This is a genomic window from Bradyrhizobium sp. CCBAU 11386 (assembly GCF_028128955.1).
Lineage (GTDB): Bacteria > Pseudomonadota > Alphaproteobacteria > Rhizobiales > Xanthobacteraceae > Bradyrhizobium.
The window spans coordinates 110102-167194 of the sequence record NZ_LBKA01000255.1 but is presented as its reverse complement, the minus strand read 5'-3'; the positions used below and the strand labels follow the sequence as shown (position 1 = coordinate 167194).

General features: G+C 65.1%; 48 protein-coding genes and 1 pseudogene (2 of these 49 only partly in view). 24 read left to right on the top strand and 25 right to left on the bottom strand.

The genetic code is table 11. The features are described from left to right. On the bottom strand, window positions 1-446 hold the beginning of the coding sequence (locus XI09_RS36920) for a DUF4153 domain-containing protein (RefSeq protein WP_271571275.1). It extends 1051 nt beyond the left edge of the window; the window shows 446 of its 1497 coding nt (coding positions 1-446); its start codon is at window positions 444-446; its stop codon lies beyond the left edge, outside the window. A gap of 189 nt (window positions 447-635) precedes the next feature. Between XI09_RS36920 and XI09_RS36915 the strand changes: the two genes are divergently transcribed. After that, the gene (locus XI09_RS36915) at window positions 636-1979 is read left to right on the top strand and encodes a glycoside hydrolase family 3 N-terminal domain-containing protein (RefSeq protein WP_271571274.1); all 1344 of its coding nucleotides are present in this window, start codon (window positions 636-638) and stop codon (window positions 1977-1979) included. Here the strand turns inward: XI09_RS36915 and XI09_RS36910 are convergent. The 3 genes from XI09_RS36910 to XI09_RS36900 all read right to left on the bottom strand — a co-directional run bounded on the left by XI09_RS36910 (window position 1976) and on the right by XI09_RS36900 (window position 5877). Next, window positions 1976-3598, bottom strand: a complete 1623-nt coding sequence (locus XI09_RS36910) for an ABC transporter substrate-binding protein (protein WP_271571273.1) — start codon at window positions 3596-3598, stop codon at window positions 1976-1978. The two genes, XI09_RS36915 and XI09_RS36910, sit on opposite strands and share 4 nt — an antisense overlap. A gap of 94 nt (window positions 3599-3692) precedes the next feature. Further along, entirely contained in the window at window positions 3693-5147 is a 1455-nt protein-coding gene (hydA, locus tag XI09_RS36905; protein WP_271571272.1) for a dihydropyrimidinase, read from the bottom strand. A 121-nt stretch (window positions 5148-5268) separates the two neighbouring features. Next, window positions 5269-5877, bottom strand: a complete 609-nt coding sequence (locus tag XI09_RS36900; RefSeq protein ID WP_271571271.1) for a TetR/AcrR family transcriptional regulator — start codon at window positions 5875-5877, stop codon at window positions 5269-5271. Between the two features lie 103 nt (window positions 5878-5980). Here XI09_RS36900 and XI09_RS36895 point away from each other — a divergent pair, with 103 nt between their 5' ends. The 4 genes from XI09_RS36895 (at window position 5981) to XI09_RS36880 (ending at window position 7730) form a co-directional block, all read left to right on the top strand. Then, a complete protein-coding gene (locus tag XI09_RS36895; protein ID WP_271571270.1) occupies window positions 5981-6676 on the top strand; it encodes a PspA/IM30 family protein in 696 nt (231 codons plus the stop codon). 40 nt (window positions 6677-6716) lie between these two features. Continuing rightward, window positions 6717-6992 carry a YiaA/YiaB family inner membrane protein gene (locus tag XI09_RS36890; protein WP_271571269.1) on the top strand — a complete coding sequence of 92 codons (276 nt, stop codon included), beginning with the start codon at window positions 6717-6719 and terminating at the stop codon, window positions 6990-6992. Window positions 6993-7072: 80 nt separating this feature from the next. Next, a complete protein-coding gene (locus XI09_RS45855) occupies window positions 7073-7492 on the top strand; it encodes a hypothetical protein (protein WP_333939162.1) in 420 nt (139 codons plus the stop codon). Window positions 7493-7523: 31 nt separating this feature from the next. Then, complete coding sequence (locus XI09_RS36880) at window positions 7524-7730, top strand: hypothetical protein (RefSeq protein ID WP_027547442.1); 207 nt, start codon at window positions 7524-7526, stop codon at window positions 7728-7730. A gap of 10 nt (window positions 7731-7740) precedes the next feature. On the opposite strand, the gene XI09_RS36875 is transcribed toward XI09_RS36880, so the two are convergent. Then, window positions 7741-8586, bottom strand: a complete 846-nt coding sequence (locus tag XI09_RS36875; RefSeq protein WP_271571268.1) for an SDR family NAD(P)-dependent oxidoreductase — start codon at window positions 8584-8586, stop codon at window positions 7741-7743. A gap of 192 nt (window positions 8587-8778) precedes the next feature. Between XI09_RS36875 and XI09_RS36870 the strand changes: the two genes are divergently transcribed. From XI09_RS36870 to XI09_RS36855, 4 genes are all read left to right on the top strand, one after another. After that, window positions 8779-10275, top strand: a complete 1497-nt coding sequence (locus tag XI09_RS36870; RefSeq protein ID WP_271571267.1) for an aldehyde dehydrogenase family protein — start codon at window positions 8779-8781, stop codon at window positions 10273-10275. Between the two features lie 249 nt (window positions 10276-10524). After that, the gene (locus XI09_RS36865) at window positions 10525-11652 is read left to right on the top strand and encodes an alkene reductase (RefSeq protein WP_271571266.1); all 1128 of its coding nucleotides are present in this window, start codon (window positions 10525-10527) and stop codon (window positions 11650-11652) included. A 248-nt stretch (window positions 11653-11900) separates the two neighbouring features. Then, window positions 11901-12404: a GFA family protein gene (locus tag XI09_RS36860; protein WP_271571265.1), complete on the top strand. Its 504-nt coding sequence runs from the start codon at window positions 11901-11903 to the stop codon at window positions 12402-12404. Window positions 12405-12674: 270 nt separating this feature from the next. Next, window positions 12675-14336: a thiamine pyrophosphate-binding protein gene (locus tag XI09_RS36855; RefSeq protein WP_271571264.1), complete on the top strand. Its 1662-nt coding sequence runs from the start codon at window positions 12675-12677 to the stop codon at window positions 14334-14336. A gap of 161 nt (window positions 14337-14497) precedes the next feature. Here XI09_RS36855 and XI09_RS36850 read toward each other — a convergent pair whose 3' ends face one another. Further along, window positions 14498-15877 carry an LLM class flavin-dependent oxidoreductase gene (locus XI09_RS36850; protein ID WP_271571263.1) on the bottom strand — a complete coding sequence of 460 codons (1380 nt, stop codon included), beginning with the start codon at window positions 15875-15877 and terminating at the stop codon, window positions 14498-14500. Between the two features lie 265 nt (window positions 15878-16142). Between XI09_RS36850 and XI09_RS36845 the strand changes: the two genes are divergently transcribed. The 6 genes from XI09_RS36845 (at window position 16143) to XI09_RS36820 (ending at window position 21928) form a co-directional block, all read left to right on the top strand. Further along, window positions 16143-17528 (top strand): M20 family metallopeptidase, encoded by a 1386-nt coding sequence (locus XI09_RS36845; protein ID WP_271571262.1) that lies wholly within the window; start codon window positions 16143-16145, stop codon window positions 17526-17528. Between the two features lie 126 nt (window positions 17529-17654). Then, a complete protein-coding gene (locus XI09_RS36840) occupies window positions 17655-18566 on the top strand; it encodes an amino acid ABC transporter substrate-binding protein (RefSeq protein ID WP_271571261.1) in 912 nt (303 codons plus the stop codon). A gap of 139 nt (window positions 18567-18705) precedes the next feature. After that, complete coding sequence (locus tag XI09_RS36835; protein ID WP_271571260.1) at window positions 18706-19437, top strand: amino acid ABC transporter permease; 732 nt, start codon at window positions 18706-18708, stop codon at window positions 19435-19437. Window positions 19438-19441: 4 nt separating this feature from the next. Then, window positions 19442-20134: an amino acid ABC transporter permease gene (locus XI09_RS36830; protein ID WP_271571259.1), complete on the top strand. Its 693-nt coding sequence runs from the start codon at window positions 19442-19444 to the stop codon at window positions 20132-20134. A 12-nt stretch (window positions 20135-20146) separates the two neighbouring features. Beyond that, window positions 20147-20878: an amino acid ABC transporter ATP-binding protein gene (locus tag XI09_RS36825; protein ID WP_271571258.1), complete on the top strand. Its 732-nt coding sequence runs from the start codon at window positions 20147-20149 to the stop codon at window positions 20876-20878. Between the two features lie 189 nt (window positions 20879-21067). Then, window positions 21068-21928, top strand: a complete 861-nt coding sequence (locus XI09_RS36820; RefSeq protein ID WP_271571257.1) for a D-amino-acid transaminase — start codon at window positions 21068-21070, stop codon at window positions 21926-21928. A gap of 169 nt (window positions 21929-22097) precedes the next feature. Here the strand turns inward: XI09_RS36820 and XI09_RS36815 are convergent, their stop codons facing one another. The 3 genes from XI09_RS36815 to XI09_RS36805 form a co-directional block, all read right to left on the bottom strand. Then, the gene (locus XI09_RS36815) at window positions 22098-22559 is read right to left on the bottom strand and encodes a carboxymuconolactone decarboxylase family protein (RefSeq protein WP_007615070.1); all 462 of its coding nucleotides are present in this window, start codon (window positions 22557-22559) and stop codon (window positions 22098-22100) included. Window positions 22560-22586: 27 nt separating this feature from the next. Beyond that, a complete protein-coding gene (locus XI09_RS36810; protein WP_271571256.1) occupies window positions 22587-24206 on the bottom strand; it encodes an MDR family MFS transporter in 1620 nt (539 codons plus the stop codon). Window positions 24207-24324: 118 nt separating this feature from the next. Next, window positions 24325-25506 (bottom strand): HlyD family secretion protein, encoded by a 1182-nt coding sequence (locus tag XI09_RS36805; protein WP_271571255.1) that lies wholly within the window; start codon window positions 25504-25506, stop codon window positions 24325-24327. A 279-nt stretch (window positions 25507-25785) separates the two neighbouring features. Between XI09_RS36805 and XI09_RS36800 the strand changes: the two genes are divergently transcribed. Further along, window positions 25786-26694 (top strand): LysR family transcriptional regulator, encoded by a 909-nt coding sequence (locus tag XI09_RS36800; RefSeq protein WP_271571254.1) that lies wholly within the window; start codon window positions 25786-25788, stop codon window positions 26692-26694. A gap of 114 nt (window positions 26695-26808) precedes the next feature. On the opposite strand, the gene iaaH is transcribed toward XI09_RS36800, so the two are convergent. Together iaaH and XI09_RS36790 are read right to left on the bottom strand one after the other, a co-directional pair. Next, window positions 26809-28227: an indoleacetamide hydrolase gene (iaaH, locus tag XI09_RS36795; RefSeq protein ID WP_271571253.1), complete on the bottom strand. Its 1419-nt coding sequence runs from the start codon at window positions 28225-28227 to the stop codon at window positions 26809-26811. Between the two features lie 76 nt (window positions 28228-28303). Further along, complete coding sequence (locus XI09_RS36790; protein ID WP_271571252.1) at window positions 28304-31753, bottom strand: indolepyruvate ferredoxin oxidoreductase family protein; 3450 nt, start codon at window positions 31751-31753, stop codon at window positions 28304-28306. A 154-nt stretch (window positions 31754-31907) separates the two neighbouring features. Here XI09_RS36790 and XI09_RS36785 point away from each other — a divergent pair, with 154 nt between their 5' ends. Further along, the gene (locus tag XI09_RS36785) at window positions 31908-32363 is read left to right on the top strand and encodes an Lrp/AsnC family transcriptional regulator (protein WP_271571251.1); all 456 of its coding nucleotides are present in this window, start codon (window positions 31908-31910) and stop codon (window positions 32361-32363) included. Between the two features lie 177 nt (window positions 32364-32540). On the opposite strand, the gene XI09_RS36780 is transcribed toward XI09_RS36785, so the two are convergent. The 3 genes from XI09_RS36780 to XI09_RS36770 are packed head-to-tail and all read right to left on the bottom strand — an operon-like array spanning window position 32541 to window position 35783. Beyond that, on the bottom strand, window positions 32541-33326 hold the full coding sequence (locus tag XI09_RS36780) for a fumarylacetoacetate hydrolase family protein (RefSeq protein ID WP_271571250.1): 786 nt from the start codon (window positions 33324-33326) through the stop codon (window positions 32541-32543). Between the two features lie 15 nt (window positions 33327-33341). Further along, window positions 33342-34709 carry an LLM class flavin-dependent oxidoreductase gene (locus tag XI09_RS36775; protein ID WP_271571249.1) on the bottom strand — a complete coding sequence of 456 codons (1368 nt, stop codon included), beginning with the start codon at window positions 34707-34709 and terminating at the stop codon, window positions 33342-33344. A gap of 21 nt (window positions 34710-34730) precedes the next feature. Continuing rightward, a complete protein-coding gene (locus tag XI09_RS36770; protein WP_271571248.1) occupies window positions 34731-35783 on the bottom strand; it encodes an Ldh family oxidoreductase in 1053 nt (350 codons plus the stop codon). 304 nt (window positions 35784-36087) lie between these two features. On the opposite strand from XI09_RS36770, the gene XI09_RS36765 reads away from it, so the two are divergent. Continuing rightward, window positions 36088-40203: a bifunctional diguanylate cyclase/phosphodiesterase gene (locus tag XI09_RS36765; RefSeq protein ID WP_271571247.1), complete on the top strand. Its 4116-nt coding sequence runs from the start codon at window positions 36088-36090 to the stop codon at window positions 40201-40203. Here XI09_RS36765 and XI09_RS36760 read toward each other — a convergent pair. The 5 genes from XI09_RS36760 to XI09_RS36740 form a co-directional block, all read right to left on the bottom strand. Then, complete coding sequence (locus XI09_RS36760) at window positions 40177-40518, bottom strand: hypothetical protein (RefSeq protein ID WP_271571246.1); 342 nt, start codon at window positions 40516-40518, stop codon at window positions 40177-40179. The genes XI09_RS36765 and XI09_RS36760 overlap by 27 nt on opposite strands. Before the next feature lie 229 nt (window positions 40519-40747). After that, a complete protein-coding gene (gene galE / locus XI09_RS36755) occupies window positions 40748-41740 on the bottom strand; it encodes a UDP-glucose 4-epimerase GalE (RefSeq protein ID WP_271571245.1) in 993 nt (330 codons plus the stop codon). Between the two features lie 19 nt (window positions 41741-41759). After that, complete coding sequence (locus XI09_RS36750) at window positions 41760-42566, bottom strand: WecB/TagA/CpsF family glycosyltransferase (protein WP_271571244.1); 807 nt, start codon at window positions 42564-42566, stop codon at window positions 41760-41762. Beyond that, complete coding sequence (locus XI09_RS36745; protein ID WP_271571243.1) at window positions 42559-44922, bottom strand: exopolysaccharide transport family protein; 2364 nt, start codon at window positions 44920-44922, stop codon at window positions 42559-42561. The genes XI09_RS36750 and XI09_RS36745 overlap by 8 nt, the downstream gene beginning before the upstream one ends. Before the next feature lie 291 nt (window positions 44923-45213). Continuing rightward, complete coding sequence (locus XI09_RS36740; protein WP_271571242.1) at window positions 45214-46014, bottom strand: class I SAM-dependent methyltransferase; 801 nt, start codon at window positions 46012-46014, stop codon at window positions 45214-45216. Window positions 46015-46420: 406 nt separating this feature from the next. Here XI09_RS36740 and XI09_RS36735 point away from each other — a divergent pair, with 406 nt between their 5' ends. After that, window positions 46421-47449, top strand: a complete 1029-nt coding sequence (locus XI09_RS36735) for a glycosyltransferase family 2 protein (RefSeq protein ID WP_271571241.1) — start codon at window positions 46421-46423, stop codon at window positions 47447-47449. A 15-nt stretch (window positions 47450-47464) separates the two neighbouring features. On the opposite strand, the gene XI09_RS36730 is transcribed toward XI09_RS36735, so the two are convergent. Beyond that, window positions 47465-48451 carry a glycosyltransferase gene (locus XI09_RS36730; protein WP_271571240.1) on the bottom strand — a complete coding sequence of 329 codons (987 nt, stop codon included), beginning with the start codon at window positions 48449-48451 and terminating at the stop codon, window positions 47465-47467. A gap of 240 nt (window positions 48452-48691) precedes the next feature. Here XI09_RS36730 and XI09_RS36725 point away from each other — a divergent pair, with 240 nt between their 5' ends. The 3 genes and pseudogenes from XI09_RS36725 to XI09_RS36715 all read left to right on the top strand — a co-directional run bounded on the left by XI09_RS36725 (window position 48692) and on the right by XI09_RS36715 (window position 52417). After that, complete coding sequence (locus tag XI09_RS36725) at window positions 48692-49759, top strand: glycosyltransferase (RefSeq protein WP_271571239.1); 1068 nt, start codon at window positions 48692-48694, stop codon at window positions 49757-49759. Window positions 49760-49804: 45 nt separating this feature from the next. Continuing rightward, complete coding sequence (locus tag XI09_RS36720; RefSeq protein ID WP_271571238.1) at window positions 49805-51184, top strand: O-antigen ligase family protein; 1380 nt, start codon at window positions 49805-49807, stop codon at window positions 51182-51184. A 92-nt stretch (window positions 51185-51276) separates the two neighbouring features. Then, window positions 51277-52417: pseudogene (locus XI09_RS36715) on the top strand (GNAT family N-acetyltransferase). 21 nt (window positions 52418-52438) lie between these two features. Here the strand turns inward: XI09_RS36715 and XI09_RS36710 are convergent. Beyond that, on the bottom strand, window positions 52439-52978 hold the full coding sequence (locus tag XI09_RS36710) for an RBBP9/YdeN family alpha/beta hydrolase (protein WP_271571237.1): 540 nt from the start codon (window positions 52976-52978) through the stop codon (window positions 52439-52441). Window positions 52979-53100: 122 nt separating this feature from the next. Here XI09_RS36710 and XI09_RS36705 point away from each other — a divergent pair, with 122 nt between their 5' ends. After that, the gene (locus tag XI09_RS36705) at window positions 53101-53577 is read left to right on the top strand and encodes an Lrp/AsnC family transcriptional regulator (RefSeq protein ID WP_271571236.1); all 477 of its coding nucleotides are present in this window, start codon (window positions 53101-53103) and stop codon (window positions 53575-53577) included. Between the two features lie 114 nt (window positions 53578-53691). Continuing rightward, entirely contained in the window at window positions 53692-54576 is an 885-nt protein-coding gene (locus XI09_RS36700; protein ID WP_271571235.1) for a protein-L-isoaspartate O-methyltransferase family protein, read from the top strand. 15 nt (window positions 54577-54591) lie between these two features. On the opposite strand, the gene XI09_RS36695 is transcribed toward XI09_RS36700, so the two are convergent. The 4 genes from XI09_RS36695 to XI09_RS36680 form a co-directional block, all read right to left on the bottom strand. Next, the gene (locus XI09_RS36695; protein ID WP_271571234.1) at window positions 54592-54726 is read right to left on the bottom strand and encodes a hypothetical protein; all 135 of its coding nucleotides are present in this window, start codon (window positions 54724-54726) and stop codon (window positions 54592-54594) included. Between the two features lie 127 nt (window positions 54727-54853). Continuing rightward, window positions 54854-55453 (bottom strand): NAD(P)H:quinone oxidoreductase, encoded by a 600-nt coding sequence (wrbA, locus tag XI09_RS36690; RefSeq protein WP_271571233.1) that lies wholly within the window; start codon window positions 55451-55453, stop codon window positions 54854-54856. Between the two features lie 190 nt (window positions 55454-55643). After that, window positions 55644-56342: a pirin family protein gene (locus tag XI09_RS36685; protein ID WP_271571232.1), complete on the bottom strand. Its 699-nt coding sequence runs from the start codon at window positions 56340-56342 to the stop codon at window positions 55644-55646. Window positions 56343-56379: 37 nt separating this feature from the next. Further along, window positions 56380-57093 carry the 3' portion of an SDR family NAD(P)-dependent oxidoreductase gene (locus XI09_RS36680; RefSeq protein WP_271571231.1) on the bottom strand. 39 nt of this gene lie beyond the right edge of the window, so 714 of the gene's 753 nt are visible here — the last part of the coding sequence; its start codon lies off the right edge, out of view; its stop codon occupies window positions 56380-56382.

Here is a 57093-nt window from a genome sequence, read left to right as displayed (position 1 = left end):
CGGGTGAAGGCCGACATGTTGAAGATCTGGAGCGCCTCTGGGAAGAACCTGAAGGGACCGAGCAGGACAAAGTTTCGCAGCGCGCGAGCGCGGTCGGCAAGCCCCGTCGCCTCCGGGTTGGTCGCGAGCAGCAGCGCAATCGTCAGCGACGTGACCAGGATCAGGAACGACAGAGTGTTGAGCTCCTCGACGGCGGGCATGAGGCCGAGCACGAAGATCGTGCCGCCGATCGCCGCGCGCCGAAAATCCAGTACCGCATGGTTGAAGAGCACGGACACGCAAGCCATCGCGACGGCAAAGAGCGTGAGCGATAGTCCGATCCGCTCGCCATAGAACAGCCAGTCGGCGAGCGCGGCCAGCGCCAGCGCGAGGCCGACCTTGGCCGGAATCGAGGAATGCCTGATCGGCTGGATGTCCGCTGCGATCGTCGAAGCCAGGCTCGTCATGTCCGGAAGACCTCTCGTGATGGGTGACATCACGAAGTCTGAACGCTGCTTGTGCAGAAGGCGGGATCATCGTCTGCACGGTTTCAGGAGTCTTTTGCAGTTTTCGTGCAGGCGCGCTTTTGCCTCTCGCGCAGCGCAGATCGCTTTGTTAGGTGCGAAGCATTCATCACCTGTCGCATGTGGCGCATCATGCAATTCCTCCGTCGTATCGGTCTCATCCTGCTCTGGCTGGCCGCGCCTCTCGTCGCATTCGCGGCCGCGAACAAGAACGATCCTTATCTGGTCCCGCTGCGCGGCGCCGGAGACATCGTGCTTGTCGTTGCAAGCATCGCGATCGTCATTTTTCTGCTTCGCAGAGGGCGGTGGCGCACCATGGCCGGCAAGCTTCTCGTCACGCTCTGGTGCCTGCCGCCGCTGCTGATGTCGGCAGCGCATCTGAAGTTCGAATTGCGCAAGCACGATGTTCTGGGGGCGAGTGCCGCCGAGGCGCGTCAGCTCGGGCCTCACTTCATGGTCGGCTATTCCTCTTTTCCCGAGGTCGCGCGTCTTGCCGAGCAAGGCTTGATCGGTGGCGTCTACGTCACCCGGCACAACATCCGCGGCCGGACGGTCGAGACGCTGCGTGCCGAGATCGCGGCACTCCAGGACAAGCGGCGTGCAGCTAGCCTGCCGCCGCTGGTCGTCGCCGCCGACCAGGAAGGCGGCATCGTCGGACATCTCGCGCCGCCGCTGACAAAGGTGCCGGCGCTGGCGACGCTCAGCGGGCTCGCCCCCGACGAGCAACAGACCAAAGCCGAGGAGTTCGGCCGCATCCACGGGCGCGAGCTCGCCGGGCTTGGGGTCAACCTCAATCTCGCGCCGGTGCTCGACCTCAAGCCGCCGGTCCGCCGCAATCGTCTCGACTTCCACACGCTGATCGGCCAACGGGCGATTGCGACCGATCCCGTCGTGGTCAGCACGATCGCAAGCGCCTATGTGCGCGGGCTGGAAGAGTCCGGCGTCGGCGCCACGCTCAAGCATTTTCCCGGCATCGGGCGCGTGCGCACCGACACGCATCATTTCAGCGCCAATCTCGACACGCCGGTTAGGGAGCTGGAAGCAACCGACTGGCTCCCGTTCCGCGAGGTGCTGTCGCGTTCGCGCAGCGCGCTCATGGTCGGCCACGTCACGCTCACCGCCGTCGATCCCGATCGCGCCGCCTCGCACTCGAAGCGCGTCGTCCAAGGCATCATCCGCGACAAGTGGAATTACCAGGGCGTGGTGATGACCGACGACCTCGTGATGGGCGCGATCTACCAGCACGACGTCTGCAAGGCCGTGGTCGAGGCGATCAACGCCGGCGTCGATCTGCTGCTGGTCGCCTATGACGGCGCGCAGTTCTACCGGATCTTTACCTGCGCGCTGGACGGATCGCGGCAAGGCAAGCTCGATGCGGCGATGCTGCGTGCGAGCGAGGCGCGGCTGGAAAGGGGCTTTCCGACCGAGCAGGCGCGAGGCCCCTCAGGCCTCGTCCGCGTCGTCGATCGGCACTAGCCCTTCGCGAACTGACGGTAGTCCGGCTCGCGGTGAAACCAGAACTCGTAGCCGGTGACGCCTTTCTGCATGGCGACGTCGTGGATCGGCTGGTTGAGCGGGATGACGGGAACGTCACGCATGCAGAGCGCGATGAAATCCTTCACGGCCTTGTCGTATTCCGCCGCGTCCGTGGTGAAGCGCGCCTTGTCGATCAGCGCGTCCATCTCCTTGTTCTGGTAGGAGGAGATGTTGAAGATCGAGTTGTTGCCGTGGAAATTCCAGTAGAAGTAATATTCGGGATAATCGAGCCAGCCGCTGAAGCGGTTGAGCGCGAGCGGCAGCTCCTTCTTGTTCAGCGTCGTGCGCCAGTTCGCGCCGGGGATTTTTTCGATCGACGCCTTGATGCCGATCTTGGCGAGGCTCTCCTGGATCAGGATCGCGGTCGGCTCGCCGACGGTCGCCGTACCGGTGTCGAGCGACAGCGTCGTTTCCAGCCCGGACTCGAACCCGGCCTCTTTCATCAGGGCCTTGGCCTTGTCGAGATCGGTGACATAGGGAAACGGCTGCGGCCAGACCGGCTTTGAGACATCGGCCGCGCCGCCATACATGGGGACGGCGCGTCCGAAGAAGGCGCTGCTCTGGATCTGCTCGTAAGGCATCGCCCAGGCGATGGCCTGGCGCAGCCTGGCATTGTCGAACGGCGGCTTTGCCGTGTTCAGCGCGACGTACCAGAGCGCGTTCGGGATCGGCACGCCCGAGACCTTGACCTTGCCCTCCCTCATGATCTGCTCGAAATCGCGCGGCGCAAAGCCGCTGGAGATATCCGCATCGCCCCGCTCCAGCATCGCGCGCCGGGTGCCTGCGGAGGGGACGTCGCGTGCGATCACGCGCTTGACCTTCGGCAGCGGTCCGCTCTTCCAGTCGTCGAAGCGCGCCAGCACGGTCTCGCTGCCGGGCTTCCAGCTCTCGATCCTGTAGGCGCCGCCGCCGGCCTCGTTGCTCTTCAGCCAGGCCAGCGCCCAGGGGTCTTCCGGCGTTGCGTTCTTCTTCGCGAGCTCGGAGTTGATGATGAAGGGGACGACCACCGCGACGTTGAACAGCAGCATCTTGTCCTTGCGGACGTAGTCGATACGGAAGGTGTGGTCGTCGATCACGACGAACTGCTCGGGCTTTTCCAGCGATCCCGCCGACATCTGGAAGGTCGGAAAGCCGCCGACCTTCACCGCACGGTCGAACGACCATTTGACGTCCCTGGCCGTGACCGGCGTGCCGTCGTGGAATTTCGCGTCCTTCCGCAAGCGGAAGGTGCAGGACATGCCGTCGGCCGCGACCTCCCAGCTCTCGGCGAGCTCGGGCGCGAGCTTCTCGCGATCATAGGACACGGTCCCATCGGGCAGCGTCTTGGAGGCGTAGGTCAGCAGGCGATCGTAGCAATTCCAGGACAGGCCGTTCACGGTCTGGTTGGAGCCGACGCCCTGCATGTCCAGCGAGTTCGGCCCCAGCTCCTGCACTACCAGCAGCGTCTCGGCGCGCCCCTGCGCCCGGGCGAAGCGTGGCGCGATCGCCGTTATTCCGGCAATGCCGAGGCCACCGAGCACGACGCTGCGGCGGTTCATGTCGGAAGATGATGCGCTCATCGCTGCCTCCTTGAGAAAAAGTTGCGACATAAAGAGGCAAAGCGCGTGCCATCAACCGCGCTTCATGGCGTCGCATCCCGCGTGAATCGCGTTCTTACGGCGTCACCGCTCCGCGTGCGACCGCGCGCGGGGCGGTCAGCTCCTTCCAGGTCGAATTCGCCACATGTACCGGCGAGAAGGCGGGGCGTTCGACGTAGCGGCCATCGCCTGCCTCGGCGCGCAGATCGCCATCCTTCCAGACAATGCTGCCGCGCGAGAGCGTCGCCGCCGGTCCGCCGGTGCAGGCAAAGCCTTCGAACACATTGTAGTCGATCCGGCTCATCTGCCGCTTCGCGCTGATGCTCTTTGTCGCCTTGGGGTCCCACACAACGATATCGGCATCCGAGCCCACGGCGACCGCGCCCTTGCGCGGATAGATGTTGAGGATGCGGGCGATGTTTGCCGAGGTCACCGCGACGAACTCTTCCTTCGTCAGCCGCCCCGTGGCGACGCCCGCGGTCCACAACAGCGCGAGGCGGTCTTCGAGGCCGCCGGTGCCGTTCGGGATCTTTCTGAAATCGCCGAGCCCGAACCGCTTCTGCTCCGTGGTGAAGGCGCAATGGTCGGTCGCGACCACCTGGAGCGAGCCGGCTTGCAGGCCGGCCCAAAGACTATCCTGGTGCGACTTGTCGCGGAACGGCGGCGACATCACGCGCTGCGCGGAATGATCCCAGTCCTTGTTCAGGTACTCGCCGGCATCGAGCAGCAGATGCTGGATCAGCGGTTCGCCGTAGACGCGTTTTCCCGCCGCGCGTGCCCGCGCGATCGCCTCATGCGCCTCGCGGCAGCTCGTGTGCACGATATAGACCGGCGTGCCCGTCATGTCCGCGATCATGATGGCGCGGTTGGTGGCTTCGCCCTCGACTTCCGGCGGCCGCGAATAAGCGTGGCCCTCGGGGCCGGTGACGCCGCGCGCGATCAGCGCCTCCTGCATCAGGGCGACGACGTCGCCGTTCTCCGCATGGACAACGGGCATGGCGCCGAGATGGGCGCAGCGCGCGAACGAGTTGTAGAGCTCGTCGTCGTTCACCATCAGCGCGCCCTTGTAGGCCATGAAGTGCTTGAAGGTGTTGATGCCGTAGGTTTTGACCACGGTTTCCATCTCGTCATAGATCTGCTTCGACCACGACGTCACCGCCATGTGGAAGCCGTAGTCGGCCGCCGCCTTCTCGGATTTGTGCCGCCACTCCTGATAGGCAGCGAGCATCGACTGGCCGGGATCGGGCAGGCAGAAATCCACCACCATGGTGGTGCCACCGGTCAGTGCCGCTTTCGTTCCCGATTCGAAATCGTCGGCGGTGACGGTGCCCATGAACGGCATTTCGAGATGGGTGTGCGGATCGATCCCGCCCGGGATGATGTAGGCGCCGCCGGCGTCGATGATCTCGGCACCCGTCGGCGCGTCGAGCGATGTCCCGACCGCGACGATGGTCTCGCCGTCGATCAGCACGTCCGCGCGGCGCGAATGATCGTGATTGACGACGGTGCCGCCGCGGATGAGGAGGGGCATGAGAGACTCCGGACAGTGGTGAGGGGACGGGGTGCCGTGAAGGCTAAGCGCGCTGCCGACGATGCGACAGGCGAAATTTTAGTCAGACGCCGCCGACAATTTCGCTACGGTCCTTCGGGCTTTACGCCGCGTGCGCGACCAGCCCGTCCAGCATCGCGCGCACGAGGCCCGCGATCTCGTTCCGCAGCGCTGGCAGCGGAACGGCGACCAGCTTCTGCTCCAGCCCCAGCGCCACCATGCCATGCACCGCCGAGAACAGGCTGCGCGCGGTGATGCCGAGTTCCTCGAGGCTGCGCTTGGGAAGCAGCAGCGCCAGCGGATGATAGATGTGGCGGAACAGCCGCATCTGGTCGTTGATGGACCAGTCGGGGACGGCCTTGTCGGCCTCCATGCGGTGCTCGAACAGCGCGCGCCAGAGCTGGAGATTTTCGGCGGCGAAATCGCAATAGGCAATCGCAATGCGGACCAGCGTCTCCTGCGGCGAGGGCTCGCCCGCGCGTTCCGCTGCGCTGAGCGCCTCATCGAGGCGATGCAGCGTGCGCGAGCCGACCCGCAGGACGAGCTCGTCCACATCAGCGACGAGATTGTAGACCGCACCATTGGCGCAGCCGATCTCGCGGGCCAAATCGCGGGTTTTCAGACCCGCCAACCCCCGCTTAGCGATCATCCGCTCGGCCGCCTGGATCAGGTCGGTCCGAAGTTTCGCTCGACGTTCCAAGGCCTTAGTCATTTGGAGCCAAATTCTTGAGCGTCGCTCAAATATCTATTGAACGATGTTCAATATTCCTGCTACAAAGCATGTGTGAGCAACGCTCATAAACAGGGAGCTGCAGATGTTCAAGACCGTCGTGACACTTTTCCGCGGCAGCGTGGCCGCCGCGGGCGAGGAGCTGGAGGACCGGACGGCCCTTCTGATCCTCGATCAGCAGATGCGCGATGCGGCCGCCGCCGTCGAGCGCAGCAAGCGGACGCTGGCGCTGGCGATCGCACAGGACCAGCAGGAGGGCCGCAAGCTCGAGGCAACCGTCGCCCGCATCGCCGATCTCGAGACCCGCGCGGTTGCGGCGCTCGACGGCGGCCGCGAGGATCTCGCCAGGGACGCCGCCGAGGCCATCGCGGGGCTCGAAGCCGATCGCGACGCGGCGATGACGGCACGCGCCTTGTTCGCGACCGAGATCATCAGGCTGAGGCGCCACGTCGCGAGCGCGCAGGCCCGCATCACCGAGCTCGATCGCGGCCGCCGCCTCGCCCGTGCCTCGGAAGCGGTGCGCTCGCTTCGTCGCAGCGGCATCGAGGCCGCACGTCCCTACGAATCCACGCTGCCGGAGGCGGAGAGCACTTTGAGGCGCCTGCGCGAGCGGCAGATCGAGGCCCAGGCCGCCGACGATGCGCTGGTCGAGCTCGATGCGGCGAGCGGACCGCTCGCCACCGCCGAGAAACTCGCCGAGCAGGGCTTTGGCCCCCGGCTTAAGACGACCGCGGACGACGTGCTGGCGCGGTTGAAGTCCAAGCGCACGCCGACTGCCTGAACTCAGATCCCATCATCATTCGAACCAACAGGAGACGACCATGAACCAGAACGGCCAGCCCCACAGCAACGCCTGGGTGACCTTCACTTACGTGTCCTTCGCGGCCTCCGCGTTCCTCATCGCCGTCGGGATATTCTTCCTGCCGATCGACCTCTGGATGAAGGGCTATCTCACCATGGGCATCGTGATGCTGATCCAGACCTGCATCACGCTGACCAAGACGGTGCGCGACAATCACGAGAGCGGCCGGCTGATGAACCGCATCGAGGATGCCAAGGCCGAGCGCCTCCTGATGGAGGTGTCCAAGGCGGCTTGAGAGCGCGAAGCCAGGCACGATGCGGGGCGGCGGATGCTGGAGCATCTGCCGCTCCCTCGCATGTACGCGCATTTGCCGCTATGGCGGCCAAGACGCTGCCGGCCGATGAGCTGAGTTACGGCATCTTCTCCGGCGATCGCGAGCGTCTGTCTCGCGCCATCGTCACGCTGGTCTCCGAGGAGGACGGGGGCCGTCCGATCGCCTTCAACGCGCTGTCGGTGATGCCGGTCGAGCTCGACGGAGCGTCCGTCGACGTCACCCATCTCGGGCTTGAATTGGAGAAGGGCCCGTATGTTGCCGAAACGTTTCCGGTGCATGTCGAGGACAGCTATGTGATTGTCGAAGTCCGAAGTCATACGCCGTCGTTCCGGGGCATTTGCGCAGCGAATGAACCCGAAATCTCGAGATTCCGGGTCTGGTCCTGCGGACCATCCCGGAATGACATGTTGATAGAGCCGCGATCACCATCACGGATTGTGATTTCGACGCAGGTGCGATAAGCCTCGCCCGCATTCATGGCGGAGATGAGCTTTGTCCAAACAATCCCTGCGAGAGGAGGCCGAGCGCCTGATCCGCGAATCGATGGAAAAGAAGACCATCGTCGTCAAGCAGGGCGATACCCGGATCGAGGCGGTCTGCGGCAAGTGCGGCGCCCCGAACCGGGTGCAGGCGCCAAAGGGCCAGAGCCGCGTCAAGTTCGCCTGCAAGAATTGCGGGCACCAGCAGGAAACGCTGTAGGTCGCGGCGTCTAGTCGCCCTTCACGAACTTCGCGAACGCATCTGCGTAATCCGGGTGCCAGCGCGACAGCGGCGGGCGGTTCTCCACGATATCGCCGGCGGCCCAGAGCATGCGCTTTTCGTCGAGCGTGCGGGGCACGTCGTTGTCCGGGCACAGGATGTAGAAATCACCGGCCTCGAGCCGGGCAATCATGAAGTCGACGGTCTGCTCGGGCGTCCAGGCTCCCGCCGGCTTCTCGGTGCGGCCCTTGGCGGTGAGTCCCGTGAAGACGAAGCCCGGAATGAGCAGATGCGCCGTGATGTGGCAGTCTCTCGTGTTGCGCAGCTCATGCTGGAGCGCTTCCGTGAAAGCCTTCACGCCGGCCTTCGAAACATTGTAGGCGGGATCGCCGGGCGGCGTGGTGATGCCCTGCTTCGAGCCGGTGTTGATGATCAGGCCGGCCTTGCCGCGCGCGATCATGTTGGGCGCGAAGATGCGCGAGCCGTTGATGATGCCCCACATGTTGACGGCGATGATGCGCTGCCAGTTATCGGGCTCGCCAAACAGCGTGCTGCCGGGCTGGATGCCCGCATTGTTCATGAGGATGTCGGTCCCGCCGAAATGCGCGCCCACGGCGCGTTCCAGTTCCTTCACGCTCTCGGCGCGGCTGACATCGGCGACGAATGTCATCACATGTGTGGCGGCCGTGACGGATGACAGTTTTGTTGCGGCCTCGGCCAGTCGTGTCTGGTCGACGTCGGCGATGCACACCTTCATTCCCGCGCGTGCGAAGGCCATGGCGGCGGCGAGGCCGATGCCGGATGCGCCCCCGGTGATCACGGCGACATTGCCCTTGGCGATGACGGGATGCGACATGGCTCATTCTCCGGGAAGGGGCGTCAAGTTCGGTCGAGCTATAACATGGCGTTCGCGCGACCCTGCACAAGTCGGCATGGGAGGTCTTCGTTCCACGCCGCCTTTACGCCCTTCCGGCACCGCTGTATTCTCTCTGACCTAACGATCCCGCCCAGATCGAACCCAATCAATCACCTGACAGGGAGTGCAGCCATGGCTGTGTCGCAGGCTATTCCGATCACGCGCCACCCGTTCGCCAATGGGTCCTACAAGCAGATGCTGATCGACGGGAAGTGGGTCGATGCCGCCTCCGGCAAGCGCTTCGAGACCCGCAATCCCGCGACCGGTGAACTGCTCGCGACCGTCGCCGAGGGCGACAAGGAAGACATCGACCGTGCGGTCGCCGCCGCTCGCCGCGCCTTCGAAGGACCCTGGAGCAAGGTCAAGCCGTTCGAGCGCCAGAACCTGCTCCTGAAGCTTGCCGACCTCGTCGAGAAGAATTTCGACGAATTGTCGCAGCTCGACACGCTCGATATGGGCGCGCCACTCAGCCGCACTCGCGCCTATCGCCTGCGTGCCGTCGGCATGCTGCGCTATTACGCCGGCCAGACCACCGCGATCCATGGCGAGACCATCGAGAACTCGCTGCCGGGCGAAATCTTCTCCTACACGCTGAAGGAGCCGATCGGCGTCGTCGGCGCCATCGTCCCCTGGAACGGCCCGCTCACCGCGACGATCTGGAAGATCGGCCCCGCGATCGCGACCGGTTGCACCGTGGTGCTCAAGCCCGCCGAAGAGGCGCCACTGACCTCGCTGCGCATCGCGGAGCTTGCGATGGAGGCGGGCATTCCGCCCGGCGTCGTCAACGTCGTGCCCGGCTATGGCGAGACCGCGGGCGCTGCGCTCGCCTCGCACCACGACGTCGACAAGGTCGCCTTCACCGGCTCGCATGTCACAGGACAGTCGATCATCCGCGCCTCGGCCGGCAACCTCAAGCGCGTCTCGCTCGAGCTTGGCGGCAAGTCGCCGGACATCGTGTTCGCGGATGCCGATCTCGATGCCGCCGTGCCCGGCGCTGCGATGGCGGTGTTTGCCAACTCCGGCCAGATCTGCAGCGCCGGCACGCGCCTGTTCGTCGAGCAGTCGATCTACGAGGAGTTCGTCGGCCGCGTCGCCGAGTTCGGCAAGAAGCTGCAAGTCGGCAACGGCCTCGATCCCAATGTGCAGATCGGCCCGCTCGTCTCCGAGCAGCAGCTCGAGCGCGTCACCGGCTATCTCGACATCGGCCAGAAGGAAGGCGCGCGAGCGCTCGCCGGCGGCGGCCGCGTGACCGAAGGCGCACTGTCGAAGGGCTTCTTCGTCTCTCCAACCGTGTTCGCGGGCGTGCAGGATAATATGCGCATCGCGCAGGAGGAGATTTTTGGTCCCGTCATCTCCGCGATCGCGTTCAAGGACATGGACGAGCTGGTCAAGCGCGCCAACAACACCACGTTCGGCCTCGGTTCGGGCTTGTGGACGCGCGACGTCAGTAAGGCGCATGCCGTTGCGAAGAGCCTGCGCGCCGGCTCGGTGTGGGTGAACTGCTACCAGGCGATGGATCCGGCCGTGCCCTTCGGCGGCTACAAGATGAGCGGTTACGGCCGCGAGTCCGGCAAGCAGCACGTGGAGGAGTATCTCAACGTGAAGGCCGTGTGGATCAAGACGGCGTAGCGCGGTTCCGCGTTCACGCCGCCACTTCGCCTCTCCCCGCTTGCGGGGAGGGGCCGGAATGCGCGCGTAGCGCGGATTCCGGGTGAGGGGAGTCTCCGCGACTCCAGCTCTCACCGTGATTGCGGAGGCGGCCCTTCACCCCGACCCTCTCCCCGTAAGAACGGCGAGAGGGAGAAGAGGCACCCTCTTTTCACGGCGTCGCTTCCCCTTATATGATCATCATCCTTCCATAGCCACTTTGGGGCCCACATGAAATTTCCGGCGTTGTTCAAACCGTTGCAGGTCGGTCCGTACAAGCTGGCGCATCGCGTCGCGATGGCGCCGCTGACGCGCATGCGCGCCGAGCGCGACAGCTTTTCGCCGCGACCGCTCAATGCCGAATATTACGGCCAGCGCGCGACACCGGGCGGCCTGATCATCGCCGAAGCCTCGCCGGTGCTCTCGCACGGCCGCGGCAACCCGGCAACGCCCGGCATCTATTCGGACGCGCAGATCGCCGGCTGGCGCAAGGTGGTCGATGCCGTGCATGCCAAGGGCGGCATCATCTTCCTCCAGCTCTGGCATGTCGGCCGCGTCTCGCATTCCTCCTTCCACGGTGGCGCGCTGCCGGTTTCGGCCTCGGCAATTGCGATCAAGGCCGAGGGCATGAAGGCGATGACGGCCGACGGCAAGATCGCCGACTACGAGACGCCCCGCGCGCTGGAGACGGACGAGGTCAAGGGCATCGTCGAGGCCTTCCGGCAGGGCGCGAAGAACGCGCTCGCCGCCGGGTTCGACGGCGTCGAGATCCACGGCGCCAACGGGTATCTGCTCGAGCAGTTCCTGCAATCGCGCAGCAACCAGCGCACCGATCAATATGGCGGATCGATCGAGAACCGCGCGCGGCTTCTGCTCGAAGTCACGCAGGCCGCGATCGACGTCTGGGGGGCAAACCGCGTCGCCGTGCGGCTGTCGCCGCACGGCATCGCCAACGATTCCGGCGAGCCCGATCCGATGCCGCTCTACACCCATGTCGTGAAGGCGTTCGACAAGCTCGGTCTCGCCTATCTGCATTTCATCGAGCCGCGCTCCAGTGGCGCCGGCCGTGCCGACGTCCACTGGGAGAACGTGCCCTCGGCGATGGTGCTGTTCCGCCCGCTCTACAGCGGCGTGCTGATGACGGCCGGCGGCTTTACCGGCGAGACCGCGAATGCGGCAATCGCCGACGGCCATGCCGACATCATCGCCTTCGGCCGCATCTTCATCTCCAACCCCGATCTGCCGCGGCGCCTTCGGCACGATTATCCGATCACCCCCTACAATCGCGCCACGTTCTACGGCGGCGAGGAGAAGGGGTATACGGACTATCCGGCGTATGACGAGCTGACGCCGGCGTAGGCGTTCTCATCCGTCATTCCGGGGCGCGACGAAGTCGCGAGCCCGGAATCCATCGGGCCGCATACCTGGAGGTGGGATGGATTCCGGGCTCGATGCTTCGCATCGCCCCGGAATGACGAGCTTGATTTGTTGCGCGACCGTCAACACAATTTCCGTCATTGCGAGCGCAGCGAAGCAATCCAGAGTCTTCCCGTGGAGGCGGTCTGGATTGCTTCGCTACGTTCGCAATAACGACGGAGGGACCTACCATGGCCAAAGCCGCAGCCGCCGCAGGTATAGCCACCGGCCAATGCCTCTGCGGCAAGGTCACCTTCGAGATCGACGTTCCCGCGCGCTGGGCCTGGCACGATCATTCCGCCAGTAGCCGCCGCGCCCATGGCGCGGCTTACGCGACCTATGTCGGCAGCTGGAAGAAGCGCTTTCGCATCACCTCCGGCAAGACTGCGCTCACGCGCTACGAGGACAAGGCAACGAAGACTGCGCGCAGCTTCTGCTCGCATTGCGGCACGCCGATCGCCTACGAGCGCCCGCGGGGCCCGCACATGGTCAACATCCCGCGCGCCCTGTTCAAGGAGCGCACCGGCCGCCAGCCGCTCTATCACATCGCGATCGAGGAGCTCCAGGAATGGGCCTATACCGGCGAGCCGCTGGTGCCGCTGAAGGGCTTTCCCGGTGTGGTGTGGCAGCGCTCGAAAAAGAAGAAGCGCGCGAGCGGCGAGGACTTCTTCGAATTGGGACGGAACGAAATGTAACGCAAGTTGCTCACTCCGCTCGTGCCCCGGACGCAGCGCAGCACCCCTTCGGTGATGCGCTGCTGAACCGGGGCCCATCTGACAGCGGTGTCGGTGCGCGATGGGTCCCGGCTCTGCGTCGCAACGCTACGCGCTGCGTCGCGTCCGGGACACGAGAGTGATCGACGCGCGCCCACGCAACGCAGCCATGACCGCGCTTCCTTGCGCGGCTCCCGCGATTTCGGCCATCATGCCTCCGTCCTTGCGGCAACGCCCGCTTCTGGAGGAAACATGAAGAACAAGATCACCGGCCGTTCCGCCTTTCTCGCGCTGCTCAAGGACGAGGGCATCACGCATCTGTTCGGCAACCCCGGGACCACCGAGCTGCCGATCATGCATGCGCTGAAGGATCATCCCGATCTCACCTATGTGATGGCGATGCAGGAGAGCCTGGTGGTGGCGATCGCCGATGGCTACAGCCGCGCCTCCGGCAAGCTCGTCGCCTGCAACGTCCATGTCGCGCCCGGCCTCGGCAACGCCATGGGCTCGCTCTACAACGCCCAGTTCACGGGCACGCCGATCATTTTGACCGCGGGCCAGCAGGAGCAGGGCCACGGCCTGATGGAGCCGGTGCTGTACGGTCCGCTGGTGCGCATGGCCGAGCCGCTGGTGAAATGGGCGGTCGAGGTGACGCGGCTGGAGGATCTGCCGCGCATCGTGCGCCGGGCCGCCAAGGTCGCGATGACGCCGCCGACCGGGCCGGTGTTCATCTCGCTGCCCGGAGACATCCTCAACAGCGAAGCCGGTATCGATCTTGGCCGCTCCACCCGCATCGACGCGCGCACCAGGCCGTCGGACGAAGCGCTGAAGGCCTTTGCCGCGCGGCTGCTCAAGGCCGAACGTCCTGTCATCGTCACCATGGACGAGGTGGTCAAGAGCGATGCGCTGAAGGAGGCGGCCGAGCTCGCCGAGCTACTCGGCGCTGCCGCCTATCAATCCTCGACCGCCTATGGCTCGCACTTCCTCTCGGAAAGCCCGAGCTTCGTCGGCACGCTGGCGCGCGTCCAGAAGGTCGCGCGCGATACGCTCGCGCCCTACGATCTCCTGGTCGCGCTCGGTGGCGATCCCGTGCGCATGTCGGTCTATAGCGAAGTCGACCCGCTGCCGGACGGATTGCCAATTCTGCAGGTCGGCCTCGTCGACTGGGAGATCGCCAAGAATTTTGGCGCGGAGATTGCGCTGAAGGCGGACGTCAAGGAAACGCTGCGCGCACTGATTCCGGTGCTGAGGGAGATCGGCGGCCCGGCACTGTCGCAACGCGCCAGCCAGCGTCTCGCCGAGCTCGCGCCGAAGAACTGGAGCGCGCGCCGCGCCGCTTTGGTCGAGCAGATCGGCAAGAGCGCGGGGCGCACGCCGATCGATCCCGACTATCTGGTGCTGCACATGGTGGAGGCCATGCCCGAGAACGCCATTCTCGTCGATGAAGGCCTCACCTCCAGCCGCCAGATCACGAACCTGCGTCCGCACCGCGATCGCTTCGACTATCACGGCCTTGCCTCGGGCGGCATCGGCTGGGGCCTGCCGGCATCGGTTGGCGTCAGCATCGCCAATCCGGACCGTCCCGTGGTGTGCTTCTCCGGCGACGGCAGCGCGATGTATTCGATCCAGTCGTTATGGACGGCGGCACATCACAAGCTGCCGCTCAACGTCGTCATCGCCAACAATGGCGGTTATCGCATCATCAAGCAGCGCCTGCTCGCCTTCCACGGCGACGACAATTATGTCGGCATGGATTTCGTCGACCCGCCGGTGGATTTCGCCGGTATCGCGAAGGCGCTGGGCTGCGAGGCGATCAAGATCAGTGACCCCCGCGAGCTGAAGGCGACGCTGTCGTCGGCGTTTGGCCGGCCCGGGACGAAGCTGATCGAGGTGATGGTGGATGGGAAGGTGTAGGGGGATGTCACCTGCGGCACTAGTGCTCGCCGCATCTCAGTCGTCATCACCCGCGAAGGCGGGTGATCCAGTATTCCAGAGGCGGCGGTGATGGAGTCGAGACGCCGCGGCGTACTGGATGCCCCGGTCAAGCCGGGGCATGACAGCGCATGTAGTGGCGCCTACCCCGTCTTCCCCACCCGATACCCTGCCGCCGGATGCGGCGCACTGAGCCGCGCGCGGCCATCGCCGAACAGCTTCTCCCGCAATGTGCCTTTTGTGTATTCCGGCTTGTACCGCCCGCGCCGCGTCAGCTCCGGCACCAGCATGTCGGCGATGTCCTCGAAATCGCCGGGCGAGATCGCGAAGGCGACGTTGAGGCCGTCGACGTCGGTCGCCTCGAACCATTGCTCGATCTTGTCCGCGACCATCTCGGGCGTACCGACCACGACGGGGCCGGCGCCGCCGATGCCGACATGCTCGATGACGTCGCGCACGGTCCAGACGCGGTCGGGGTCGGCGCGGGTGACGTTGTCCATGGCGCTGCGGCCGGCATCGTTCTGGACGTGGCGGACCTGCTGGTCGAGGTCGTAGCCGGAGAAGTCGACGCCGGTCCATCCCGACATCAGCGCCAGCGCGCCTTCAGGGCTGATGTGGCGGCGGTAGTCGGCGTATTTCTCCTTCGCCTCGGCTTCGGTCCGGCCGAGGACGATCGTCATCATCGAGAACATCAGGATCTCGGCCGGATTGCGGCCGAGCGCGGCGGCCTCTTGCCGGATCGCGGAGACGCGCGGTGCGATCACCTTGGCTGACGGCCCCGACATGAACACGCATTCGGCGTGACGCGCCGCGAACTGGCGGCCACGCGGCGAGGTGCCGGCCTGGTACAGCACGGGCGTGCGCTGCGGCGACGGTTCGCTGAGGTGAATGGTGTTGTTGATACGATAGTTCGCGCCCTCATGATTGACGCGATGAACCTTTGCGGGATCGGTAAAGATACCGCGCTTGCGATCGCGCAGCACGGCATCGTCCTCCCAGCTCCCTTCCCAGAGCTTGTAGACGACCTCCATATATTCGTCGGCGATGTCGTAGCGGTCGTCATGCCCGGTCTGCTTGTCCTTGCCGGCGCCGCGGGCGGCGCTGTCGAGATAGCCGGTGACGACGTTCCAGCCGATCCGCCCCTCGGTGAGATGGTCGAGCGTCGACATCCGCCGCGCGAAAGGGTAGGGCGGCTCGAAGGACAAATTGCTGGTGACGCCGAAACCGAGATTTTGCGTCACCGCCGCCATCGCCGAGAGCAGGAGCAGCGGCTCGTTCGACGGCGTCTGTGCTGCATTGCGCAAAGCTGCGTCAGGGCTGTTGCCATAGACGTCGTAGACGCCGAGCACGTCGGCCAGGAACAACCCGTCGAAGCGGCCGCGCTCTAGCGTCCTGGCAAGGTCGATCCAGTAGGGCAGGCGGTTATATTCGGCGGTGCGGTCGCGCGGATGGGTCCACAGGCCCGGCGACTGGTGTGCGACGCAATTCATCGCAAAGGCGTTGAGCCTGATCTGCTTGGCCATGATGGTCCCCCCGGCGCTCTGTACTGAGCGCTCTTCGAATGATAGACGTGCGCCACAACTTGGCGAAGTTCTTGCATATAACTGGGCCTTGGCAAGGCCAAAATCAGCGGCGCTGCTGCGCTTGGCAAGCCAATCTCAAGAGAGCAAGAACGAAATCCCAAGAGAACTACAAGAGAACTCGAAGAACTATCCAACTCCCCGCCACTTTCGAAGGGCTGCCTGTCTCGGGTAACGTCCTTCGTCGCAAAACCTCGAAAAACAAGTCATGACCAGAGCCGACGCCATCGCCCGTGCCCGTGAGGATTTCAAATCGGGCGCGTTCCTCGCCGAACTCGACCGCCGCGTCGCCTTCAAGACCGAAAGCCAGAATCCGTCGCGTGGCGCCGAGTTGCGTGCCTATCTGGAACAGGAGATGCAGCCGGCCTTCGCCGCGCTCGATTTTCAAAGCCGTATGGTCGAATCCCCCAGCGGCAAGGCGCCGTTCCTGTTCGCCGAGCATCACGAGAGCGCGTCCGCCCCGACCGTGCTGATTTACGGCCATGGCGACGTCGTCGACGGCATGGAAGGCGAATGGCGCGACGGCCGCGATCCCTGGCGCACGACGGTTGCGGGCACGCGCCTCTACGGCCGCGGCACCGCCGACAACAAGGGCCAGCACAGCATCAACATGGCGGCGCTCCGCGCGGTGCGCGAGGCCCGCGGCGGCAAGCTCGGCTTCAACGCCAAATTCATCGTCGAGATGGGTGAGGAGATCGGCTCGCCCGATCTCGGCAAGGTCTGCGATCTCAATCGCGATGCGCTCAAGGCCGATCTGTTCATGGCTTCCGACGGACCGCGCCTGTCGGCAGATCGCCCGACACTCTTCCTCGGCTGCCGTGGCGGCATCCGTATCCATCTCGACGTGAATTTGCGCGACGGCGGCCACCATTCCGGCAATTGGGGCGGCGTGCTCGCCAATCCCGCGACCATTCTGGTCAACGCGATCTCGACGCTGGTCGATGGCCATGGCCGTCTCCAGCTCGATGCCCTGAAGCCGCCGCGGCTCACCAACCAGATCCGCAGCTATCTTGCCGATGTGCAGGTCGTCCCGACCGAGGACGAGCCGGCGCTGGCGGAGAACTGGGGCGAGGAGGGATTGTCAGCGGCCGAGCGGCTCTATGCCTGGAACACGCTCGAAGTGCTGGCGATGTCCTCGGGCAATATCGAGAAGCCGGCGAACGCCATTCCCGGTCACGCCAATGCCGTGCTGCAACTGCGCTTCGTGGTCGGCACCAAGGTCGACGGCCTGATCGAGGCCGTCCGCGCGCATCTGGTCGAGAAGGGCTTTCCAATGGTCGAGGTGCGGGCCGCACAGAGCTTTGCGGCCTCGCGTACTGATTTCGACAGCCCCTGGATCAAATGGGCGGCGGATTCGGTGCGAGAAACGACCGGCAAGGCGCCGGCGGTGCTGCCGAACTTCGGCGGCTCGCTGCCCAACGACGTATTTTCCGAGATCCTGGGCCTGCCGACGATCTGGGTCCCGCACTCCTATCCCGGTTGCTCCCAGCATGCGCCCAATGAGCACATCCTGCTGCCATTGACCGAAGAGGCCTTGACGGTGATGGCCGGGCTGTTCTGGGATCTTGGGGAATTGCCCAAGCCACTGACCTGAGCCACTGACCTGAGCCACCGACCCTGAGCCATTAACCTGGGCCGCAATCCAGCCGAAAGTCACATTCTAATCCGGGCCGATTTGTGCTTGCATCCGGCCGCATCATCCTGAAAGGGGAACAAAAAAGTGAAGCATTTCCGTCACATCGGGCTCGCGCTCGCCGCGACCTTCGCCGTCAGCCAGGCCGGGGCCCAGGAGCTGACCGGCACGCTGAAGAACATCAAGGACACCGGCGCCATCACGCTGGGCTTCCGCGACTCCTCGATCCCGTTCTCCTATCTGGACGACAACCAGAAGCCCATCGGGTTCGCGATGGACATCTGCTACAAGATCGTCGACGCCGTGAAGAAGGAGCTCAAGCTCGACAAGCTCGAGGTCAAGCTCAATCCGGTCACCTCGGCGACGCGTATTCCGCTGATGGCCAACGGCACCATCGACCTCGAATGCGGCTCGACCACCAACAATGCCGAGCGCCAGAAGCAGGTCGCCTTCACCAACACCCACTTCCTGACCGCCAGCCGCTACGTGTTCAAGAAGTCGAGCGGCCTGAAGTCGATCGACGACCTCAAGGGCAAGACGGTGGTCTCGACCGCCGGCACCACCAATATCAAGCAGCTCACCGAGGCCAACGTTGCGAAGGGCCTCGGCGCCAACATCATCCCGGCCAAGGACCATGCTGAGTCCTTCCTGATGGTCGAGACTGATCGCGCGGTCGCCTTCGTGATGGACGACATCCTGCTCGCGAGCCTTGTTGCCGGCTCCAAGTCGCCGGACGACTACGTCATCTCCAAGGACGCGTTCTCCAAGCCCGAGCCCTACGGCATCATGCTGCGCAAGGACGACGCGCCGTTCAAGAAGGTGGTCGATGCGGCGACCGCCGCGCTCTACACCTCGGGCGAAGGCCAGAAGATCTATGAGAAATGGTTCACCCAAAAGATTCCGCCGAAGGGCCTCAACCTCAATTCGCCGATCTCGACCGAGCTGAAGAACGAGTTCGCGAAGCCCACGGACTCGCCGAACCCGGACGACTATAAGTAAGCTGAGTTGTTCGCCTCTCCCCGCTTGCGGGGAGAGGAAGCAAATTCCGGCCATTCTGGAGGGAGTGGCCGGACATTTGCATAGACGCCGAAGACCTCTCTTGAGACATCTATGATTGGCGCGTTCGCGCGGGGGACACGTGAACTACCACTGGAACTGGGGAATTTTCTTCGAGCCGAACCCGATGGGGACCGGCACCTATCTCGACATGCTGCTGTCGGGGCTGGTGCTGACCCTGAAGACGGCGGTTCTTGCCTGGATCATCGCGCTGGTCTTCGGCTCGCTGGTCGGCGTCATGCGCACGCTGCCCTCCAGGGCGGCTTACTGGTTCGGCTTCTGCTGGGTCGAGTTCTTCCGCAACATGCCGCTGCTGGTGCAGCTGTTCCTGTGGTACTTCGTGCTGCCGGAATTGTTGCCGAAGGCAGCCGGCACTTGGCTGAAGCAACTGCCGAACGCACCGTTCTGGACCGCAGCGATCGGCGTCGGCCTCTTCATGTCGGCGCGTGTCGCCGTGCAATTGCAGGCCGGCATCGGCTCGTTGCCGCGCGGGCAGAAGATGGCCGCAACAGCGCTCGGCCTGACCACCGTGCAGGGCTATCGCTATGTGCTGCTGCCGATGGCGTTCCGCATCATCCTGCCGCCGCTGACCTCCGAGTTCCTCAACACCATCAAGAACACGGCGGTCGCCATCACCATCGGCCTGCTCGAGCTGACCGGACAGGCGCGCTCGATGCAGGAATTCTCGTTCCAGGTGTTCGAGGCCTTCACCGCAGCGACCCTGCTCTATCTCCTTGTCAACGCCGTCGTCGTGACCGCGATGCGCTTCCTCGAGCGCTACGTCGCGATCCCCGGCTACATCACGGGGAAATAGCGCCATGTTCGGTAATCTCGATTTCGAGGTCATCCGCCGCGCGCTGCCCTATCTGTTCTACGAGGGCATGACGTTCACGGTGACCCTGACGGCGCTGGCCGGCCTCGGCGGCCTGATCTTCGGCACCGCGATTGCGCTGATGCGACTGTCGGGCTTCAAGGTGCTCGGGCGCATCGCCGGCATCTATGTCGACTTCATGCGCTCGCTGCCGCTGGTGCTGGTCATCTTCTGGTTCTACTTCCTGGTGCCCTATATCGGGCAGTGGGTGACCGGCGCGTCGCGGCCGATCAGTGTCGGTGCGTTCGCTTCCTCGCTCATCACCTTCATCATGTTCGAGGCGGCGTACTTCTCCGAGATCATGCGCGCCGGCATCCAGTCGATCTCGCGCGGCCAGCCGGCCGCCGCCAACGCGCTCGGCCTGACCTACGCCCAGACCATGCGCTACGTCGTGCTGCCGCAGGCGTTCCGCAACATGCTGCCGGTGCTGCTGACGCAGACCATCGTGCTGTTCCAGGACACCTCGCTGGTCTACGTGCTCTCGATCCCGGACTTTCTGGGCGCGGCGAGCAAGGTCGCGCAGCGCGACGGCCGCCTGGTCGAGATGTACCTGTTCGCCGCCGTCGTCTACTTCACCATCTCCTGTGTTGCGTCCTTCGGCGTTCGTCGCCTCCAGGCGCGCATCGCCATCATTCGATAGAGCGTGTCGGTCATGATCGAAATCAGCCACGTCAACAAATGGTACAGCCCGAGCTTCCAGGTGCTGACCGACTGCACCACCAGCGTCACCAAGGGTGAGGTCGTCGTGGTCTGCGGTCCCTCGGGTTCGGGCAAGTCGACGCTGATCAAATGCGTCAATGCGCTGGAGCCGTTCCAGGAGGGCGACATCAGCGTCGACGGCACCAAGGTCAACGATCCCAAGACCGATTTGCCGAAGCTGCGCTCGCGCGTCGGCATGGTGTTCCAGCACTTCGAGCTGTTTCCGCATCTCAAGATCATCGAGAATCTCTGCCTTGCCCAGCAGAAGGTGTTGGGACGGTCGTACGACAAGGCGGTGGCGAAAGGCATGCAGCTACTGGATCGCGTCGGCCTCAAGGAGCAGGCGCAGAAATTTCCGGCCCAGCTCTCCGGCGGCCAGCAGCAGCGCGTTGCGATTGCGCGCGCGCTCGCGATGGATCCGATCGTCATGCTGTTCGACGAGCCGACCTCGGCGCTCGATCCTGAAATGGTCAGCGAGGTGCTCGACGTCATGGTCGATCTCGCCCGCGAAGGCATGACCATGATGGTCGTCACCCACGAGATGGGCTTTGCCCGCAAGGTCGCCAACCGCGTGATCTTCATGGATCGCGGCGAGATCGTCGAGGACGCGGCGAAGGAGGATTTCTTCGGCAAGCCGCGTAGTGACCGCGCGCAGAAGTTCCTGTCGAAGATTCTGTCGCATTAGCTCCATTGTCATTCCGGGATGGCCCGAAGGGCCAGGCCCGGAATCCATCGGGCGTCAGTCTCCGAGGTGAGATGGATTCCGGGCTCATTCGCTTTGCGAATGCCCCGGAATGACGGATCGAGGGTTTATCAGGCTCGCTAAATCTCCTATACCGGTGGCCAAATCCCCCTTCTCGCCAGGAGACCTGCCTTGGACTCGATCGCTTACGTCAACGGCTCATTCGTCCCGCTCTCGGAAGCCAAGATCTCGGTTCTCGACCGCGGCTTCCTGTTCGCCGACGGCATCTATGAGGTCTCGGCCGTGCTGGGCGGCAAGCTGGTCGACAACGCTTCGCACCTGGCGCGGCTGGAGCGTTCTGTCGGCGAGATCAGCTTGAGGTTGCCGGAGACGGTCGAGCGCATCACCGAGCTCCAGAAGGAGCTGATCGCGCGCAACAAGCTCGAGAGCGGCCTCGTCTATCTCCAGGTCACGCGCGGCGCCGACAAGGGCCGCGACTTCCCGTTCCCCAAGGGGGAGGTTAAATCGAGCCTGGTGATGTTCACCTCGGAAAAGGACATCATCAATGCTGCCTCGGCGAAGAGCGGCATCAACGTGATCACCGTCCCCGACATCCGCTGGGAGCGGCGTGACATCAAGAGCGTGGCGCTGCTGGCGCAGGTGCTGGCGAAGCAGGCCGCGGCGGAAGCCGGCGCAGGCGAAGCCTGGATGCTGCAGGATGGATACGTCACCGAGGGCGGTTCATCGTCAGCGTTCATCCTCACCAAGGACGACGTCATCGTCACCCGCAAGAACTCCAACGCGATCTTGCCGGGCTGTACCCGCAAGGCCGTCATCGCGCTCGCGGAGGAACGTCAGCTTCGCGTCGAGGAGCGGTCCTTCACGGTCGCCGAGGCGCTCGCCGCCAAGGAAGCTTTCATCACCTCGGCCTCGTCGTTCGTGCAGCCGGTGGTCGCAGTTGATGGCAAGAAGATCGGCGAGGGCAAGCCCGGCCCGATGGCGACGCGTCTGCGCGAGATCTACGTGGAATTCGCCAAGGCGACGGCGGTTTAGGACGCACCTCAGGTGTCATCGCCCGCGAAGGCGGGCGATCCAGTACGCCGCGGCGGTTGTTATGAACTTCGCTGTCTCTGGAATACTGGATGCCCCGCCTTCGCGGGGCATGACAGTTGAGAGTGCGGTGGCGGCGTTGCGTCCAGCACCCCGCCCCTGACACCATCCCTCACGCAACCGACGCCTTCACCTTCACCGGATGCACCGCCCGGAACGCGATCGCGATTCTGTTCCAGGCATTGATGGCCCCGATCAGCATCGTCAGGTTCACCGTCTCCGCGTCGGAGAACTGCGCACGGACCTGCTCGTAGACGTCGTCGGGCGCATGCGTCTCGGAGATCAGCGTCACCGACTCGGTCCAGGCCAGCGCGGCGCGCTCGCGGTCGGTGTAGAGCGGGGATTCGCGCCAGGCGTTGAGCAGATAGATCCGCTGTTCGGTCTCGCCGCGCTTGCGGGCGTCCTCGGTGTGCATGTTGATGCAAAAGGCACAGCCGTTGATCTGCGACGCCCGGATCTTGACGAGCTCGATCAGCGATTTTTCGAGGCCGGTCGACTGGATCTGCTCTTCCAGCGCCATCAGCGCTTTCATCGTGTCGGGGGCGGCCTGGTAGAAATTCATGCGAGGCTTCATGGTCGTTCTCCTTTGGCTGGGTTGATATCAGTGGGCTCCACCGGCCGAGGTCTGGCCGGGCTTCTTCAGGAAGAGGACGGCGATCAGGGCCACGATCAGCGCCAGGCCGAGCAGGTAGAAGGTGTCGCTGAAGGCCAGGATATAGGCCTGCTTCTGCACGATATGGCCGATTGCGACAAAGGCACGATGCGACGCATCCGCACGATCGAGAATGCCGTGATTGACGAAATATTGGGCGAGCTGTTCCAGCCGCGTGCGGGTGGCCTGCTCGAACACCGAGACCGACTGCATCAGCACGTTGGAGTGATACTGCTCGCGCTTGGTCAGCACGGTCTGGAGCAGCGCGATGCCGACGGCGCCGCCGAGATTGCGCATCATGTTGAACAGGCCGGAGGCTGAGCCCGCATTCTCGGGCTCGATGCCCGACGTTGCGACCGCCGACAGTGGGGCCATGACGAGCGCCTGTCCGATCGCGCGAACGATATTGGGCCACAGCAGCTGGTCGGCGGCGTAGTCGTTGGTCATGTAGATGTTCATGAAGTTCGAGGCCGCGAACAGGACGAAGCCGACGCCGATGATGATCCGCGCGTCGAAGCGCTGCATCAGGCGTGGCACCAGCGGGATCAACACGAGCTGCGGCAGTCCGGTCCATGCCAGAACCATGCCGATCTGCTCGGCATTGTAGCCCTGGATGCGCGCCAGATATTGCGGCAGGATGAACACCGAGCCGTACAGCGCGATGCCGAGCAGGAAGTTCGCGAGCATGCCGAAACCGAAATTGCGGCGCACCAGCAGGCGCAGGTTCAAGAGCGGCTTCTTCACGGTGAGCTCGATCATCAGGAAGGCAGCCAGCGCGACGGCCGCGATGACGGACAATTTCACGATGAAAGGCGAGCCGAGCCAGTCGTCCTTGTTGCCTTCCTCCAGCACGGTCTGAAGCGCGGACAGGCCGATCGCCATGGTGATGATGCCGGCCCAGTCGCCTTCGCGCAGCAGCGCCAGCTTCATCGGCTTGGCGTCTAGCGCGTACCAGAGCATGCCGACCATGATCGCGCCGGGTGCAAGGTTGACATAGAAGATGTACTGCCAGCCGAAATTCTCGGTGAGATAGCCGCCGATGGTCGGGCCGATCGCGGGCGCGAACGTCGCCGACAGCGCGAACAGCGCAAGGCCCACCGGCTGCTTGCCGCGCGGCAGCAGCGTAATGATGAGCGTGAAGGCCATCGGGATCAGCACGCCGCCGGTGAAGCCCTGGACAGCGCGCAGCACGATCATCTGCGGCAGGTCCTGCGCCAGCGCGCATGCCGCGGACAAAAGCAGGAACAGGATGGCGTTGGTGAGGAGATAGATGCGGATCGAGAACACCTGGGCGAGCCAGCCCGACAGCGGGATCACCACGATCTCGGCGATCAGATAGGACGTCGAGATCCAGCCACCGTCGTCGATGCCGGCACCGATCGCGCCCTGGATGTCGGCGAGCGAGGCGTTGACGATCTGGATGTTCAGCACCGCCATGAAGGCGCCGAGCGTCGCGCCGATCACCGCGATCCAGGTCTTGGCCGACACGGCCGGAGTCGTGGGAGCTGCGGCCGGGGCGGGGAGGTTGGCAGCGGAGGCAGCGTTGACGGTCGGTTGGAGCGTGCTCATGGAAGCCTCGTCTCGGTTATGGAGACAGGATGCATTAGGCGGATGGTTTCGATAATCGGCGGAGTTCTGGAAGGATCATCCGGCAGAGTTTGACAATCCCGCCGCATGCCCCTCGACGTCAGCCGCCGTTCGGGCGAGAGGTATTGTCGGCGAGACGCTTCGCCGTCTCGCGCTCGGCCAGCACCGCCTGCTTGGTGTCAACGGTCGGCACGGCCGACATGCCGGGCCGTAACAGGCCGGTCAGGCTGTGATCGTCGAGCACGATCTTCACCGGGACGCGCTGCACGATCTTGGTGAAATTGCCGGTGGCGTTGTCGGGCGGCAGCAGTGCGAATTCGAGCCCGCTGGCCGGCGACAGGCTGTCGACATGACCGCGCAGGGTCTGGCTGCGGAAGCTGTCGACGCGCAGCTCGACAGGCTGGCCGGGACGCACATGGGTGAGCTGCGTCTCCTTGAAGTTGGCGACCACATAGACCGCATCCAGCGGCACCACCGCCATCAATTGCGTGCCGGCCTGCACGTATTGGCCGACGCGCAAGCTACGGGCGCCAACCGTGCCGTCCACCGGTGCGGTGATCTCGGTATAGGACAGGTTCAGCCGCGCCTGGTCCGCGACGGCGCGGGCGCGTTCGAGCTGGGCCGTGGCTTGGGCGCGCTGGGTGGTGAGCACGTCGACCTTGCGCTGTGCGGCCAGAAGGCCCGATTTGGCGTGCTGCAATTGCGCGTTGCTGGCGCGCAGTGCCGCATCGGTCTGCTGTGCGCGCTGGATCGTGCCGGAGCCCGACTTCATGAGATCGTCGTAGCGGGCGCGCTCCTCCTGGGCGAATTTCAGATTGGCGTCCGCAGCCGTGATATCGGCCGTGCTCTGCTCGATGATCGGCTGTTGCAGTTCGAGCTGGGCATCGAGGTTGCGCACGGAAGCCTCCGCGGCGGCGACATCGGCGCGGGCCTGATCGAGCGCCGCCTTGAAGTCGCGATCGTCGATCCTGGCCAGCACCTGGCCGGCCTTGACCTTTTCGTTGTCGCCGACCAGGACCTGCGCGATGTAGCCGGAAACCTTCGGCGCGACGATCGTGGAGTCCGCCTTGACATAGGCGTCGTCGGTCGTCTCGAGATAACGGCCGTTGGTCCAGTAGTCGTGTCCGTAATAGGCGATCGCTGCCGTGCCCGCGAGGAGCGCGAGCGCCAAGGCCGCGGGCCGGAGCTTGTTACGGACCGGCACACGCAACGGCGTCTTGGAATAATCTTGAGTAATTTCAGTTGCTTGCTGAAAGTTTTCGGTGCGGGGCATCTCGGACATGACGGTCTCCTATCGGCTGGCACGGACTATCGGTCTTTCCAGTTCGAGCGATAATCGGCGAAATGCTGGAAGGATTATCCACTCGGGGTGGATAGTCCGGGACCTCGCCTGAGGTGCGTATGGTCTACCCAACCGGACGTGCGACTGCCCCAGAGCGATTGCCGCGCCTGTCGAGCGATTGCTGCTAACGCACGCACCAATGCCGCACGCGAGGCGATCTGATAGATAATCGGGGCGAATACCTTGAGATTATCGATCAAGAGCGGATAATCAGGCGGCATGGACCGATTGACCAGCCTCGAAGTCTTCAGCCGGGTGGTCGAGACCGGCGGCTTCTCTGCAGCGGCCCGCAAGCTCAACATGTCGACCACCATGGTGAGCAATCACGTTCAGGCGCTGGAAGACCGGCTCGGGGTGAGGCTGCTTCAGCGCACCACGCGCAGGGTCAACCTCACCGAGATCGGCAAGGCTTATTACGACCGCTGCGTCCAGATCCTCGCCGATATCGAGCAGGCCGACGATATCGCGAGCGCGCTGCAATCGACGCCGCGCGGGACGCTGCGCATCCACACCGCCACCCATATGGTTCCGTTCGTGGCCCCAGTGATGGCCGAATTTCTCGCGGCCTATCCGGAGGTCAAGGTCGATTTGCGAATGGGCGAGACCAATGTCGACCTGATCGAGGAGGGCTTTGACCTCGCGCTGCGCATGATCGCGCCGCCCGACTCGAGCCTGATCGTGCGGAGCCTGGCGACCTGGCGACATGTGCTGTGCTGCTCGCACGCCTATATCGAGGCGCATGGCCGCGTGCAGAAGCTCGAGGATCTCGCCGGGCACAATTGCGTGCGCCACATCAACTATCCCTTCGACGAGTGGCGCTTCTTCGATCGCAAGGGCACGCCGGCCTCCGTGCGGGTATCAGGCAATCTCATCACCAACAGCGGCGAAGCCCTGCGCGAGGCCGCGCTACAGGGTGCAGGCATCAGTCTGGCGGCCGGATTTCTGGTCGGCGACGATCTCGATGCCGGCCGGCTGGTGCGCCTTCTGCCCGAATATCGGCCGGTGGAGATGTCGATGAACGCGGTCTATCCACATCGCCATCATCTGTCGGCGAAGGTCAGGACCTTCATCGATATGCTGGTGGAGCACAGCGCCGAACAGCAGAAGCTGATCAATCCGTATTCGTGAAGCTGGCGCGTCAGGCCGTAGGGTGGGCAAAGGCGCGTTTGCGCCGTGCCCACCATCTCTTCCGCGAATTTGGAAGAGGTGGGTACGCTTCGCTTTGCCCACCCTACGATCGCGTCAACGCGGTGGCGGCAATCGTCCAAATACGGCGTCAAGCGCCATCCCGATCGCGAGCAGGCGGCGATCGCTGCCTGCCGGGCCGTCCAGCTCGAGACCTATAGGCAATTTGCTTGTGGCGCCGAGCGCGATCGGAAGTTGAATGCCGGGAATGCCGGCATTGCTGCCGGGATCGGTGTTCTGGATGAACAGGCCGAAATTTTCGAGACTGCTGGAGTCGGGATTGGAGGGAATGGCGACGCGCGGCGTGGTCGGGAAGGCGATAGCGTCGAGCCTATTCCCGGAAAACGTGTCGCTGTAGAGCGCCTGCAGCGCGGGTCGCGCGGTCCTGATCACCGCGTCATAGATCGGCTTGGCGTCGAGCAGCGTGTTGTCGGGGCCGGGCAGTTTGCGCGGGATGACGAGGCCGTCATAGGTGCCCTTCACGTCGGGGCTGGCGATCTCCTTTGCCAGCGCCTCGATGGTGAGGCCGGTGCCGGTGTGCGCGAGATAGGCGACCATGTCGTCATAGGCTTCGTACAGTGCGACGGGAAAGCCGACCTGACCGTTGAGCCCGGCAAGCTGCGGCATCTCGATCTCGACCACAGTGACACCCTGTGCCTTCATTAACGCGACGGCCGCCTGGAATGCGGCCTCGGTGTCGGCATCGAGATTGGTCAGCATCGAGCTCACGATGCCGATCCGCACCTGCTTCAGGTCAGCCGGCACAACGTCGTCGCCACCCGCGATGACGCGGTCGAGCAGCGCGACATCGGCGATGGTCGCGGCCATCGGCCCTGCCGTGTCGCGGGTGTGCGAGATCGGAGCAATGCCCTCTTGCGGATAGCGGCCGACGGTCGGGCGCAGCGAGGCGCACCCGTTCAGCGCGGCCGGCACCCGGACCGATCCGCCCGTGTCCGTACCAAGCCCGCCCGCGACGATCCGCGCCCCGAGCGCGGCACCCGTGCCTGACGAGGAGCCGCCCGCGATGAGCGTGCGATCATAGGCGTTGCGTACGCCGAACTCGGCGCCGGTCTTGAATGCGGTGTTGTAGCCGGAGATGCCGAAGGCGAGTTCGTGCATGCTGGTCTTGCCGATGATGATTGCGCCGGCGGCGCGCAGTCTAGCTGCGACCGGCGCATCGGTCTTCGGCACGTAATCCTTCAGCGCGGGCGTGCCGGCACTACAGGGAAGCCCGGCCACCTCGATATTGTCCTTGATCACGATGGGAACGCCGCCGAGCGGCTTGCTCCTGTCGCCGCTTGCGTCGAATGCAGCTGCGGCCTTCAAGGCGCCGGCTTCGTCCAGTGTGACGAAGGCGTTGAGATCCATGTTGGCTTTGGCGCGGGCAAGAGCTTCCGAGGTGAGCGCGGTGCTCGTGACTTTCCCGGCGCGAAGGTCGGCCGCGGCCTGGGTCAGGGTCAACTGGTCGAAATCCATGATGCGTCACCCGATTGCCGGGCTCCATCAGGGAGCCCTCTTGAATTCGGGAGGCTGAAGCCTTGCTGGCATCACGTCAACCGTGGGCGCGCATCTTTGCCGGCGATGCCGCGATCACATCGGCGAGAAGCCGTTCGACCTCCGGCCTCACCTTCGCGACCGCGATGTCCTTGACCGGGCCGTAGCCACGGATCTCCATCGGAGCCTTGGCGATCGCAATGAAATCGGGCAGGCGCGCCACATCGAGTTGGCGGAGCATCCGTTCGATCACACCCTCATACCAGGAGATCAGCTCCCGCTCGGCGCGTCGTTCGGCGGTGTAGCCGAACGGATCGAGCGGCGTCCCGCGCAACCCCTTCAACCGCGCGAGCATGGCAAGCGGCATCTGGATCCACTGGCCGAAGGCGCGCTTGCGCGGACGGCCGCGGGCGTCGCGTTCGGACGGCAGGAACGGCGGCGCGAGGTGATACTGGACGCTAAAACCGTCCTCGAACTCGCGCTTCAACTCGTCGAGGAAGCCGCTCCGCATGTGCAGGCGCGCCACCTCGTATTCGTCCTTGTAGGCCATCAGCTTGAATAGCGCGCGTGCGACGGCCTCGGTCATCGCCTCGCTGTTCAGGTTGGCCTCGGCTTTGCGGACTCTTGCGACGATCGTCCGGTAGCGTGCCGCATAGGCCGCGTTCTGATAGGCGGTGAGGAAATCGGCGCGGCGGGCGATGAGCTGGTCGAGCGTCTCGGCTTTGGGCGTATCGTCCGCCTTCGGCAACAAGTCCGGATCGGCAGCGGCGATCCGGCCCCAGGCAAAGGCCTGCTTGTTGCGTTCGACTGTGACGCCGTTGAGCTCGATCGCGCGCAGCAGCGCTTGCAGCGAGACAGGGATCAGTCCGTGCTGCCAGGCAAAGCCGAGCATGATGATGTTGGCATCGACGGTATCGCCGAGCAGCTGTTCGGCCAGCGCGTTGGCGTTGATGGTGTCGAGATTGTCGTTGCCGATGACCTGCCGGATCGCGCGCAGGCGGGCAGGCGAGGCGAGATCGGCGTCGCGGAAGCGGACGACGTCGCCGGTCGGCATCTCCGCGGTGTTGATTGCAGCGCGCATGCCACGGCGATAGGTGCCGGACGCCTTTGGCGCGGAGCTGACGACGAGATCGCAGCCGATCAGCGCATCGGCCGCGCCCTGGTCGATGCGGACCTGATGCAACGCCTCGGGCGAGGCGGCGAGGCGGATATAGCTCAGCACCGGGCCAAACTTCTGCGCAAAGCCGGTGAAGTCGAGGACCGAGACGCCGCTTCGTTCGAGATGCGCGGCCATGCCGATCAGCGCGCCGACGGTGATCACGCCGGTGCCGCCGACGCCTGTTACCAGCAGGTCGTAGGGACGGTCGAGCGTGGCGGGAGCGGGCAGGGGAAGCGTAGCCGCGCGGCCGACTGCGTCGATCTCGCTCGCGCTCTTCTTCCGGCGCGTCGCGCCTTCGACGGTGACAAAGCTCGGGCAAAAGCCGTTGAGGCAGGAAAAATCCTTGTTGCAGGCCGACAGGTTGATCTGCCGCTTGCGGCCGAACGGCGTCTCCTTCGGCTCGACGCTGAGGCAGTTGGATTCGACCGAGCAGTCGCCGCAGCCCTCGCAGACGAGGTCGTTGATATAGGCAAAACGCTTGGGATCGGCCATCTGCCCGCGCTTGCGGCGGCGTCGCTTCTCGGTGGCGCAGGTCTGCTGGTAGATCAGGACGGAGACGCCGGAGATCTCGCGCAGCTCGCGCTGCACGGGGTCCATTTCCTCGCGCGGATGGATGGTCACGCCGATGGGCAGGTCCGCCGGCGAAAACTGCGCCGGATCGTCCGACACCAGCGCGATGCGCGCCACCCCTTCGGCCCGGACGCTATGCGCGATGGCGTGGACGCTGATGGGGCCGTCCACCGGCTGGCCGCCGGTCATGGCGACGGCGTCGTTGAACAGGATCTTGTAGGTGATGTTGGCCTTGGCGGCGATCGCCTGCCGGATCGCCATCGAGCCGGAGTGATAGTAGGTGCCTTCGCCGAGATTCTGGAAGATGTGCTTGTTGCCGGTGAATTTCGACGACGCCGCCCAGTTCACGCCCTCGCCGCCCATCTGGATCAGCGACGACGTCTCGCGGTCCATCCAGCTCGCCATGAAGTGGCAGCCGATGCCGGCCAGCGCCTTCGATCCCTCAGGCACCTTTGTCGATGTGTTGTGTGGGCAGCCCGAGCAGAAATAGGGCGTGCGTGCCGCGCCGCTGACGTTGATCGTGCGCGCGGCTTCAGGCATCAAGGCGGCCGCGCGTGCGGCGAGATTGAGGCCCGGAAACATCGGATCGAGCCGGCGGGCGAGCACGCCAGCCAGTGCACGCGGCGACAATTCGCCGATCCAGGAGATCAGCCGCGCCCCTCGCTCGTCGTGCTTGCCGACCATGCGCTCGGGCTTGGTGCCGGGATAGTCGTAGAAATATTCCTTGAACTGGCTCTCGATGATGCCACGCTTTTCCTCGACGACGAGGATCTCGCGCTTGCCCTTCACGAAGTCCATCGCGTCATGCAGCGCCAGCGGCCAGACCATGCCGACCTTGTAGACGTCGATGCCGATGCCTCGGCAGGCCGCTTCGTCGAGGCCCATCAGCCGCAACGCTTCCATCAGATCGAGATGCGCCTTGCCGGTGGTGACGATGCCGTAGGTGGCGTTCGGAATGTCGTAGATGTGGCGATCGATCGGATTGGCCTTTGCGAAGGCATAGACCGCGTGCTTCTTCGCCTCCAGCCGTTCCTCGATCTGTGGACCGGGCAGGTCGGGCCAGCGATAGTGCAGGCCGCCCGGCGGCGGCGTGAAGTCGGGGGTGCGGAAGGCGCGCGGCGGGCGCAGCGCGACGGATGCGCCCGACTCCACGATCTCCGAGATCGCCTTGAAGCCGACCCACATGCCGGAGAAGCGGCTCAGCGCGTAGCCATATTCGCCGAACGCCAGATATTCGCCGACATCGGCCGGATGCAGCGTCGGCATGAACCAGCTCATGAAGGCGACGTCGGACTGGTGCGGCATCGAGGAGGAGACGCAGCCATGGTCGTCGCCGGCGACCACCAGCACGCCGCCATGCGGCGAGGAGCCGTAGGCATTGCCGTGCTTGAGCGCATCGCCGGAGCGGTCGACGCCGGGGCCCTTGCCGTACCAGAGGCCGAACACGCCATCGACCTCGCGCTCCGCTTGCGTCTCGACCTGTTGCGAGCCGAGCACGGCGGTTGCCGCGAGGTCCTCGTTCACGGCCGGGAGGAATTCGATGCGGTCCCGCTTGAGACGCTCCTGGATGCGCCACAGCTCGAGATCGATGCCGCCGAGCGGCGAGCCGCGATAGCCGGAGATGAAGCCGGCGGTGTTGAGGCCGCGCATACGGTCGCGCTTTGCCTGGTCGAGCGCGATGCGGACGATGGCCTGCGTACCCGTGAGGAAGACGCGGCCCTCCTCGCGGTCGTAGCGGTCGGAGAGCTCGTAGCTGTCGAGTGACGGAATGGCGTCCATGGCGGACCTCGCGCGGCATGCTGCCGAATAGCGGAAGGCTATGCCGGCGAGGCTGGTAGGTCTTACCTATTTACCCCGCATAAGACGCCAATACGGTAGATTTTTGCAATGGACGGCTGAATTTGGTAGGTTTGATCCAATTGAGGGGGCTTCCATGATTGAAGAGCAGGACACGCGGATTCTCGCCCATCTGCAGAAGGATGGTCGCGCCACCAATCAGCAACTCGCCGACGAGGTCGGCATGTCGACCTCGGCCTGCTGGCGCCGGGTGCGTGCGCTGGAAGAGAGTGGCGTCATCCGGGGCTATGCGGCGCTGGTCGCGCGTGAGCAGGCGGGCTTTGCGATGTCCGCCATCCTCCACGTCTCGCTGGAGCGGCACGATGCGAAGTTCGTCGACGAATTCGTGGCCAGGGTCACGACTCGCCGCGAGGTGCTGGAATGTTTCGCGACCACGGGCGACGCCGATTATCATTTACGCGTCGTCGTGCAGGACATGGCGGCCTATAACAGGTTTCTCGACGAGTTCATGTTCCGCATCCCCGGTATCCGCTATGTCCGCAGCAATGTGGTGCTGAAGGAGATCAAGACCGGCGTGGCGCTGCCGTTCTGAGGCAGCGCTCCGTCGTCGTCCCGGCCTAGTTAGTGCGCAATTGCGCACGGGGGCCGGGACCCATAACCACGAATGCCAATTGCCTTGCGAAGCCGTAACGACGGGTCCTAATCAAAACATCTGCTGCGGCGTATGGGTCCCGGCTTTCGCCGGGACGACACGTTGGTGCAACGTGGGCTACCTCTTCTCCCGCACAAACCTGTTCCGCAACGTGCCGATGCCGGTGATGTCGATCTCCACGACATCGCCATGCTTGATGTCCGGCGAGGCGCCGTCGGTGCCCATCCAGATCACATCGCCGGGCCATAGCGTGAAATACTTGGTCAGCTCGACCAGGAATGGCACCACGCCGAAGATCATGTCGTTGGTGTGGAAGCGGTTGGTCTCCTTGCCGTTGACCCTGACGATCGTCTGCATCCTGGCGAGATCGGCCTCGGTCTCGATCCACGGGCCCATCGGCTTGAACGTGTCGGCGTTCTTCGAGCGCCACAGGCTGCGGTCCGCCTTCTGCCAGCTGCGCTCGCTGACGTCGTTGCCGATGGTGTAGCCGAACACGCAATCCATCGCGTTCTGTTTGGTGAGGTGTTTGACCTTCTTGCCGATGACGACGACGAGCTCGCCCTCGTAGTGGATCTTGTCCGTCGCGAAAGAGGGGATCACGACCTCTTCGTCGTGCGCGATCAGCGCGTTTTGCGCGCGATAGCCGATCTCGGGCCGGTCAGGCACGGCCGGCACCTCGCCGCGCTTGTCGGCGGCCTCCTTCAGGTGCTTCAAATAGTTCAGGCCGACGCAATAGAAGGTGCGCGGGATCAGCGGCAGCTCGATCTTGACGTCGCTAAGCGGATGCGCGTGCGAGGTGCGCTGCCATTCGCCGAAGGGATCGCCGTCGACTGCGATGACCTTGTCGCCTTCAACGATCCCCCAGGAGGTCTTGTCCGAGGCGGTGAATTTCAGCCAGCGCATGTGGTGTCCTCGTTGTTATTCCGCAGCATCGCGCGGCTGCACCTTCCAGTCGCCGGCGGCAGGGCGCCTCAAGCCGAGGTTCTCCCGCAGCGTCTTGCCGCGATAGTCCTTCTGGAACAAGCCGCGCCGCTGCAATTCCGGCACGATATGGCGAACGAAATCGGCGTAGGAGCCGGGTACGTAGGTCGCCGCGATGACAAAGCCGTCGCAGCCGCGCTCGACGAACATTTCTTCGAGCTTGTCCGCGATCTCCTTGGGGCCGCCGACCATGGCGTCCTGCACCTGACCGCGGCCGGAGAAGGTGACGAAATCGCGCGCGCTCGGATTGCTCTTGCCCGAATTCTTCAGCACGCCGTCGCGGATGCCCAAAATGCCCTGCATGCTCTTCAGCTCTTCCGTCGTCAGCGGCGCGTCGAGATCCTTGGAGGCGAAGTCGTAATTGAGCGCTTCGGCGAGCAGCGACAGCGCGTCGATCTGCAGCGGCAGCTTGTTGATCAACGCCATCTTGTCTTCGGCTTCGGTCCTGGTCGCGCCGCAGACCGGCGTCGTCAGGTTGCAGAGAAACATCTGGTCGGGATCGCGGCCGGCTTTGGCGGCCTCGTTGCGCACGGCCGCATAACCCTCCTTGGCCGCGGCGGGGTTGCGCGCGGCGGTGAAGATCACCTCGCCCCAGCGGCCGGCAAAGCGCTGGCCGCGGCCGGATGCGCCGGCCTGGATGATGACGGGATGGCCCTGTTGCGAGCGCGGCACGGTGAACGGCCCGCGCGACTTGAAGGCCGCTCCCTTGTGATCGAGCCGCTTCACCTTGGCCGGATCGGCAAAGCGGCCGCTCTTCTTGTCCATGATGAGCGCGCCGTCCTCCCACGTGTCCCAGTGGCCAAGCACGACCTCCATGAACTCGTCGGCGCGGTCGTAGCGGGAATCGTGTTCGGGATGGGAGTCCCGGCCCATGTTGAGCGCCTCGCCGTCGTTGAGCGAGGTGACGACGTTCCAGCCCGCGCGCCCGCCGGACATCAAATCGAGCGTCGCGAAGCGGCGCGCGACGTCAAACGGCTCGTAATAGGTGGTCGAGCAGGTCGCGCCAAGGCCGAGCTTGTCGGTGACCATGCCCATCGTGGTCAGCACGATCAGCGGATCCATCTTCACGCAGCGGATGCCGTATTCGACGGTGTGGGCATGGTCGTTGCCGTAGCGATCCGGCATCGCCAGGCGATCGTCGAAGAAGGCCATGTGAAACTTGCCGGCTTCGAGGATCCTGGCGATCTCCTGATAATAGTCCGCCGACATCGAATCGTCGCGCGAGTCCGGATGCCGCCAGGAGCTCGGCAGATTGGTGCAGTTTTGCGCCTGGAGGAAGCCGACCAGTACCATCTGCCGCGTCATGCTGCTGTTCTCCGAATTCCGTCAGGCCAGATCGAGCACCGTGTCGAGCCGGTACTCCCGCGCCAGCGTGCATAGCTTCTCCCAGGTGGCATCCTCGACCTCGATGCCGTCACGCAGCCGCTGCTGCGCGCGCACGCCTTCGATCTCGCCGGGATAGTAGACGCCCGTGCTGCCCTCGGAGGGCGGGGTCGATTTCAGGTAGCGCGCGAATTCGGCGACCTCGCGCTTGAACTCCTTCAGCGGGCGGAACGCGGCGACGTTGAACACCGCCATGAAGCAGCCGTCATTGTGCCGCCCCGTGGGCTCGACGCCGAAGCCGAGGCCGGTGAGCAGGCCGCAGAGCACCTCGACCATGGCAGCAAGCCCGCTGCCTTTGTAGCCCTCGGTGCCGCCGAGCGGCAGTAGCGCGCCGCCCTTGCGGTACTGGGTCGGGTCGGTGGTGTGCCGTCCCTCGGCATCGATGATCCATCCCGCCGGGATCTCCTCGCCGCGGGCCACAGCGAGCTGGATCTTGCCGGCGGCGACCGCCGAGGTCGCCATGTCCAGGTAGAACGGTGCGTCGAGATCGGACGGCACCGCGATCGAGATCGGGTTGGTGCCGAGCCGCGCCTCCTTGCCGCCGAACGGCGCCACGTGCTTCGGCGAGCGGCCGGAGTCCGCCGTTGCAATCCCGATCATGCCTTCGCGTATCGCCATCAGCGGATAAGCGGCGAGGCGGCCGACATGGCTCTGCCGGAACACGGTGCAGGCGGCGACATTCGCCGTCTTCGCCTTCGCGATCGTCAGCGCCATCGCCTTGGCGTTGACGTGGAAACCAAATCCCCAATGGCCGTCGATCACGGTGGTGGTCGGCGATTCCTGGACGATGGTCCATTTCGCACCGGGAACGATGTGCCCGGCCTTGATGCGGTCGATATAGGTGGGAACCGCGATCACACCGTGGGAGTCGTGGCCGGCGAGATTGGCGTTGACGCAGCCGGTCGCGACCGCATCGGCCTCTTCCTGGGAAGCTCCGGCCGCCTGGAGCAGTGCGGCGCTGATGCGCGTGAGGCGGTCGGCCCTGACGATCGGCATGGCGTCTCCCCGGTCATCGCCCTTGTCATGATAGCTGACGGGCGGTTGTTGGGGCCATCGTCTCAAAGCGCAGGACCGATATCAATCTCCCGTAAACCAACACAGGGCTGCAAATTCGTAAAGAGCGCGCGCCTTTGTTCGAAGATTCGTCCCGGGCGGCGGTATTTTCGGTAGTTTCGCGGAGGTCGTTCGCAGCTCGTTCACTTTGATCGACGGTTTGCGGCACGCAATAACGACCGTTTAGGCGATGGCCGTTCATAAAGTACCCGGGAAAATTAGGCAGAAATGCCCGGGAGCTGAGATCGTGCCGACGACACTCGCGCGCACCTTTGCGGCGCTGAGCGCCATCAACGAAGCGATCCTCTACGCAAAATCGCCGGACGAGCTGTACCAGAAGGTCTGCGACGCCGGGTTTGCGAGTGGAGACTTTTTGGCCGTGGCCGTGTTCCTGGCGGGACCGGACGGCCGGCGCCTCCGCTTTGCGGCCGGCTGTGGCGACGACATCCCGCGGCTGCGCTCGATCGAGATCACCACGGACGCCGGCACACCCGAAGGATCGGGCGTCGGCGGCGAGGCATTTCGCGATCAGAAGCTGCGCGTCAGCAACGACTATCTGAACGATCCGCGCTCGCTGGCGTGGCGCGAGGGCGCTGCCCGGGCCCACATCGGCGCGGCCGCGGCGCTGCCGCTGCTCTGCAACGGCAAGAGTGTCGGCGTGCTGTACGTGACCCGCAGCGAAGCCGGCTCGCTGAACGAGCAGATGGTGTCGCTGTTCGAGCGCATGTCGGCCAACATCTCCTATGCCCTCGACAATTTCGCGCGCGAGACCGCGCGGCAGACCGGCGAGCGGGCGATGCGGCGGCTCAACCGCATGTTCGGCGCCATCAGCGCCACCAACGAGGCCATTCTCCGCGCCAAGACCGAGCAGGAGCTCTACCAGCTCGTGTGCGATGCCTCCGTGCATGGCGGCAAGTCGCTTGCGACCATCATTCTCCTTCGCGAACCGGACTCGCACTGGATGACTCCGGTCGCCTCCACGGGACAGAACCTCGAACTGGTCACCCAGGCGCGCTATTCGATCGACCCGGAAAATCCCTACGGCAAGGGCATCTCCGGCGAGGTGTTCCGGACGCAGAAGGCCATCGTCGAGGACGATCTCGCCAGCCGTACCCGGGGAACGCCGTGGGAGCAGGCCAACGTCAACACCGGCGTCGCCGCCTGCGTGGTCGCGCCGCTGATCAAGCACGGCGAGAGCGTCGGCGTGCTCCTGTCCTTCGTCGGCAGGTCATGGGCCAAGGACGAGGAAGTCGTCGCGCTGCTGCTGCGCATGGCGGAGAACGTCTCGTTCGCGATCGAGAATTTCGGCCGGGAGGCCGACAAGGCCAGGATCGCGGCGGAGGAAGAGCGCCTGGCGCGCATGTATGCGGCGCTCAGCGCCACCAACGAGGCGATCCTGCGCGCGCGATCGCGATCGGAGCTGTTCGACCTCGTCTGCGAGGCGACCGTGCATGGCGCGAAATTCGTCTCGACCACGATCTTCGTGGCCGATCACGAAGCTGAACTGCTCCGTGTCGCGTCGAGTTATGGACCGCATGCGGATGATTTACGCCGCTACACCTTCGCCACGTCCGACAAGGTACCGGAAGGGCGAGGGTTGACCGGAATGGCCTTCCGAACCTGCCAGACCCATGTCAGCAACGACCTCCTGGCGGACGATCGCATCAAGCCATGGCATGAAAGCGCACGTCGCGCCGGCATACATTCTTCTGCTGCCTTGCCGTTGCTGAACGGCAACCGGGTCGACGGGGTCTTCCTCTTCAATGCCGCGGAGCGCGACACGTTCACTCCCGAATTCGTCGAGCTGCTCCAGCGATTGCGGGCGAACGTCGCTTTCGCGCTGGAAAATTTCGATCGCGCGGAGGAGAAGGCGCGGGCCGACAAGCAGCGGAGCCGCCTGAGCGGCATGTTCGAGGCGCTGAGCGCGACCAACGAAGCCATCATGCGCGCCAAGACGCGGGAGGAGCTGTTCGAGGTCGCGTGCCAGGCGGCCGTGCTGGGCGACGTGTTCGCCTCGGCGACGATAGGCATCATGGACGAAAAGCGTGAGCTCGTTCGCGTCGTCGCGGGGAAGGGACGACTGCAGGAGCGAATGGTCGGACGTACCTGCGTTGTTTCCGCCGATCATCCCGAGGGCCAGGGCATCATCGGACTCTCGGTGCGGACCCGCCGGCCCAGTGTCATCAACGACTATCTGAACGACTCGCGATCGTCGTACTGGCGCACCAAGGCGACCGAGGATGGAACCCGGGCCGCTGCCAGCTTTCCGCTTCTGCGGGCTGGCCAGGAGCCGATCGGCATTCTGCTTTTCCTCGCACCGGAAGAGAATACGTTTACGCCCGATCTGGTCGAACTGCTCGGGCGCCTGGCTGAAAACGTCTCCTTCGCGCTCGACAATTTCGATCGGGCCGAGGAAAAGGCCCGCACCGAGGCGCAGAAGGAACGCCTGACGCGCATGTTCGCGGCGCTGAGCGCCACCAACGAGGCGATCATGCGGGCGAAGTCGCGCGCCGAGCTGTTCGACCTCGTCTGCCTCGCGGCATCGAACGGCGCCAAGTTCACCTCGACGACGATCGCGCTGGCCAGGGCCGACAGCGACCAGCTCGAGATCGTGGCCGCGGCCGGGCCGTCCGCCGACACCACGCGCAACATCCGCCTCTCCATCGACCCCGAGCGTCCCGAGGGGCGCGGAATGAGCGGCACGGCATTCCGCACGCGCCAGCCCTGCATCAGCAACGACTATCTCAACGACGATCGCGTCCGCGTCTTCCATGCCGTCGTCCGCGGCGACGGCGCGCGGTCGGGCGCGGCGTTTCCGCTCATCGCGCACGATCAGGCCGTCGGCGTCATGATCTACATGTCGACCGAACCGGGCAGCTTCACGTCCGAGTTCGTCGAGCTGTTGCAGCGTCTCGCCGACAACGTCTCCTTTGCGATGGAGAATTTCGATCGTACCGACGAGAAGAACCAGGCGGACGAGCGGATCGAATACCTCGCCTCGCATGACAGCCTGACCGACCTGCCGAACCGCGAGACCTTCAACGGGCTGCTGCGCGAGGCGATCGACGCCGCGCAGCGCCACGATCACCGTTTTGCGGTTCTGTTCATCGATCTCGACCGCTTCAAGGTCATCAACGATTCGTTGGGCCACGAGGCCGGCGATCTGCTCCTGCTCGAAGTGGCGAACCGGCTGCGCGGTGCGCTGCGGACAAGCGACGTGGTGGCGCGCCTCGGCGGCGACGAGTTCGTGGTGATCCTCGACCAGTGCGGCGAGATCGACGACGTCCAGCGGATCGCGACCGGGTTGCTCGCGGCGCTCGCCGAGCCCATGGAGCTGGCTGGCCACGAGTGTCACACCACGGCTTCGATCGGCATCGCGATATATCCGGCCAACGGCTCCGACGCGCAGACGCTGACCAAGAACGCCGACATGGCGATGTATCTCGCCAAGGAGGACGGCAAGAACGGCTACCGCTTCTTCTCAAAGGAGGTGAAGACGCAGTCGATCGAGCGGCTGTCGCTCGAAAGCGCGCTGCGCCGGGCGCTGGAGCGCGAGCAGTTTTCGCTGAACTACCAGCCCAAGGTCGACATGGAGACCGGCCAGATCACCGGCGTGGAAGCGCTGCTGCGCTGGGCCCATCCCGATCTCGGCAACGTCTCGCCGGCACAGTTCATTCCGCTCGCGGAAGAAACCGGGCTGATCGTGCCGATCGGCCGCTGGGTGCTGAACGAGGCCTGCGCGCAGGCGATGGCGTGGCAGCGCCGCGGCCTGTTGCCGCTGTCGATGGCGGTGAACCTGTCGCCGCGGCAGTTCGTCGACGAACATCTGTTGCAGGATGTCGACGAGGCGCTGGCGGCCTCCGGCATGTCGCCGGTGCTGCTCCAGTTGGAGGTCACCGAGAGCATGATGATGCGGAATGTCGGGCGCGCGCTCAAGGTGCTCGACGCCATCCAGAGCCGCGGCATTCGCCTCGCCATCGACGATTTCGGCACCGGCTATTCGTCGATGTCGTTGATGAAGCACTTCCCGATCGACACCATCAAGATCGACCGCTCCTTCGTGCGCGACCTGCCGCAGGATTCGGAAGACCAGGCGATCGCGCAGGCGATCATCAGCATGGGCAAGGCGCTCGGCATGACCGTCGTCGCCGAAGGCGTCGAGAATGCCGAACAGGAAGCGTTCCTGCGCACCCATGGCTGCGACGAGATGCAGGGTTTTCTGATCTCGAAGCCGCTGCCGGCAAAGCAGATGGCGGAGTTGCTGCGGCCGATGGTTCTGCCGGTTGCACCGCCGCTCCAGCCCGAGCCGGATCCAGCCGTCACCGAAGCCGCAGCGCTACGGCTGAAACGCGCTGTCGTCTGACGGCTGCGGATGCAGCTCGCGGACCTCGTGATCTGTGCCTTCGGCCTTGCTCGGAAAATCCTGCGGTTCGGTCAGCGAGGTCTGCTCGACGAACAGCGCGAGGATCGTGCGCGCACCGTCGGCGAAGCTCGCGCCTTCGTTCAAGCCGAGCTCGGAGCACCATGCGGCGCTCATCGGCTCCCGGTCGTCGACCACCGCCATGGCAGGCCCCCACCACCAGGCAGGCGCAGGCGAGCGCTCGTCCTCGGGCACGACATGCCAGCGAACGAACTCATCCATCACGCGCTCGAACTCCAGGCGTGCAGCCTGATGCATGCGGTCGATACTCCCGGAATCCGCGCCCGACGACAGGCCGACGCGCAGATTTGATCGTGGCCTTGACACTCGGAAAAAGTTGGCTCGCGCAAATTGGCCGAGCCATGCATGCCGACATCATCGTCGGCGATGCCTGAATGCGGCCGTCAGCGATACGCCAACGGCGGCGGCGAATAGCCATTCTAGCCGTTTGGAGGCACGGCAGGCAAGGTACGGGTGTTGCGGTTGCCTAACGCGCCCTGAACGGATGCGCCTTCTGGTGCCAGGCCCAGGCGGTGCGGATGACCGTCGGCAGGTCGGAGTGGCGCGGCACGAAGTTAAGAACTTTTCGTGCGGCGGAGGGGTCGGCGACCAGATAGGTGGGATCGCCGGCGCGGCGCGGCTTGACGGTGTGCGGCACCTCGCGCCCGGTCTCCTGCCTGATGGCGTCGAGGATCTCGCGCACCGAAAAGCCGGAGCCGGTGCCGAGATTGAAGCTGCCGCCGGCATGTCCCTGTTCCAGCAGCTTCAGCGCCGCGACATGCGCGGCGGCGAGATCGGTGACATGGATGTAGTCGCGGATCGCGGTGCCGTCGGGCGTGTCGTAGTCGTCGCCGAACACGGCGAAGTCGACATGGCCCTGGAGCGCCATCATGGCGCGCGGAATGAGATGGGTCTCGTTGTTGCGCAGTTCGCCGATGCCGCCGGCCGGATCGGCGCCGCTGGCGTTGAAATAGCGCAGGCAGAACGCGCCGAAGCCATAGGCCGCGCGATAGTCGGCGAGCATCCGCTCGATCATCCATTTCGACGCGCCATAGGGATTGATCGGCGCGCACGGGAAGTCTTCCGGCAGCTCCTTGGAATCGGCATTGCCGTAGACGGCGCCGGTCGAGGAGAACACGATGCGATGGCAATCTGCGTTGCGCATTGCCTGGAGCAGCGACAGCGTGCCCTGCAAATTGTTGATGTAGTACTTCTGCGGGTCGGTCATGGATTCGCCGACGAGGCTCGCCGCCGCGAAATGCATCACCGCCGTGACCTTGTGATCGGCGAAGGCGCGCGCCAGCGCTGCGCCGTCGAGAAGGTCGCCGGTCACCAGGGGGCCGGCAACGAAGCTGCGATGACCTGTCGAGAGATTGTCATAAACGACGGGCTGATAGCCGGCGGCGGCCAGGGCGCGGCAGGCATGCGAGCCAATATAGCCCGCGCCCCCTGTGACGAGGACAGTCGGTCGGTCGGTCATGTCGTCTTCTACTCTTCTCTCAGCGGTTGAGGGGCCGTTTGCGGCTGAAGAGAAGATAGAGTGCGCGGGGGTTGGTGGTCAAATAGCGCCAGAACAGGCGGCGTGGCTCGAGCCAGGTGCGCCAGGCCCATTCGAGGCCGAATTTCTGCATCCATTGCGGCGCGCGGGAGCGGCTGCCCGACAAAAAGTTGAAAAGGCCGCCCGATGTCTTGATAACGCCAACATTGGTCAGCAGCGGCGTGTATTGCTCCACGAATGCCTGCTCGTTGGGCACGCCGAGCGCGACCCAGAGATAGTCCGGCGCGAGCGCGTTGATCTCCTCGACCTTCGCGCGCAGGGCCTCGCCGCGCAGATAGCCGTGGCTGTGCCCGACGATCTTGAGGTTTGGATACATCTTCCGGACATTCTCGACCGCCGCGGCGTTCTCGGCCTCGCTGGCGCCGAACATGTAGAAGGTGCGGCCGACCGCTTCGGCCTTGCGCGCGACGACGTGGAACAGGTCCGTGGTCGCGACGCGCTCGGGCAGCGGGAACCAGGATTGCAGCTTCGAGGCCGCCACCAGCGGCTGGCCGTCGGCGTTGATCAGGTCGGCGCCGCGGAACAGGCGTTCGGTCTCCGGCTCGGTCGAGCAGCGCGCCAGCACCTCGCCATTGGCCGAGGTCAGGTGCAACGGACGGCCGATGCGATGACGCGGATCGGTCGCCTCGATCATGAAGTCGGCGGTCGCTTCCAGGTCGAGCGCGGCCATGCGAAGGCCGCCGAGAGTGATCCGCGGCACGTCGGCCGTTGCGGCCCGGCCGTCCAGATTGACGCGGCGCTCAAGCATATTGTCTGCCTCGCTGGCGCGCTTGGGTTGCGGGGGCGAGTTCGTCGAGCACGACGCCAACGAGCTTGCGCTCGGCCCGGCCGAGCGTGTTCAAGATCTCTTCTAGGCTGTCGTTGATGTCGAGACTGGTCGGCAGCACCGCCACCAGTGCGTCGGCGTCGTCGAGCAGCTTGCGGCCGCCGGCCGGGAGCGGCATCGCGGGGCCGTCGAGGATCACGAGGTCATAGCCGCCGGCGGCACGCGCCTGCGAAATCGCCTTGCGGATGGCATCAGTCGCCTTGCCGGCGTCGCCTACGGCAGCCGGCAGCACCGAGATGCCGTTCACCGTCTTGATCTCGCGCGCGGCCTTGCTGCCGATCGAGAGCCAGCCGAGCGCGCTCGGCTCGCTCTTGCCCGGACGGTTGACCTTGTTCGAGAGCGAGCGTGCCTGATGGTCGGCATCGATCATCAGCACGCGGGCGCCGTCGCGCGCGGCCGCGAGCGCGAAATTCAGCGCGGTCACGCTGCGCCCGGTGGACTCGCTGGCACCAACGAGCGCGATCACCGGCATCGCCTTGCCGCCGGCACGTCGGGCGACCGCGGCGCGCATGTCGCGCCAGGCATTGAGCAGCGTCGTCAGGGGAAAGCCGGGGCGCAGCGTCGGCCAGCCCAGCCGTGTCAGATCAACGCCGCCGCCGGTGGCGAGAATGGCACCGAGCGTGTGGATGACGTCGGCCTCCTGCAGGCGTGCGATCAGCGGCTTTTCGATCAGGGGCCTTTCGACCATCGAGGGCTGCAACGATGGCGCGGCAAGTTCCGGCAGAGCCTGCGCGACTTCCGGGGTGCGCGATGCCTGCTGAGGCCGGGCACTCTCCGAAGTCCGGCTCGCCTCTGGAGCCCGCGGAGTTTGCGGCGCCGGCGTGCGTTCACGGCGGGCCGGCGTGGGCGCGCCGGCGAACAGGAGCTCGGCGGCGACGAACCAGCTCGAAGCCACGAGCGCGCCGAAGATGAAGCCGATCATGGCGAACAGGCTCATCGCCGGCGGGAACGAGCGCCGCTGCGGCACGGTGGCCTCGCCGATGATACGGGCGGCCGACGTGTTCAGGCTCTCCTGCTCCTCGGTCTCGCGCGAGCGCTTCAGGAAGGATTGATAGACGTCGCGGCTGGCATCGGCCTCGCGCTCGAGCTCGCGCAGGCGCACGGCGGCCTGGCTGAGCTGGACGCTCTGCCGTTTCTGCGCCTCCAACGCTCGGTTCAGCGACGCCTCAAAGTCGCGGGCGCGTGTCAGATCGTTCTTGGCGGACTGCGCGAAGCGATCGATCTCTTCGTTGATGGTGCGCTTGAGATCCTCGACCTGCTTCTCGGTCTGGCGCAGCGCCGGATGGCGCGGGCCGAGCTCGCCGGCCTGCTCCGCGTATTTCTTGCGGGCGTCGGCATATTGCGCGCGCAGGTTCGCGATGGTTGGCGATTGCAGCGCTTCCGAATTCGCGCCGGCATCGGCAGCGGTGCGCCGGCTCGCTTCGATCTGGTCGAGCCGCGCCTGTGCATCCATCGTCGCCGCGCGGGCCGCGGAAAGCCGCTGGTTGCTGGCGGAAAGCTGCTGGTCGCTGATCAGCGCGTCCTGGGTGCCGACGAAGTTGTTCTGGGCCTTGTAGGTCGCAAGCGCAGTCTCGGCGTTGCGCAGCCGCTCGCGCAGCTCCTTGAGGCGGCCGGACAGGTCGCTGGTGGCGCGCCGGGCGGCCAGCGCCTGCGAATTGCGCGAATCCGCGAGATAGACGTTGGTCAGCGTGTTGGAGAGCATCGCAGCTTTCGCCGGATCGGTCGACCAGACCTCGATGTCGACGATGAAGCTCTTCTCGGTCTTGCGGATCGTGATGTGCCGGTTCAGCGCGTCGAGCGCCGCGAGCTGCACTTCCCTCGTCTCCGCGGTGGAGGGCGCGCGGGGCTGAAGGCCGATCAGGCCGAGCAGCGACGACATCAGGCTCCTGACGTCGCCGCCGCCGCCGAATTCGGGGTCCTTGTCGAGACCAGCCTGCTGGATCACCTGGAGCAGCACGCTGTTGGAGGTGATCAGGCGCGCCTGGCTTTCCACCACCATGGACATGCCGGAGACGTCCTGGGCGCGCGGCGTGAGTTCGCGGTCGACCAGCTGGAGTTCGCGCGGGTCGACATAGAGCTGGGCGGTGGCGGTGTAGCGGGGCGTCAGGCTCTTGCCGACGGTGACCGCAAGCGTCGCGCCGAGCAGGGCTGCGGCCGCAATCGCGATCTTTCGCCGCCAAAGCAGGCTGACCAGCTCCAGCACGCTGAAGCCGGCCTCGGATCTCTGCTGCGGGGCCTCCGGCCTGGCTCGATCTATCGGCTGGTTATAGTCAAGCATGATCCCCAGCTTCCATTCCAACTGCCGCGGGCTGAGGGGTTACTCTTCGCTTCTTGCCACGCACCCGGGATATAGGTGCCCAATCAACGCAACAGGGAAAATTAACCATACGCATTGAGGGACTATTCACCGAAATGGCAAACAAAGCGTTTAAGCGCACGCCGCTTCCCGGCGCGTCACTGTGACACTCGCGATGCCGGGGTCCCCAAGGGATTAACGGTTCGTTACCGCGCGCAGCATGGCCGCGAGGCTTCGCCTGTCGTGCGATGGGCCGCGCGCGCGCCATGATCGTCAGCTTTTCCGTAGGATGACGTGATAATCGCCGCGGCGAACGTCGGTGCCGCGCGGGAGCACGGCGTTCAGCATTGCGGCACCGGCATCGACCAGGGCTGCGAACAGCGGCTTGCGCCGGCGCATCTCGGGATAGCGCGGACTCTCGACCTCACGGCGGTAGATCATCTCAAGGCCATTGGCGGCCGCGAACGCTTCGAGTCGCGGCAACGTCACCAGCGGATGGAAGAAGGTCGGGAACGGCGGCTCGCCGGGCAGGCCGGCATCCTTGATGCCGCGGATGTGCCGGTAGAACCAGACGTGGAACCAGTGCGGCGAGTATTTGGTGACGACGCCGGACAGCGAGCGCGGATTGGGCGCGCCGATCAGGATCATCCCGCCGCGCTTGAGTGCGTCGCGAAAATTCAGGAGTGCAGCGTCGACGTTGGGCAGATGCTCGATCACGTTGTAGCAGATCACGAGATCGAAGGTTTCGCGGCCGAAGGCGTAGGTCTGCACGTCGCCGAGGATGGCTTCGTCCGCGTAGGTGTTGTTGCGGACCTGGTCCTCGTCGATGTCGACGACGGTGACCCGGCTGCGGCTCGGCAATTCCGGCGGCAGAACGCTGCACGAGCCACCGCCGGCTTCATAGATGGCGAGCCGGCCCTGCGGCAGTTCGCGGCGCAGGACGTCGTGGACGGCGAGCAGGCTGTCGCGGGCTTCGCCGGGGACCAGATCGTGCAGCGCCTGGGCTTGTGCGGTCGCCGCGGGGATTTGGATTGCCGTGGCTGTCGCGAAATCGATCGTGGCTGGCTTGTTCATATTTTCTGACCGCGCTTGTTCGACTCAAATTTACAGGAAAAATCTCGCATCCCCGAAGAGCAAATCTGATGCCGCGCTACTTCACCGGTCGCGGTGCTTACGGTCGGGTTAATGCGCATGGGCGTTAACTACAGCATCGTCCGTATGGCGCCGTCCGCGCAGGATGGACTGCGAATTGCAGTACCACGCGCGCATGGATTTGCAGTGAAAATACCCGAAAGCGGTTAAGCGCATGGCGGCAGGTCTGCATTGTCGAGAGATCCGCGGAATGGTGCCGTTTCGCGCCTCGATCCGGCTGTTCACTTTGGCACGCATCTGTCCCGTGGCACTGTGCCCTCACGGGACGGTACCGGCTCATGCGATTGACGCAGGGCTTTTTCAACATATCTCGGGCATCTAGAACGCCATGACGCTGATCCCGACAGACCTGTCCGCCAGCCGGCTCTCGGATGCCGTGCGCGATCCCAACCGGGAGATCGCGGCGAGCTCTCGCGTCATCGACCTGTCGGTCGGCATTGTCGTCTGCATTCCCTGCTTCCGCCGCCCGCAGCATCTGCGGCTGACGCTGGAATCGCTCGCGAGCCAGCGAACCCCGCGTTCCTTCGCCGTCGTCATGGTGGAGAACGATGCCGCGCGGCGCGAGAGCGCGCCGGTTGCCGCGGAGTATCTCGCCGCCGGCCGGCTCCAGGGCATCTGCCTTGTCGAGCAGCGGCAGGGTAACTGTCAGGCGATCAACGCCGCGTTCGAGACGGCGCAGGCGCTGTTTCCCGCTGCGACCCGCTTCCTGATGATCGACGACGACGAGATCGCTTCGCCCGACTGGCTCGAGCTGATGGTTCGCACCGCGGAGGCGACCGGCGCCGACGTGGTCGGTGGGCCCGTGCTGCCCGTGTTCGACGACGACAGCCAGCCCTGGCTTTCGCGTCATCCCGCCTTCCGCCCTGCCTACGACTACAGCGGCGCGGTGCCGCTGATCTATGGCTGCGGCAATTGTCTGATCACGCGTGCGGCGTTCGACCGGCTCGGCAGTCCGGCCTTCGATCTGCGCTTCAATTTCCTCGGCGGCGGCGATTGTGACTTCTTCGTGCGTTGCCGCGATGCCGGCATGACATTCCACTGGACGACGGAGGCGGTCATCACCGAGACCGTGCCACAAAGCCGCACCAGTCTCGGCTGGATCGCAAAGCGCGGTGTGCGCATCGGCGCGATCAATTACCGTGTGCAGTACAAGGCCGCGCAGGGCGTGGCGGCGCGGGCGCGGGTGTTTGCGCAGATGCTCGGCCGGCTGCCGCTGTCTTTAGTACGCGCGGCCCGCCTGCTGACGACGTCGAAGGCCGTTGTCGCGATGCATCCCGTGATGGTCGCACTCGGCTCCTTGCTGGCGGCGCTCGGCATCGAGCCGAAGCCCTATGAGGCCTCGAAGATCGTGTCCTGATGCCATGGTGGCGGACTAGATGCCAAAGCAGGCGAGGGCGACCCTGAGCGCGGAGCGCGGCAGCGATTTGAGCGAGCGGCGGCCGACCATCCCGAGATAGGTGAAGGCCTCGCGATATCTGCCGAAGCGGACCGCCTGCATCGCCGAATAGGTGACGAGATGGATCTCGGCCGCCTGCCGCAGCCGGGCTGCCGTGCCCTCGGGCAATCTCGCCAGGATCAGTCCGTCGTCGAAGACCCGCGCGATCGCCGGGAAGAAATCCTGCGGTGTCCGTATCGCCGCGTTCATGGTGTTGGCCGTGTGCAGGCGATAGTCGAGCAGAAGCTTTGGTGCGAACTCGAACTCGCCGATCGCGGCAAGGCGGCACCAGCAGTGCCAGTCCTCGCAATATCTGAGGGAGGTGTCGAAGCCGCCTATGGCGCGGAAGGCCTCCGCACGTGCGAGCGCGATGCCGCCATTGACGATGAAATTGCCGGCCGCGAGCCGCGTCAGCACGTCGCCGGAGGGCTTGCGGCGCCCCGTCAAGAGGTCGCGCCGACCGATCTGCCGTCCCTCGCTGTCGATCGTGTTGTAGTCGCCGTAGACGAGGACGGCACGCGGAGCTCCGCGCGCTGCCGCCAGCAGTGCCGCCACCGCGCCGGCGCGCAGGCGGTCGTCGGCATCGAGGAAGAGCAGCCACTCGCCGCTGGCATGCCGCGCGCCGAGATTGCGTGCGGCCGATACCCCGGCGGAATCGTTGGTCATCAGGCGCAGCCGCGGGTCGCGAATGGCGCGGACGATCGAAATGGTGTTGTCGGTCGAACCGTCGTCCACGACGATCACCTCGGTCACCTCGCCTTGCGCCAGCGCACTGGCGAGGGTTTCGCCGACATAGGCCGCAACGTTCTTGGCGGGAATGACGACGGACACCGATGTGGTCGAGCCCACCGGCAGCGGAAGGCGCGCCGGCGTCGCCACGCGTGAGCTGACCGGCAAATCGAGAACGTCTTCGGCGGTGATCAAGCTGCGGCTCGTCTTTAAGGGTCTGTTAACCAGGGCGCATCTGCAGACGCGATCGATCGCAACCTTGGCCGCTGCGGATGATACTCGCATTACGGCGAAATCGTTTCTCGCAAGGCTCGCGCGACGCCGGTTTCGCAGAATAACGTTAAGCCAACGGCATTAAGCCTGTGGCAGATTTGGAGGAGTGCGACAGCCGGTCCCATGCGAGAATGCGCACCCGGCTGCCGCGGATGGATTCCAGTGCCTGCAACGACATTCGACTACGATCCCGACGACATGGTCCTCAACCTCTTCTACGAGGACAAGGACGATCGCTGGTTTCCCGGCGACCGGCATCTGCGGCGCATGGCGCGCCGCATGCTGCTCGGCGAGCCGCGCATGAGCGGGCAGCTTCGCGTGTTCCTCAATCTCTGCGCAGGGCTCAATCGGCTCGGCATCCGCTACCGCGTCAACGACTACGGCTACGTCGCGCAGCATCCCGAGGAAGTCGCCTGCATCATCGGTCGCACCTTCCTGCTCGACAAGTTCGCGTGGAAGAATCCGATCCTGCTCGGCGTCGCCGCCCACAATCATCCGCTCGACGATCCCGACCTGTTCAGGCGACTGCCGGTGAAGAAGGTCGTGGTGCCCGGTCCGTGGTACGTCGACATGTACCGGCCGTATTGGCCCGACACGGAGGCCTGGCCCGTCGGCATCGATACGGATCTCTGGGCGCCGTCGCACGCCTCGCAGAAGACCGTCGACGTGCTGATCTACGACAAGGTCCACTGGGACCGCGAGCGCTATGCGCCGGAGTTGATCGAGCCTGTCCGCGCCCGGCTCCTCAGGGAGGGGCGCTCGTTCACGGAGCTGCGCTACGGCAGTTACAAGGAAGAGGACTATCAGGCCGCGCTGGCGCGTTCGCGCGCGATGATCTTCCTGTGCCAGAACGAAAGCCAGGGCATCGCCTATCAGCAGGCGTTGTCCTGCGGCGTGCCGGTGTTCGCCTGGGACCCTGGCGGGCCGTGGCGGGACCCCGATTATTATCCGCATCGGGTGAAGTTCGAGCCGGTGTCGTCGGTGCCGTACTGGGATCACCGTTGCGGCACCAGGTTCGTCGACACCGCCGGGTTCGAGGCGGGCTGGGACGATTTCTGGACCGGCTGCGCCGCTGACACGTTCGATCCGCGCGGCTTCGTGCTCGACAATCTCACGCTGGAACAACGGGCGCTGCAATATTACGAGATCGCGCGAAGCGTGGCGCGGCAGCAGAAGGTAACCGACGCATCCGGCCTGCTGGTTGACGGATGGTTAACGGGGACGGGTTAAGACTTGGCGCTTGCTTCCCCGGGTTCACCAGGCCGGCCTTGAGCCATGGATCGCAGCGCCGCTGACATGACCGACGTCGAGGCCCGATCGTTCGGCCACGTCCTGCGCGATGGGCTTGCCGGCCTGAATGCCGTGCTGGCGGCGCGCTGCCTCGTCGCGGTTGCGGCCCTGCTCCTCGTGCTGGTGACGCTCGATCCGTTTCCCGATTTGCGCAATCCCGATCTTACGGCCGTCGTCGGCGGGCGAATGGCGCTCACCTATATTTCCTGGGGCCTGCTGGCTGCGGTCGCGGTGCCGTTCGTCGCCGTCACGGATGCGCCCGCGCTGAAGAGCCTGGTGACCCCGCTGCATCTCTGCCTCGTCGGCTGGCTGCTGATCAACATCGTCTTCTCCGAGAGCCGCGGCGTTTCGATGCAGCGCTTCGTGCTCGCGGCCAGCATGACGTCGCTCGCCGTTCTGTTGCCATTGCTGCCGCCGACGCAGCGCAGCTTCAACCTGTGCCTCGGTGCTGCCGCGCTCGTGCTGCTGGCGCTGTGCTATCTCGGCGTCTTCCTCGCGCCGCAATATTCCATGCACACCGCGCTCGACGTCACCGAGCCGCAGCTCGCCGGCGACTGGCGCGGCAGTTTCGGCCACAAGAACGTCGCATCGCCGGTGATGACCGTCCTGGTCTATGTCGGCATCTACCTCTGCGCCGCCGGGTCGTTCGTCATGGGACCGACGATCGCCGCGCTGGCCGGCATCTTCCTGATCTTCACGGGCGGCAAGACGTCGTCGGTGCTGTGCCTTGCGATCTACGCCCTCGCCTCGCTGGTCTGTCTCACACCGAGCCTGTGGCTGAAGCGGCTGATTTGCTTCGTGCCGCTGATGGTGATGAACCTGCTGACGGTCGGCAGTGTCATGAGCCCGTCGCTCGGCGCCATGACTCGGCTGCTTCCCCTCGATCCCACTTTCACCGGCCGTTCCGACATCTGGGAGTTTGCGCTCGCGGCCGTCGCCGAAAAGCCGATCATCGGCCACGGCTATGCGGCCTTCTGGGACGACGTGACGGCGCGGCAGACCGCCCAGGGCGCCGAATGGGCGACGTCCGCTGCGCACAGCCACAACAGCTATCTCGACCTCGCGGTCACCATCGGCCTGCCGGGCTTGCTGCTCGTCGTCCTCGTCTTCGTGCTCGCGCCGCTCCGCAATTTCCAGTCGGCCCAGGCTCACAACCGCAGCGCTGCGCTGGTAAAACTGTTCCTGACCGTGTGGTTGTTCGGCCTGTATTACGGGACCACCGAGACCTTTCTGCTCGAACGGCAGAATCCGATCTGGTTCATGTTCGCGCTTGCCGTGGCTGGTCTGCACTTCCTGGCCAGGTTCCAGTGCGTCGAGCAAACGGAACCGCGCGCTGACAGCTTGTCGCAGTCGGGACCGCCGTAGTGGCATAGGCTTAACGATATGCAGCGACGTCACTTGTGGTCTGCGGCAAACATCATCTATCTGGAAACATTCAGTAACTGCATGACCCGCGGATGACGTTTCTCAGCGTCGAGCAACCAGATGATCGGGTGTCCAGCACGTCGGGAATCGCGGTCGATTTCGTGCGCGACTGGCGGCAGGCCGCATTGCGCCTGAATGCCGGCCATCGCACCGCCTTCCAGCATGGTTACTGGCTCGGCGCCTGGTACGAGGCGTTTCACGATCTCGCGCCGCTGATCGCCGTGATCTCCGATGCCGCGACCGGCAAGGACATCGCGGTGGTGCCGATGACCAGCCATGTCAGGCGTGGCATCCGCGTCATCGAGTTCGCCGACCTCGGCGTCTCCGACAACAACGCGCCGATCCTGGCGCTTGATGCCGCGCTGGATGTGGCGGCGATGGATGCGATCGGCCAGGGACTGGTCGACGCGTTGCGTGCCTTGCCCGACCGCTTCGACCTGCTGCGCCTGAGGAAGATGCCGGCGCATGTCGGCGGCAAGCCGAACCCGCTGGTGTCGCTCGGCCGTATCGGATCCAGCTCGCTGAACGGCAATCTCGTGCTGACGGGCGACAACTATGACGACTATCAGGCCTCGATCAAGCGCATGCAGATGCCGCGCTGCTGGCGCGTCTTCAGCCGTCATGCCGGCGCGCGCTTCGAGGTCGCCGCGGACGTCATGCGCGCGCACGAGCTGCTGGACGTGATGGATGCCCAGCAGCAGGCGCGCATGCGCAAGCTCGGCTCGCGGTTCGTCCTCAACGACGACACTCATGCCCGATTCTATCGCGATGTCGCCCGCCAGGGTGTTGCGGATGGTTATGCCGTCGTCTCGGCGCTGGTGTGCGACGAGGGTGTCGTTGCCACCACGCTCGGCGTCAGGCATGGCGCGACCTATTTCCTGCTGCGCATCAGCCACGCCGGCGATTCCGAGCCGCTCGCCGGGGCTGCTCGTCACCGAGCGCACCATGGCGGCGCTGCATGCAGAGGGCGTGCGCCGTTTCGATCTCAGCATCGGCAACCAGGACTACAAGCGCCGCTTCGGCGCCGAGCCGGTGCCGCTGACCGACGTCAGCGTCGCGCTGTCCTGGCGCGGCGCTCCTTACGCGTGGCGCGACCATGCCGCGCAGGGCCTGCGCCGCCACCCCAGGCTCGCCGCCGTCGCGGCGCGGGCGATGGGCAAGGGCACGCGCTGACAGGCGCCCCGTTTTCGCTCATCATCTCGAAAGGCCTGCGCAGAAGGCATCCAGCAACGCGCGACCCTGCGGCCAGTCGCCGAGCCCGCTCGACGCATTGATGTGGCCGAGGGCGCCCGGCACGATCAAGCCGGACTGCCAGGCGCGCGCCCGTCGCTGGGTCACCTCGAGCTCGCCATAGGGATCATTCGTGCTGGCGATGATGAGCGAGGGAAAGCGCAGCGTGCGGTCCGGGACCGGCTTGAACGAGGCGGCTTCCGAGGGGAAATTTGCGCCGTCCGGATCGGGGACCGCGACCAGAAACGCACCCGCAATCGCGGATGGGAAGCGAGCGGCCCAGTGCACCACCAGCAGGCAGGCAAGGCTGTGTGCAACCAGCACAGGCGGCTTCGCGCAGTGCCCGACCGCTCGCTCCAGGGATTGCTCCCAGTCATGGAGGTCGGGCTGGTCCCAGCTCGCCGGCTGAAATCGCGTGAAGCGCGCGTCAGAGCGCTCCCAGAGTGTCTGCCAATGGATGCCTCCGGAGCCGCCGAGGCCGGGCAATGTGATGATGTCGTGCATGATCGTCTCATGATATCTGAGGTGACGTCGCAGTGTGACCGATCGTGGTCCTGCATCACATGGCAAGTCATCGGCGGAATCGACCGTCTGCCGATGATCTCAAGGCGGAATGGAGAATTTTGTTGGATCGCTTCGGGAGCATCGATGCCAAGGACTTGAAGATCCTGGAGGCGCTGCAAGCCAATGCGCGCGTGCCGTTGTCCGAGCTTGGCCGTTCCGTAGGGCTGTCCCAGCCGGCCGTCTCCGAACGCGTCAAGCGGCTCGAGGAAGCCGGGATCATCGAAGGCTACGGCGCCCGCATCAACCCGCGCGCCCTCGGGCTCGGCCTGATGGCGCTGGTGCGCCTGCGCACCTCGCATGAGCACATCAAGACCTGCCTCAAGCGGTTCAGCGAGATTCCCCACATCGTCGAAGTCCATCGCGTGACCGGCGATGACTGCTTCGTGCTGAAGGTGCTGGTTCTGGCGCCGGAAGATCTCGAGACGATCGTGGATCGCATTGCCGGCTTCGGTGCCGTCACGACCTCGCTGGTGCTGCGGAGCGAACCGGCGCGGCCGATCGGCAAAGACCTTATCAGGAAGAAAGCCGAGCGCAGTTGAGGCGCGGCCTGCGCGATCGACAGGTCACGACGCCGTCACAAAGCCTTCGATTGCGCAGAACTTCCGATTATCGCGTGCGTTGTGTTATCGTCGCCTCTGTTTCCCGGAGGCGACATGGAAGATCGTTCGGCAAAATATCGCGCATTCTATGCGCAGTTGATCTGCGCCGCGGCGAAGACCGCGGATCCCCGTATCGAGGAGGCTTTTCGGACCGTGAGGCGCGAGCCTTTCGCCGGGCCCGGGCCGTGGTCGATCTGTCTCGGCGGCCACCCCTATGTCGTGACGCCCGATGATGATCCCGCGTTCCTCTATCAGAACACGCTGCTGGCGCTCGACAGCACGCGTGGTCTCAATATCGGGATGCCCGGTGCGCACGCCTATTGGCTCAGCGGCTGCGCCGTGAAGGAAGGCGAGACCGTGATCCAGATCGGCGCGGGGAGCGGCTATTACACCGCGATCCTCGCGCATCTCGTCGGCCCCGGCGGCCGCATCCATGCCTATGAGATCGACGAACGTCTGGCAGGGCTTGCGCGCGCGAATCTGAAGGACATCGCCCATGCGGATGTGCGCGACCGTTCGGGCATCGCGTCCGATCTGCCCAAAGCCGACGTGATCTATGTCTGCGCGGGTGCGGCGCAGCCGGCGGCCGAATGGCTCGATGCGCTGCGGCCCGGCGGGCGGCTGGTGTTTCCGCTTGCGCCCGAAGGCATGCTCGGCGGCATGCTGATGATCGCGCGCCCGGACGACGGCGTGATCTGGCCGGCGAAATTCCTCAGCCGTGCCCAGTTCATCGGCTGCGCGGGATTGCAGGATGCGGACGCCGGCCGGCGATTGGCCGAGGCGTTCTCAGGAGGATGGGAGAGCGTGCAGTCATTGCGGAGAGAAGGCGCCCCCGACCAGACATGCTGGTTCGCCGGTGAGGGCTGGTGGCTTTCGACGGCGCCTGCGCCTGTCCTTACGGATCCGACTCCGTCCCACGCCGACATCACGCAGGCCTAGCGGGTCACACGCGCCTTACGACCGCGTGCACCCGGCGCACTGCAACCGGCCGCGCGAGGCGCGGAACAGGCTGCGGCAATACCAGCGGCGCGCCAGCGCCTGCGCGGGCTTGCGGATCATCTGCGCCATCAACAAGAGTTCGAAAGCCATTCGTATCGCTTTTGGTCAAATATCCTGCCCACAGAGATGGGGCGGCATTCCCGAAAGAGAATGCCGCCCGCGGCGCATCAGCCATGCAGTCGATCGTAAAGCTTAACTGCGAGGCTCAGCCGTGCAGCTAGCCGTGCAGTTTCCTGGCGGTCTCCGCGATCTGGCGCCCCTGATAGCGCGCGCCGGCGAGCTCGTTGGCGCTGGGCTGGCGGCTGCCGTCACCGCCGGTGATCGTGGTGGCGCCGTAGGGCGCGCCGCCGGTGATTTCGTCGAGCTTCATCTGGCCGGCGAAGCCGTAGTTCATGCCGACCACGACCATGCCGAAATGCAAGAGGTTGGTGATGATCGAGAACAGCGTCGTCTCCTGGCCGCCATGCTGGGTCGCGCTGGATGTAAAGGCGCCGCCGACCTTGCCGTGCAGTGCGCCCTTGGCCCAGAGCCCGCCGGCCTGATCGAGGAAGTTCGCCATCTGCGAGGCCATCCGGCCGAAGCGGGTGCCGGTGCCGACGATGATCGCATCGTAATTGGTGAGATCCTCGATCTTGGCGATCGGCGCGGCCTGGTCGACCTTGTAATACGAGGCTTTCGCGACTTCGGCCGGAACCAGCTCGGGCACGCGCTTGACGTCGACGGTGGCTCCGGCTTCGCGCGCGCCTTCGGCAACGGCATTGGCCATCGCTTCGATGTGGCCGTAGGCGGAATAATACAGGACAAGAACTTTGGTCATGGTGGTCTCCGTTGGATGATGAGGTGAGTTGTTTTGTTCGCTGTCGTTGCCGGGCTTGACCCGCCTGCGAGGCCGAAGCCTCTTCGGCGTGGCGGAGGCCCGGCAACCCATCGCTCTTCAACGACTCTTGCGAAGGCGATGGATGCCCGGCTCAAGGCCGGGCATGACGAGTTGGGGTGGGTTGGCGCGCTTACGCCGCGTCGACGAGCACGAGCTCGGAGTCTTCGAGAGCCGTGATCTTCAGCCTGCTCTCGTCGCGGATCGCGGCGCCGTCACGGGCGTTGACGCGCACGCCGTTGATCTCGACCGAGCCTGCCGCGGGCACCAGGTAGAGATGCCGCGACTTCTGCGGCTCGTACTCCGCGCTTTCGCCGGCCTTCAGCGTGGTGGCGAGCACCCGCGCATCGGCGCGGATCGGCAGTGCGTCCGTGTCGTCCTCGAAACCGCTCGCGATGGTGACGAGCTTGCCGGAGCGGTCCGCCTTCGGAAACGGCTTCGAGCCCCAGGTCGGCTGTCCGCCGCGCGTCACAGGCTCGATCCAGATCTGGAAGATCCGGGTCTTGCTCGGCTCGAGATTGTACTCGGAATGACGGATGCCGCTGCCGGCGCTCATCACCTGCACGTCGCCGGCCTCGGTCCGTCCCTCGTTGCCGAGGCTGTCCTGATGGGTGATCGCGCCTTCGCGCACATAGGTGATGATTTCCATGTTGGCGTGGGGATGGGCGGGAAAGCCGGTGTTCGGCGCGATCTCGTCGTCGTTCCACACCCGCAAGGCACCGTGACCCATGTTGTCGGGGTCGTAATGGCCTGCGAAGGAGAAATGATGCTTGGCCTTGAGCCAGCCGTGATCGGCGCCGCCGAGCTTGGCGAAAGGTCTGAGTTCGATCATGTGCGTAATTCCTTGGATTGAGCGGGTGGCGCCTTGCTCAGGCGCCGAACCCGCCGTCGACATTGAGCACGGTGCCGGTGACGAAGGAGGCCTCCGGGCTTGCGAGGAAGACCACGCCGGCGGCGACTTCCTCGGGGCGGCCGAAGCGCTGGAGCGCGTGCTGCTTGCGCTGGGCTTCGGCGAAGTCGCGGTCGTCGTCCGGGTTCATGTCGGTGTTGATCGAGCCGGGCTGCACGACGTTGACGGTGATGCCGCGCGGGCCGAGGTCACGCGCCGCGCCCTTGGTGTAGCCGACCACGGCCGCCTTGGTGGCGACGTAGTCGGCAAGGCCGGGGTACGATGCGCGGTCGGCCAGCATCGAGCCGACCGTGACGATGCGGCCGCCTTCGCCCATCAACTGCGAGGCGGCGCGGATCGCCGCGATCACGCCACGCACGTTGACCGAATCCTGGCGGGCGAGGGCGTCGGTGTCGGCATTGGCATCGTCGATCGCACCGCCCGCGGCGACGCCGGCATTGTTGACGAGAATGTCGAGATGGCCGAATTCCTTCGCCACGTCGTTGACGAGCTTCGTGACGTCCTTGGCCGAGGCCTGGTCGGCCTTGAAGGCACGGGCCTTGACGCCCCTGGCCTTCAGCTCAGTAACGACGGCTTCAGCCTTGTCGGGCGAGGCGACATAGCTGATGGCGATATCCGCGCCTTCATCGGCGAGCGCGCGGGCAGAGGCCGCGCCGATGCCGCGCGAGCCGCC

What these genes read in the sequence shown, in the direction of transcription:
- XI09_RS36915 (WP_271571274.1), top strand. Translation starts at nt 636, where the DNA reads ATGCAATTCCTCCGTCGTATCGGTCTCATCCTGCTCTGGCTGGCCGCG.
- XI09_RS36910 (WP_271571273.1), bottom strand. Translation starts at nt 3,598, where the DNA reads ATGAGCGCATCATCTTCCGACATGAACCGCCGCAGCGTCGTGCTCGGT.
- hydA (WP_271571272.1), bottom strand. Translation starts at nt 5,147, where the DNA reads ATGCCCCTCCTCATCCGCGGCGGCACCGTCGTCAATCACGATCATTCG.
- XI09_RS36900 (WP_271571271.1), bottom strand. Translation starts at nt 5,877, where the DNA reads ATGACTAAGGCCTTGGAACGTCGAGCGAAACTTCGGACCGACCTGATC.
- XI09_RS36895 (WP_271571270.1), top strand. Translation starts at nt 5,981, where the DNA reads ATGTTCAAGACCGTCGTGACACTTTTCCGCGGCAGCGTGGCCGCCGCG.
- XI09_RS36890 (WP_271571269.1), top strand. Translation starts at nt 6,717, where the DNA reads ATGAACCAGAACGGCCAGCCCCACAGCAACGCCTGGGTGACCTTCACT.
- XI09_RS45855 (WP_333939162.1), top strand. Translation starts at nt 7,073, where the DNA reads ATGGCGGCCAAGACGCTGCCGGCCGATGAGCTGAGTTACGGCATCTTC.
- XI09_RS36875 (WP_271571268.1), bottom strand. Translation starts at nt 8,586, where the DNA reads ATGTCGCATCCCGTCATCGCCAAGGGCAATGTCGCCGTGATCACCGGG.
- XI09_RS36870 (WP_271571267.1), top strand. Translation starts at nt 8,779, where the DNA reads ATGGCTGTGTCGCAGGCTATTCCGATCACGCGCCACCCGTTCGCCAAT.
- XI09_RS36865 (WP_271571266.1), top strand. Translation starts at nt 10,525, where the DNA reads ATGAAATTTCCGGCGTTGTTCAAACCGTTGCAGGTCGGTCCGTACAAG.
- XI09_RS36860 (WP_271571265.1), top strand. Translation starts at nt 11,901, where the DNA reads ATGGCCAAAGCCGCAGCCGCCGCAGGTATAGCCACCGGCCAATGCCTC.
- XI09_RS36855 (WP_271571264.1), top strand. Translation starts at nt 12,675, where the DNA reads ATGAAGAACAAGATCACCGGCCGTTCCGCCTTTCTCGCGCTGCTCAAG.
- XI09_RS36850 (WP_271571263.1), bottom strand. Translation starts at nt 15,877, where the DNA reads ATGGCCAAGCAGATCAGGCTCAACGCCTTTGCGATGAATTGCGTCGCA.
- XI09_RS36845 (WP_271571262.1), top strand. Translation starts at nt 16,143, where the DNA reads ATGACCAGAGCCGACGCCATCGCCCGTGCCCGTGAGGATTTCAAATCG.
- XI09_RS36830 (WP_271571259.1), top strand. Translation starts at nt 19,442, where the DNA reads ATGTTCGGTAATCTCGATTTCGAGGTCATCCGCCGCGCGCTGCCCTAT.
- XI09_RS36825 (WP_271571258.1), top strand. Translation starts at nt 20,147, where the DNA reads ATGATCGAAATCAGCCACGTCAACAAATGGTACAGCCCGAGCTTCCAG.
- XI09_RS36815 (WP_007615070.1), bottom strand. Translation starts at nt 22,559, where the DNA reads ATGAAGCCTCGCATGAATTTCTACCAGGCCGCCCCCGACACGATGAAA.
- XI09_RS36810 (WP_271571256.1), bottom strand. Translation starts at nt 24,206, where the DNA reads ATGAGCACGCTCCAACCGACCGTCAACGCTGCCTCCGCTGCCAACCTC.
- XI09_RS36805 (WP_271571255.1), bottom strand. Translation starts at nt 25,506, where the DNA reads ATGTCCGAGATGCCCCGCACCGAAAACTTTCAGCAAGCAACTGAAATT.
- XI09_RS36800 (WP_271571254.1), top strand. Translation starts at nt 25,786, where the DNA reads ATGGACCGATTGACCAGCCTCGAAGTCTTCAGCCGGGTGGTCGAGACC.
- iaaH (WP_271571253.1), bottom strand. Translation starts at nt 28,227, where the DNA reads ATGGATTTCGACCAGTTGACCCTGACCCAGGCCGCGGCCGACCTTCGC.
- XI09_RS36790 (WP_271571252.1), bottom strand. Translation starts at nt 31,753, where the DNA reads ATGGACGCCATTCCGTCACTCGACAGCTACGAGCTCTCCGACCGCTAC.
- XI09_RS36785 (WP_271571251.1), top strand. Translation starts at nt 31,908, where the DNA reads ATGATTGAAGAGCAGGACACGCGGATTCTCGCCCATCTGCAGAAGGAT.
- XI09_RS36780 (WP_271571250.1), bottom strand. Translation starts at nt 33,326, where the DNA reads ATGCGCTGGCTGAAATTCACCGCCTCGGACAAGACCTCCTGGGGGATC.
- XI09_RS36775 (WP_271571249.1), bottom strand. Translation starts at nt 34,709, where the DNA reads ATGACGCGGCAGATGGTACTGGTCGGCTTCCTCCAGGCGCAAAACTGC.
- XI09_RS36770 (WP_271571248.1), bottom strand. Translation starts at nt 35,783, where the DNA reads ATGCCGATCGTCAGGGCCGACCGCCTCACGCGCATCAGCGCCGCACTG.
- XI09_RS36760 (WP_271571246.1), bottom strand. Translation starts at nt 40,518, where the DNA reads ATGCATCAGGCTGCACGCCTGGAGTTCGAGCGCGTGATGGATGAGTTC.
- galE (WP_271571245.1), bottom strand. Translation starts at nt 41,740, where the DNA reads ATGACCGACCGACCGACTGTCCTCGTCACAGGGGGCGCGGGCTATATT.
- XI09_RS36750 (WP_271571244.1), bottom strand. Translation starts at nt 42,566, where the DNA reads ATGCTTGAGCGCCGCGTCAATCTGGACGGCCGGGCCGCAACGGCCGAC.
- XI09_RS36745 (WP_271571243.1), bottom strand. Translation starts at nt 44,922, where the DNA reads ATGCTTGACTATAACCAGCCGATAGATCGAGCCAGGCCGGAGGCCCCG.
- XI09_RS36740 (WP_271571242.1), bottom strand. Translation starts at nt 46,014, where the DNA reads ATGAACAAGCCAGCCACGATCGATTTCGCGACAGCCACGGCAATCCAA.
- XI09_RS36735 (WP_271571241.1), top strand. Translation starts at nt 46,421, where the DNA reads ATGACGCTGATCCCGACAGACCTGTCCGCCAGCCGGCTCTCGGATGCC.
- XI09_RS36720 (WP_271571238.1), top strand. Translation starts at nt 49,805, where the DNA reads ATGGATCGCAGCGCCGCTGACATGACCGACGTCGAGGCCCGATCGTTC.
- XI09_RS36710 (WP_271571237.1), bottom strand. Translation starts at nt 52,978, where the DNA reads ATGCACGACATCATCACATTGCCCGGCCTCGGCGGCTCCGGAGGCATC.
- XI09_RS36700 (WP_271571235.1), top strand. Translation starts at nt 53,692, where the DNA reads ATGGAAGATCGTTCGGCAAAATATCGCGCATTCTATGCGCAGTTGATC.
- XI09_RS36695 (WP_271571234.1), bottom strand. Translation starts at nt 54,726, where the DNA reads ATGGCTTTCGAACTCTTGTTGATGGCGCAGATGATCCGCAAGCCCGCG.
- wrbA (WP_271571233.1), bottom strand. Translation starts at nt 55,453, where the DNA reads ATGACCAAAGTTCTTGTCCTGTATTATTCCGCCTACGGCCACATCGAA.
- XI09_RS36685 (WP_271571232.1), bottom strand. Translation starts at nt 56,342, where the DNA reads ATGATCGAACTCAGACCTTTCGCCAAGCTCGGCGGCGCCGATCACGGC.